Origin of the sequence: Lacimicrobium sp. SS2-24 (genome assembly GCF_002201535.1) — a bacterium.
Taxonomy (GTDB): Bacteria; Pseudomonadota; Gammaproteobacteria; order Enterobacterales; family Alteromonadaceae; genus Lacimicrobium.
The window spans coordinates 172,718-230,388 of the sequence record NZ_NIWW01000005.1 but is presented as its reverse complement, the minus strand read 5'-3'; the positions used below and the strand labels follow the sequence as shown (position 1 = coordinate 230,388).

The following is a 57,671-nucleotide window of genomic DNA, read 5'->3' as shown; positions in this document are numbered from 1 at the left end:
GGTCTTAGCGCGACCTCACAGGCTTTCGCCGACGATCTGCACAAAGTTTACCAGTTAGCGCTGCAGAATGACCCTACCGTCAATAAAGCCAAGGCACAACAGCAAGCTGCTGAACGCGGCATTGCGGTTAATCGCGCCGCCTTATTGCCACAAATTTCGGCCTCAGCCGGTTACTCTGTCGCCACTGACGAGCGGGTAAACTTTCAGGAAAGCGGTATCGTGATTATCGAGTCAGATACCGACACCACCAGCTGGGGACTTCAACTGGATCTGTCGTTGTATGATCACAACAACTGGATCCAGATGGACAGGGCTGAGAAAGTCGCGCGCCAGGCAGAAGTGACTTATTCCAATCAGGTTCAGGATCTGATCCTGCGCACCACCAGTGCCTATCTTGCGGTGCTGCGCGCGATGGACAGTCTGGACTTTGTCAAAGCCGAGAAAAACGCCATTGAACGTCAGCTTGAACAGACCAAACAGCGCTTTGCTGTGGGTCTGACAGCCATGACCGATGTTCACGAAGCGCAAGCCAATTATGACAGTACGGTTGCCCAGCAGATCCGCGCCGAAAACGACGTAGAGCTGCGCCTGGAGGAGTTACGGGCCATTACCGGCAAGTATCATGAAGAGCTGGCTGTGCTCAACACTCAGAACTTCGCCCCCAGCCGCCCATCGCCGCAGGATCCGCGCCACTGGGTCAGTGTTGCCGAAGAACAGAATCTGGAACTGTTAGCAGCAAAACTGGCTAAAGACATTTCCCAGGATGATATCCGCTCCGCCCGCTCCGGACATCTGCCCAGTTTGTCGCTAAGGGCCCGTTACGACAGCAGTAAGAGTGATGTTGAAGTGGGAGGAATGGAAAACAGTCTGCCTTCCACAGACGGCAGCTCAATTGGTCTTGAACTGAGCGTACCAATATATAGTGGTGGTCGTGTCAGTGCGCAGGTGGATCGCGCGCGCTTTAATTATGTCGCCACCAGTGAAGATCTGGAGCTGGCGCACCGCTCAACCATCCGTTCCGTACGCAGCGCCTACAACGATATCATCGCCGCAATCTCCACCACCGAGGCACTCAAACAGGCGGTTGTCTCAGCAGAAAGTGCACTTCGGGCCACTGAGACAGGTTTTGAAGTGGGTACCCGTACGATTGTTGATGTGCTCAACAGCACCCGAAACGTATACAGCGCCAAACGGGATCTTGCCAATGCCCGCTATGACTTTATTATCAGCTCCCTGGAGTTGAAAAAAGCCGTAGGGTCGCTTACCGAGCAGGACCTGATCGACATCAATCAAGGCCTGATGGCTGCGAAAAACGGTTAATCCCAACCAACACCGTTTTCAGGGGGCCTCAGTGCCCCCTTTTTTATGGGCCTGGTGTTCGTTGACAGCCCTGTTCCATATCCACCTTATCGGTTTATCCTGCATAACGCCCTTGCCTGGCCTTCACCCTGTCGCCGGTAACGGATCATTTGCCCTGTGTTCAGATACTGGTGTATAAACACCTTATCCGTTGTATTTCCTCCAACAGAGTGGAGCGTAATGAGAGATAAGGCGACTTCCTTTGATATTGCCCATATGGCCGGCGTTTCCCAGTCCACCGTATCCCGGGCGCTGCGTAACAGTCCTCTGGTTAACCAGGAAACCCGCGAAAAAGTTCAGGCAATTGCTCGCCAGCTCAATTACAAGGTGGATAAGAATGCCAGTAGCCTGCGTCAGCGCAACAGCCGCACTATTGCACTGTTATTATTTGAAGATCCCACCTCCGATGACTCGATGATCAATCCGTTCTTTTTGTCCATGCTCGGCAGTATCACCAAAGCTTGTGCTCAGGAAGGGTATGACCTGCTGGTCTCATTTCAGCACTACAGCACTGACTGGCATGCCGACTATGAGGACACCAACAAAGCCGATGGCATCATTCTACTGGGGTATGGTGACTATATGAATTACCAGGACAAACTCAGTAAGCTGGAGCAGCAAAAGACACACTTTGTGCGCTGGGGAGAGGTAGATAAGGATCATCCGGGCCTGTCTGTGGGGTGTGATAACTTTCAGGGGGGCTATAAAATTACCCAACACCTGATTAGTCATGGCCGCAAGCATCTTGCCTTTATTGGTGGTGCGGATAGTCACTGTCCCGAGTTTTATGAGCGCTTTAAAGGCATGTGTCACGCCCTGCAACAAGCAGGCTGCCAGGACTCGCCCTTACAGATCGATGCGATTAACACGGAGGATTCCGGTTACCAGGCCGTCGTGACGTTACTGCAAAAATCCGATGACATTGATGCCATTGTCTGCGCCAGTGACCTGATTGCCATTGGTGCCATGCGCGCGCTAAAAGACAAAGACATTGATGTGCCAGGCGATATCGCCGTAGTAGGTTATGACAATATTCTGCTTGCCAGTTTTGCCAATCCCCCGCTCACCACAGTGCATCAAAATACCAAAAAGGCGGGCGAGCTGCTGGTAACCAGTCTGATTAAACTGATTCAGGGAGAGACTCCCAAGCCAGTGCTGATCCCTGCTGAACTGGTGATTCGAAAATCCTGTGGCAACCCGTAGCGCCCGGCAACTGACCGCATGCCCCTGAAAAGTGCACCTTTATCCCTAGCGGGTTTCGCCCCCCCTTGTCACCTGCTAACGTCAGAACAAACACGGGGTACAAACCGATGATGAAACGATACCTTTTACTGAGTGTATTGCTGTGTGTGAGCTATTACAGCAGCGCCATGCACATTAAGCAGATTGACGATGGGGTATGGGTCGCCATACAACCTGAACAGGAAAGGTTTGATGACAGCAATAGCCTGATTGTTCGTGGTGAGCAGGGGGTGATGATCGTGGACAGCCAGCAAAGCCGTGATGATGTGGAAACCCTCATCCACTTTGTCAGGCAGCAAATTGGTCAACCGATCACGCTACTGATCAATACCCATTGGCATGGTGATCACACTCAGGGTAATGCACTGTATAAACAGGTTTATGGCGATGCACTGACAATCCTGGGCCACACCAGTCATGAGGAAGACGTTCCCGGACGTGCCGCCAAAGCCCTGCAAGAACGTATTAGTGGTCTGCAAGAGCAGCTGATATTAGCAAGATCGCAACTGGAAAAAGGTCAGAAGTTAGATGGCTCTGTTTTGAGCGCTGCCGAAGCCACTGCTCAGGCGCAACGAATCGAGCAGGCACAGGCTTGGGTTGACGCCAACCAGCATGCCAAGTTTGTGGCAGCGGACAAGTTCATTGATGCCCCCTTTGATCTGAGTGAGTACGGTTTTGCCGCTCGGGTGCTGCCGCTGTCAGGCCATACCCGCGCCGACCTGGCGGTGTATCTGCCGGAACAAAAACTGCTGGCTTGCGGAGATCTGGTGGATACCGTGCCTTATGTGGGCCACGGCGATCCCCGCCAATGGCTTAGCAGTCTGGAGACCATTGGTCAGCTTCCTGTTGCCTATTGGTTACCCGGTCACGGTGAGCTGTTGCGCAATAACACGCTGCTTGATGACATTAATCACTATCTTCATGCGCTTTTGCAACAAGTCAGTCAGCATGCTCACCTCGGTGAACAGGCGCTCAGCCAACATGTTGATCTGACCGACAGCAGAACGCGGCTCACCGGCGACGATCCCCTCAAACAGCGGTTTTTTGATGCCATCGCCGAAGAAGCCATCCTGCAGACATACCAAACAGAACATGCCGCTGCAAAGAAATAGCGCCTGTCTGCTCTCCCTGCTACGACAGGCGAAGTGAGCATCACAGACTTCAACCGGGCCGCTCTTAACAGACGCTGATGGCTGTGAAAGCCTGTTGATGCGTGTTTTCATTCACATCTGCGTCTTAGCTGCCATGTTGCCATCTTTGTATGCTATAAATCGCTCAACCGGGGCCACGCCGTATCATGGATTGGGTCTTACTGGACCAGATGATCATTAGCCTGCACACAAAACACCAGAGGGATCCTCATTGACAAGTCTGCAATTGCTCAGTGCCGCCATACCGGTTATCAGCACCCTGATTTTGCTGGTTGTCATGCGGCTCCCCGCGACGCGGGCCATGCCCCTGAGCCTGCTGTTTACCCTGATCATGGCCTGGTGGGTATGGCAGGTTCCCGCTGGCATGTTGGTGGCCTCCGTATTAGAGGGATGGGTTATCGCCGCAACCATTTTGTGGATCCTGTTCGGAGCCCTCAGCCTGCTCAATACCCTGCGCCGCTCCGGTGCACTGGATGTGATCAGACAGGCCTTTGTTTCACTGTCGCCGGATCCCAGAGTCCAGCTGATTATCATTGCCTGGTTGTTTGGCAGTTTTCTTGAAGGGGCAGCAGGATTCGGCACACCCGCGGCGATCTGCGCACCCTTGTTGCTGGCATTAAGATTCCCGCCAATGGCAGCGGTCAGCCTGGCGTTAATTGCCAATTCCACCGCGGTGTCATTTGGCGCCATTGGCACACCGGTTTTAGTGGGCATGACTGAGGGCCTGCAGCATACAGACCCACTCAGTATTAAAGCGATCAGTGTCACTGCGATCAGTCTCGACCTGGTGGTCGCATCGCTGCTGCCGCTGATACTCTGCCTTATGCTGTGCCGGTTTTTCAGCCCTACACCGAGCTGGCGTGCAGGCTTTGCCATCGCGCCTTTTGCCCTGATCAGCGGCCTGGCATTTACGCTGCCGGCTTATCTGGTCGCCTCGTATCTGGGCCCGGAGTTTCCCTCTCTGATCGGTGCTTTGTGCGGTTTGCTGATCGTCAGTCTCATGGTCAAAAAGCGCATCTTGCTGCCGCCACTGGACTGGCAGTTTGATGACCCGGACGAAGGCAATGCGACACAGCCCGAAAAGCGCTCACAGCTGGGTCTGCTGCGCGCCTGGACACCTTATCTGGTGGTGGCACTGCTGCTGGTCATCTCCAGGCTCAACTGGCTTCCGGTGAAGGGCTGGTTGCAGTCTATCGTGATCCAATGGAGCGACATCATCGGCAGCGGGCTCTCGATTTCTGTGGCGGTGCTGTATTTGCCCGGCACCCTGTTTATTGTCACGGTGTTGATCACATCGGTATTGCACCGCATGACAGTGAGTAGTGTCACCGAGGCCTTCAAAATAAGTGCTCTGAGCCTCAGAGCCGCAATGATCTCACTGGCTGCTGCCGTGCCCATGGTGCGGGTTTTTCTCAATTCCGAGAGTAACGGAGCACAACTGGCATCAATGCCAATGGAGCTGGCCGAACTGGCCGCCAGTCAGTTTACTCAGCACTGGAGCTGGGTGGCCCCCTTTGTCGGTGCCCTGGGCTCGTTTATCGCCGGTTCGGCGACGTTTTCCAATATGATGTTTGCCTCCTTACAACAATCCGTGGCCATACAAAGTGGATTGCCTGAGCACCTGATACTGGCGCTGCAAATGCTGGGCGCCAATGCCGGTAATATGATCTGTGTGGTCAATGTGGTGGCGGCGGCCAGTGTCGTCAGACTATCCGGACAAGAAGGTCGCATCATCCGCTACACTCTGTTACCGATGCTCTATTATTGTCTGGCCTCAGGGGCGCTGGTGTGGCTGATCCTTTAGGCGAAGTGTGCATCCCGTCAACGAAAAAGCCCGGCTCGTGCCGGGCTTTGGTATTCTTTATTCAGAACCGCTTTATCAGTTAATTCTGGCCAGTAACTCTTTACCGATCTCACTGTCCATATAACCATTGGACTGAGCCCAGTCTTTAAGCGCCATACCGTCTTTCTCGGCGGCAGTCAGGTCACTCACACCCATCCGCTTGATCATATAGGTTCCGGTTTCAACGGAGCCATTTTCCATCGCGTAACGGATCAGACTGCTGCCACCACAGGAAATACCCGTATAATAGTCACCCAATCTCAGACGGTAGTCGTTCTGGACACCACGCAGTTTTTTACGCAGTTCCGACTTGTCGTCATTTTTTACAATCGTGCAGATATTGGCTAAATCTTCGTTGATGTCGGCATAACTAGCCGGAGCAAAAGCAAAAGCCGAAACCGCACCGATAAGAAGTAAAGTTGAATTTTTCATGATTAACGCCTCTTCTCTTGTCTTGACACGAATAGGCTAACAAATGAGCAATACGGGTTTACAGCACCATATTCAGTACCTAAGTATAGCAATTAATACCAAAAACGCTTGCTGATATGCGCAGAATCCCCCACACCCTTTGTTTATAAAGGGCTGAAGAACAATAAGACTGAATTGGAAAAACCGGCGATGGGCGCCGGTTTTGTAAAAAAAACGTTAATTTATTACTTGTGAACGGTTTTTCAGCGGTGTTTCATCAGTAAGCGCAGCGTTTCTTCCAGCTGTGGATGATGGATTTCACCCTCTTTGACCCACACTCTGACCCCATGGGCCGCCACCCGGTCGGTGAAGGGCTGTCCTTCTTCAATCTCTCTGGTTTGGCTGCTGAGCATTTCCTGCCACTGACCATACTGCAGATATTGTTCAATGACAAAGTCACTGGCCGTATCATCTTTATTCAGCAACACCAGCACCGTCTGAGCGTGCTGCTCTGTTTGCAGGATACGATAAAATGCCGCCTGATGCCCTTCCAATAAGAGGTTCACCTGCAGTCCCCGTTGTAAGGCCGGGAGTTGTTGTCGTACTTTGGCTATCCGTGCCAGGTTTTCACGTATCGGGTGCTTTTTGGCCTGCTCAATATTCTCCTGACCATAGTAATTACGGTTACCCTGATGCTCTTTCGTCCCGCGCATATAGCCTATTTCAGAGCCCATATAGATCACCGGGATGCCGCGACTGGTAAATAACCAGTTATGGGCATCGATAAAGCCTTCATCACTGGCCTGCATTCTCGGCATGTCGTGATTGTCGTAGAACGTCGTGAGCTCATAGGGGTTGTGATAGGGCCCATGGGTCAGATACAGGTACGCTTCAAGCGCGGCAAAATCACTGTCCGGATCGCCGAAGACCTGATTCATGGCTTGCTGACCAGGAAAATCAAGCACACTGATGCCGCCATTTTTGGGCATCGTATGCTGTGCAATAAAGTTGGCGTCATAGGAAAAGCTTTCACCAAACATAAAGAAATCAGGGTGCTCGGCGCGAATTCGGTCGCTGAAGGCTTTCCAGAAATGATGGGGAACATGTTTGATGGTATCAATACGAAACGCCGCGGCCCCCTGGTCTATCCAATGGCTGTATGCCTCTACAAAATAGTCCAGCACCGCCGGATTCTTATCATTGAGATTGGACAACTGCATAATATCCGGTTGGGTATGAAAGAATCCATGTAGCGGATTGTTGTCAGGGTCCAGTTCCTCTGGCGATACATTCTGGTGATCGGCAATGAGCGTTCCCTCACGGTCATAAATCTCACCGAATTTGGGCTGATCTTCGGGCATGGTAAAAGAGGGCGAGCCATGATTGGTGACAATGTCCAAAACGGTTTTAATGCCATATTCATTACGCAGCGTCTGGGTCAGTTCTTTGTATCCCAGTCCCTGTGACGGGTAGTGCTCATCCACCTCAAAAAAGTTCACGCCCCAATAACCGTGGTAGCCGGTTTTGCCGCCGTCTTTAAACGCGCCACCACAGTCTATTGGCTCGCCACCGGCAAAAGCCTGGTCGGGATTGTCCACGATGGGCGTCATCCAGATGGCCGTAAATCCCATGTCGCGAATGAATTCAGCGTTATCCACTACGCCTTTAAAATCACCGCCCAGATAGCCCACATTGGCCTCACAGCCGTCGTCACCACGAATTGGCAAATCAAAAGTGGGGTATTCGCCCCCTTGCTGCGGATAATTATTAGATGGGTCCCCATCTACGAAACGGTCCAGCATCAGAAAATACACGGCCTCACTGGCAAACGGATGGTGAGTACCCACATACTCCGGTCTTGCTGGACTCGCTGTCTGTGATGGCGTTGCGCCCTGTGATGGTGTTTCTCCCTGTGGCTGGCAGGCACCCAGTGTCAGTGCCGTGGCAGCAACCCATAACGCTTTAGTCTTCATCCACTTACTCCTCCTGAATCTTGACGCGCAGGGTCATCAGACCCGCTATCAACATGCTGACACCACCAACCACCAACGCAAACACCGGCGCACCGTCGAAGATTTTGGTCACCACAAAACCCAGAATGCTGGCAGCAAGAATCTGCGGTATGACGATAAAAAAGTTAAAAATCCCCATAAACAATCCCATTTTTGCCACCGGCAAGGCATTCGATAAGATGGCATAAGGCACAGATAGGATGGACGCCCAGGCGAAGCCTACGCCCACCATGGGTAAGATGAGCCAGACTGGATCCTGGATAAACAAGAAGGAAATAAACCCCACACCGCCCAGAGCAAGGTTAAATAAGTGAGTTAACCGCAGGTTAGTGAACTTCACCATCACGGGGATGAGAATAGCAGCGATGATGGAGACGCCATTGTACACGGCGAACAACACCCCAACCCAGTCCGCACCCTGGTTATACAGTACAGATGTGGTATCGGTGCTGCCATAGTGATGACTGGTCACCGCCGCGGTGGTATAAATCCACATGGCAAACAAGGGGAACCAGGAGAAGAATTGCACCACAGCAAGTTTTTTCATGGCTTCAGGCATGTTAAACAGGTCGCCCATGACCTGAGAAAAGCCATTCTGTTGCTTTCCTTTGCTGGCCAGCGCGCCTGCGATGAGCTGGGCAATGCCGAAACAGGCCAGGCCGCCCGCCAGCAGGTAGAGGTTTTTATCCAGTTTTTCGATATTGGCATCAATCAGCCAGGCCAGTACCAGACCTACTATCAGCCAGATACTGCCGCTGCGAAAATACTGTTGGGCACCGCGTTCTACGTATTGTTGTCCGCCCTGTTCCGGTTCAGCATCATCAAAAGAAGCCAGCTCATCCGGCGAATATTCTTTGGTGCGCAGTACCGTCCACAACACCGCCAGGAAAAACACCGCGCCCCCGGCATAAAAAGCAAATTTCACAGAATCCGGGATCTTGCCAGACTCCGCGACATTGCTGACTCCCATCCAGTTTGTCATCATCCATGGCAGGGCTGACGCCACAACGGCGCCTACGCCGATGAAAAAGCTCTGCATAGCGTACCCCAGCGCCCGCTGCTTGCGCGGCAACATATCCCCCACAAAGGCACGAAAGGGTTCCATTGAAACGTTAATGGAAGCATCCATGATCCATAACATGCCCGCTGCCACCCACAAAGTGGGGGAGTTCGGCATCACAAATAACGCCAGACTCGCCGCGATAGCACCATACAGGAAAAACGGACGCCGACGCCCCATCCGGCTCCAGGTATTGTCACTTAGGTAACCTATGATGGGCTGCACAATAAGACCGGTTATGGGTGCTGCCACCCACAACAACGCCATATTGTTGTAGTCGGCACCCAGTGTCTGGAACACCCGGCTGACATTGGCATTTTGCAGAGCAAAGCCAAACTGAATGCCCATAAAGCCAAAGCACATATTCCAGATTTGCCAGAAATTCAGTTCTGGCTTGCGGCGTTTTAGCGGGGCGGGTGCAGCATCGAGATTACTCTGCACATCAACCGGGGTATCGGTACTCTGCATAGGGAGACATTCCTGCTTTAGCGTTGCCTGTTCTGCATGAACAGGCAACTTGTAAGAATAGTGTTAATGATAGTCGGCTACCGATGTTACAAAATACTCTTCACCGGCACGAGGGATTTGTGCTCATTACATACGTATTCAGTGACTTAATGGGGCAAACACCCGGCGGTCACCACCGGTATCACATAAACTGATTAACGAATTTTCAGCACCAGCGAGTCTAAGGGTCCCAACTCCACCATTGCTGCACCTTTACCCTTTACCACTTTTAATTTCCCCTGATACTGACCATAGAGCCGGTCCTGTAACAGGTAGTCGCCGTTCTTCAGGCCCATAGCCGCGGTAACGCCCGGTGGTATAATCAGTTCAAAGGCCTTCCCCTGCTGCTCGAAGTTAGCAATGACCAGCACCCGCTGTTCACCATCAAAACGGGCAAAACTGTACAGATTACCGCTGTAGCCGGGTTGGCTGCGGTTTGCCTGATGTAAGTCTGCCATCTCACCCCAAAAGGCTGGCTCGCTGGCGGCCAGGTTGAGTACCCTGGCGTAAAAATCACGCAGTTGACGTTGTGTGTCACTCAGCGCACCGCCGTCGAATTGCCCACCATTCATCCATTTTTGATGTTCAGGTACCCCCCAATAATCGAATATCGTGGTGCGACTGGCACGACCAAATCCTGCATCCGCCGCTGCGGGCTCGCCCACTTCCTGACCAAAATAGAGCATGTTGGCACCACTGGCCACCGTGCTGCTGACTACCATCGCGGGCTTCGCCTTATTCGCATTCCCGGCGAATTGTGGGCTGGCAATACGCTGCTCATCATGGTTTTCGAGAAACATCAGCATGTGGCCGTGAATATCAGCAATGTCAGCAAATACGGCTGGCAAACTGTCGGTACTGACCTTTCCCTCAACGATGGCACGCAGCGCGTCATAGGTGCCCACCTTATCGTAGAGGTAGTCCATTTTGCCGAGATAGATGTAATTGCGATATTGCTCGGGAATATAAATCTCAGAAAGTAAAAAAGCATCCGGGTTAACGGCCTTTATTGAGCAATTGAGAAAACTCCAGAACTCCACCGGCACCATCTGCGCCATATCATAACGGAAGCCATCCACGCCTTTGTTGGTCCAGTACAGGGCGATATCACGGAACTTATACCAGGAATCAGGCAAGGACTTATCCGCCCAAAATGCCAGATGATCCGCACAACTTCGTTCGGCATAGGATGCGGGCAGCACAGGAAAGTCGTAACTGCCATCGGGCCTGACACCGAAGTTAATCTTCACGGTTTCGTACCAGTCTCCGGCGTCGGGCTTGGCGGCCCGTGACCCATTGCCGGTCCATTTGGCAGGCATTTCGTCAAACTGGCTGTCTGCCAGAGAATGGGGCTCTCCTCCCAGTGGGGCCGGGCCATCCGGCACTGCGAAGGCTTCACCGGGGATATAATAAAAGTTGTTGTCCCGGGCATATTCCACACTGGTGTCATCACCGGCGCCAAAATCCTCAATACCGTCCGGTGCAGACATCGACTGATAACGGCGCGCCACGTGATTGGGCACAATATCAATCACCACTTTCAGGTTCTGGGCGTGAGTGCGCGCTATCAGCGCCTCGAACTCTTCCAGTCTTGTGGCAGGATCGGACGCCAGATCAGGATTGACGTTGTAATAGTCTTTGACCGCATAAGGAGAGCCGGCGCGGCCTTTGACCACGTCCGGATCGTCCGGGCTGATACCAAATTCGGTGTAATCCCGGATGACAGCGTGGTGGGGCACACCGGTATACCAGACATGCGTGGCGCCCATTTCCTTTATGCCCTTAAGGGCCGCCTGATTAATATCAGAGAATTTACCCACTCCATTTTCTTCTATGCTGCCCCAGGGCAGGTTCTGCGTTTCTTTATTACCGAAAAGACGGGTCATCATCTGATAAACCACCGGGCGTGTTTGCGTCTGTTTGGCCTGCTGGGTGTCCGTGTCACGCTGCTTGCTGTGTTCAGCGACTGATTCTGGCGGTGTTGCGGGTGAACAACCCAGCATCAGTAACGTTACGACGGTTAGGGTAAAAGGTTTATTGATCATAGCCTGTCCTGTTGCCTAAATATGCCTTTGGGTCACCTGGAACAAGGGGAATTCCCCCTTGCCAGATTATGGACCCGGTAAACTAACGAATTGAAATGGTCTTTTTGTGATGATCCCAGCTGAATCTGACGCTCAGACCTTGGTTGTCCCACCAACAGCCCTGCCCCGCAGCCAGCGCCTGCTGATAACTGTCATAGATAGCCACTTTCTGGCCGTTCAGGGTCACCGAATCAGGCCGTTTTGGCCAGTTATGTACCGTTAATGTGATTTCCCGCTGCTCTGGCATACCTGCATAAGCAAATCCCTCGCGCTGGAGCACAATATCCAGCGATGTCTCGTGCTGCTTGGCACTAAACGAGAGGATTTCATACTCACGTTTTGCCACCGCATCAAAAGTGCTGCCATCATCTTCATACATCAGTCCCTGTCCCTGCTGTACACTCGGGTCGTGGTAGTAGTGCAGGATGAGCGCGTCGGGACTGTAGTCTTTAGTAGTTAGTACCGGCTCCACCATAGGCACAAAGCTGCCCGCTTTCACCAATACCGGTAAGGTTTCGATGGACGTAGGCTGCGTAATGACCTTTCCGCCTTCATAGCGTTTGCCAGTGAAATAATCAAACCAGACGCCTTCAGGCAGGGTGACGTTGACCTCATCCACACCAGGCTCGGTCACCGGTGTCACCAAAAAGGCATCGCCCCAGAAGTAACTGTCTTTGTTATCCATCAAGGCGGTATTTTGCGGCTGTGCAAAGAACAGAGGCCGCATAAGCGGTATTCCCTTTTGACTGTTCAGATAGCTCAGGGTGTAGTTGTACGGCAGCATGGCATAGCGCAATCGGATAAATTCGCGCACGATATCGCGGGTTCTGGCATCATGAAAAACCGGCTCAGGCGCGATATTTTCCTGCGCATGTGGCCGGTAAACGGGCTGGAAGACCCCATACTGCAACCAGCGGGTATAGAGCTCTGCATCAAACTGCTCACCACCGGCAAAGCCACCCAGATCCGAGTGGGTATACCCCAGCCCCAGCAGGCCCATGCTCAGAGAAAGCTCCACCTGCGGCTTTAGTCCGCCCCATGAGCGACTCACATCACCGGTCCAGGGGATCATGCCATAGCGCTGAGAACCGACAAAACCGGAGCGCATCATGATAAACGGGCGTTCATCGGGACGCGCCTGACGGTGACGCTCAAAGACCATCTTTGCCCATTGGTGCCCATAGGCATTGTGAATTTCATCAGCACTGACGACACGACCGTCGGACAGCCGGTGAAGCGTATCCGCCGGATGCACCTCAGGCTCGCCAAGATCGCCCCACCAGCCACCTACACCCTGCTCTAGCAAACGGTCATAGGTCTGCCAGAACCAGTCTTGTGCAACGGGATCGAACACATCAATTAAGCCCGTATTGCCGAAGTAGAAATCAAAACGTTTTACCTCACCCGCAAGATTTTTTGCCAGCGCGCCGGCATTCACGGCCTCCTCCCATTTATCAGAGGTAGACAGCACAAAAGGTTCTGTAATCAGGATAGTTTTTACCCCCTGCTCACTGAAATCCTCTATCATCTGCTCCGGCTCGGGGAAAGCCTGACGATCCCAGTCAAGATTGCCCATCATGCCTTTGACCTCACTGCCAAACCAGAACAGATCGAGGATCACCGCATCCAGGGGAATTTGCTGTTCCTGAAAAAGTGCCACCACTTTGCGGGTCTGAGCCTCAGTGCGGTAACCAAAGCGCGAGGCATAATTGCCCAGCGCCCAGCGCGGCACCATGGGTTGGTGCCCCGTCACCTCAACATAACGGGACAGGGTATCGGCATAGTGCTGTCCGGCAGCAATCAGATAAGCGGTGCGACCCGACACGGCCTCAAACTGCAGCACGTCTTTCTCATTGTGACCTAAGTCGAGATGACCGCTGGCGCTGTTATCAAAGGCGAGGATGTAATTATGACTGGAAAATACCGCCGGCAAAGAGTAATACATTTGCCGGGATTCTGTGGTGTAACCGTAGTGCGCCTTGTTATACATAGGCAGGCGTTGGCCCCGTCTGTCCATGCCCAGAACACGCTGCCCACCACCCAGCAGCTTTTCAGATTCACTGAGACGAAAGCGGAATCCGCGCAAGGTCGGATGAACAAAGAGTCCCTTCTCTTCCGCCAATAAAAAACGCTCTCCCTGATAGTAGGCAATCTGCACCGGCGATGGACTGATCACGGCTCGCAAATCACCGTGACTGAACACCAGTTTGTCCCCCTGGGTTGTCAGCGTTCCGGCGCTGCGACTGGCATCCTCAGCAATGGCAAAGGACGGCAACTGGGCGACATCATCAGGCTCATAAAACACCTCAAATGCTCCTTCACCATAAGGGGTAAGGGTAACGCTCCCCTCACTGGTATTGAGGATTAATGTGCCATGTTGCAGATGATGGCTGACCAGCTCAGCGGCCTGTAAGGGCAGACACCAGAGCCAGAGAAAGAATAATGTGGTGAATCTTTTCATGAAGGTTTTCGCCTGATTTATCTTTGCAAAATACAACGGTTAACGGCCATGCGAGCACGCTCTGTCACAGAGCATGCCTAAGGCGTCTTGTTGGGTGACCTTGTTACTGAATCGCTCGCGACCACACCGCTTACTCATTGATTCAGCTCAAAGATTGTTGCGCTGCGGGCGGGTACGGTTAATGCTTCCAGCATCTGCGTCCCACCATTGAGCACATCGGTGGCCTCGTTCAGCCCCTGAATCACTTCATAATAGGGCGTACTGTCGATGCGCACCGCAGCATCATTCTTATTGATGACGACCATCAGCGTTTGTTGTTCTGTCTGGCGGAAATAGGTGTAGTACCCCTGATCCGGTGCGTAATGGGTCAGTTTACCCCTGTGCACGGCATCGGCGGTTTTTCGCCAGTTAAGCAGCTTACGCACAAATTGCTGCGCTTCTGTCTGCCTGGCACTGAGACCTTTGCCGGAGAAGCCATTGACGCCATCACCCGGCCATCCACCGGGAAAATCTGAGCGAATGATACCGTGGTCATCGCTGTCAGGGTTTGCCATCAGAATTTCAAAACCATAGAAAAACTGCGGAATACCGCGGGTCGTCGCGAACAACACCATGGCCATCTCAAACAACTTCGGATCCTCATTGAGCTGCGTATAAATGCGGCTCATATCATGGTTATCCGGCATGATCACCAGGGCATAGGGGTCGGCATACATAAAGTCATTGGCCAGCGACAAATAAATTTCGCGCAGACCCGTGCCCCAACTTTCGTCGTTGACAAGGCCATTGACCACCGCCTGCTGCAGAGGAAAATCGAACATGTTCGGCGTATGGGACTGATAGTCATCATGACGTTGAGCGCCTCGTTGCCAGTAGGCCACCAGAGCAGGATTCGTGGTCCATTCCTCCCCCACAATGCCAAGCTTCGGGTACTCCAGCATCAACCGACGTCCATATTCGGTTAGAAAATTTTTGTCTGGATAGGAATAGGTGTCCAGGCGAATACCAGACAGGCCCGCATATTCCACCCACCAGATACTGTTCTGAATCAAATAATTGGCCACAAAGGGGTTTTGCTGATTCAGATCCGGCATGGTGGGCACAAACCAACCATCGGCAAAACGCTGCTTATCGTACTCCGTACCATGAGGATCATGACGCGCCTCGCGACGATGAGTGGTACCAATAAACTCGCCAGCCAGATGCTCGTCCTGATAGTTAAGCCAATCTGTAAAAGGCAGATCCTGCATCCACGGATGTTCAGAGCCAATATGATTGAGGATGATATCTTTGATCAGCCCCATCCCGCGCTGCTTCGCCTGCTCTGCCAGCTCAGCATAGAGGGCGTTGCTACCAAAACGCGGATCAACCCCATAATAATCCGTGGTGGAGTAACCATGATATGAATAGCTGGGCATATCGTTTTCCAGCACAGGATTGAGCCATAACTGAGTAATCCCAAGATCCTGCAGATAGTCCAGGTGATCGATCATGCCCTGAATATCACCGCCGTGACGTCCGCCCTTATAATCCCGGTTGGCCTTTTCTTTTAGCGAAGCCTGATTGTCATTCTGGATATCCCCATTGGCGAAACGATCCGGCGTAATCAGGTAAATGACATCAGCAGGGGTCATCCCCTGACGCTGAGCCGAACCGGGTTCACGGGCTTTCAGCTGATAATCCGAGGACAGCACAGACATCCCTTGTTCATCGGTAAACTTAATCTGCATCACGCCTGGCTTGGTGTCAGGGGAAAGGTGCAGATCAATAAAAAGATAATTATCAGAGTCTGCCGGTTGCACCCCTGTCACCTTCACGCCGGGATAATCAATGTCAGCGCTCAGCTGGCCTATGTCTTGCCCTGATATCATCAATTGCAGCGTCGGATGCTGCATCCCTGTCCACCAGAACAACGGCTCGACTCGTTCTAGCTGATAAGCCTGAACCTGAGTCGATTTCAGAAGAACAAAGCAAACCAGAGACAGGTATCGTATGACACGGAACATGGGCATTAACATAACTGTTCACAAGTTATTAAAGATTGTCCCATACTAGCCCCAAAGCAGGGCCAGATCAGCGTTGTGCATACGTATTCATGGGCGATTGCACGGTAGCGCCGCTATGCAACAGCCAGATTCACTCGGGCTCGGGCAAACGATAGCACTGGAAACTCAGTCTGTTGCGCCCCTGCTGTTTAGCACGATAAAGCTCTTTGTCCACCAGACTCAGCAGCTCAGAAAGCGTCAGCGCACGATAATCCTCGTTGGGTGAGGAAATAAATAAGGCGCCTATACTACAGGTCAGAACCTCAGCCACCGGTGAGGCCGGATGGGTAATAGACAGTGCCGAAATTTCCTGCCTCAGGTTATGCAGACGTTGCTCCGCATCAGCAGTCTCTTCACCGGTGATCACCAAAGCGAACTCCTCCCCGCCAATGCGTGCACACAATTCTGAGGAACGACGACAAAAGCCGGCCAGCACTTGTGCTACCGCCTTCAGGGCATCATCCCCCGCTGGATGGCCCAAAGAGTCATTAAAGGACTTGAAGTAATCAAGATCCAGCGTTGCCAGTAAAAAAGAATCCTTCTGCCTCAGGCATGAATGCCAGCTTTGTTGGGCTTTCTGGTCAAACGCCCGGCGATTGGCGATACCAGTTAAGCCATCGGTCATGGATAAGGCTTCCAGCGTTTTTTGTTGCTCATTCACCAGTTGCACCGATTTGTTAAACGCTTTGCGCATCTGCTCCAGTTCGAGTACCGGGAGTTGCTGAGGTAACTCCTCCAGATTCCCCTTTTTAACCATTGAGCTTATCTGTGTGGTGTTTCTCCAAAGTGGCCGAATCAGGGATCTGTCCACCGCCAACATAAGGACTGCCGGCACCGCCAACAACAGCAGTAAGATCAATACTTCTGACCATCCCATGAGGACCGGGATAGTTAGCGGATCATGGGTAATTGACAGCAACATGATGGGGGTGCCGGTAAAGTCATCTAACAGGCGTTTACGCTCTAACTGAAAACCTTCGACCAATTGAGGTGTAGACAGCGAGACCACTCCGAACGTCTCAGAGTCTTCCAAAGATGTAGGCTTAAAGCTGAGTTGCAGTCGGGTAATGGCCTGCAGGTTTTCGATTTGTGACTGGGTGATGGCTTGTACAAACATCAGGTAACCCGATGGCGGTGCTTCCTCATTGGAATCGGTGATGTACTGGACAGCAAATGCCGCGGGCCCCTCACTCGTGGACATCCATCCTGTGCCTTCCCAGCGCTCTCCCGGAGCAATCCTGTTGCGAAAGGCATTTCCCAGAGGAAACTCCAGGATGGTCTTCGCATCAACCATCTCTTCTTCCTCAAAACTGTAACCCTGGGAAAATACCCGGTCGAAATTGCGATCAAAATAGACAATGGCAATCAGGTCGAAGGTTTCAAAGGTACTGGATAAAATATTGTCATCCACGTATTGCTGATGCTCTGACGGAGCCAGCACAAACTCATGGCTATCTGTCCAGTGAGCCCAATCGGTGACGATTGCCTGCAGGTTTTCTTGATTGAGCTGCAATCCTTTGGCGAGACTTTCCAGCTCGCGCTTTTGATGCTCTTCAATGGTGGCGATATCAGAAGGGTATTCGACGAATACGCGATAACCGACAAACACGGCAACAATGATCAGACTATATAGCAGCAGAGCATAGAGAAAGTAGCGCCGGATCGAATACAAAAAGCACACCCTTTAAAGAAAATTACTCTGCTTTAAAGGTTAGCTGCAAAGCAGCAAAACCACCTCATCTGACCAGTCGAGCTAAGTCTTTGGATTTAAAACGCTTAAACGACCGGGGCCTGCAATAACGTGACCGTGCCGGCATCAGCATCCATTTCAGCTTCAATTCCTACCGGGAGTATATGATTGTCTTTAATATGACCAAACTGGGCGCCATAGTAACTGGGCACATTCAGAGGCTTCAGGTAGTGCTCCATGACTTCCATCAGAGTAAAGCCGCCATAACCTTTTTGCGGCTCACATTTGGTGCAATGACCAAAAACAACACCTGCCACCTGATCCAGTATCCCCGCCATTTGCAGCGTAGACATGTAACGATCAATCCGGTAAATGCTTTCACCGACATCCTCCAGCACCAGTATTTTACCGCGCATATCAGGCACATAAGGACTGCCTATCATACTGGTGAGAACCGTCAGATTACCACCTACCAGGATACCGCGGGCTTTACCTGATTTCACCGTACGTGCGCGATTGGAGCGCATTGTCAGCGCCGTCTCTTCCTGAGGGTAGTTTTGCATGGTGGTCTTCTCACCCTCAAATACAACCCGACGTAGCTGATCTGCCTGAAATTCGCCCCAGTACGACAACCCCACCGGACCATGAAAAGACACCAGTCCGGTTTTGGCGTACATGCTGTTCAATAACGAGGTGATATCACTGTAGCCCAGCAACACCTTCGGATTCTTCGCAATCGTGTCGAAGTCCAGGTGAGCAAGAACGCGATTGCACCCCCAGCCACCGCGCAGGGCGATAATGCCTTTTATCTGAGGGTCGGCAAAGGCGCGATTAATATCGGCGGCCCGATCTTCATCTTTTCCCGCCAGATAGCCGTGGCGATCCAGTACATGTTGGCCCGGTACCACCACCAGTCCCAGAGCCTCGAAAGATTCTTTGGCGATGTCCAGTTCCACAGGATCAAAAATCGCACTGGCCGGAGCGATAGCAGCCACCTTATCACCGGCCTTAAGACGACCGGGCACCATTGACTTCTTACCCTCTGCTGCCAACGTGGCGGCAGGAACGAGTTGCGAAGCGAGGGCACCTGCGGCGGTGGCTTTGATAAAGGCTCTGCGATCCATATTGTTTTTCTCCGGTTAATAAAGGGGGCCCGACAGTAGTTGTCAGAGAAGCCGGTACACTTGACGATACACCTGTCCAAGGATAGGCTCATTACTCTAGTGATAATTTATTATAATTTAAACAGTAAATAGTAATAATTAATGAGATTGTCGTAAACCATGAAAAAATTCCTGATTACCATGGCGCTTTTTAGTCATACTGCCCTGTCAGCATCACTGCCACCTGCCAGCGAATATGAGGTGCCGCAGCTGAATAAACCCCAGATCCGTCAGGCGGACATTTTACCTTACCTTGAGAAAGTTAAGCAGAACCCTTTATTTCGCACAGAACAGGTGGGCGAATCTTACCTGAACCGTCCCGTGTACCGTATCAGCATCGGCGAAGGGCCGGTCACGGTTTTGATGTGGTCACAAATGCATGGCGATGAATCCACTGCAACACCGGCATTGTTTGATTTAATCAACCGCATTGACAAAGACCAACGCTGGCGCCAGAGCTGGACAAGCCAGCTCACCCTGCACATGATCCCCATGCTCAACCCTGATGGTGCCGAGCTGGCCCAGCGTCATAATGCACAAAGCATTGATATTAACCGCGATGCAAGAGATTTGCAGACGCCAGAGGGCCGGATTCTGATGCAACAAGCACAACAATTAGAACCTGATTTTGGCTTTAATCTGCACGATCAGAGTCGCTTCTATTCTGCCGGCCCCGTTGCACAAACGGCGACCATTTCATTGCTGGCACCGGCCTTTGATGAGGCAAAAAGCATCAGTCCGATTCGCCAGCGCGCGATGCAACTGATTGGCGTTATGAAACAGGTGGGCGATGAGCTTATCCCTGAGAAAATGGGTCGCTACGACGATACTTATGCCCATCGCGCTTTTGGCGATACACTGGCCGGAATGAATATCAGCACCATACTCATCGAGGCAGGCGCCTATCCAGGTGATTTGAGTCGGCAGGCGGCCAGGCGCGTCACTCTGGCGATGCTTGAAACCTCCCTGGACAGTATCGCCAGCAAATCCTATCTTGGTGTAGACCTCGGCCCTTACCATGACATTCCCATGAATGAGCGCGAGGCTTTTCGTGACGTGATCATTCAGGATTTACATGTTAACGAGCGTCATTCATACCGGATTGATATTGCGTTGGATTTGGATCTTCCTGAGGCTGACCGCGCGCGAATCAAAGACGTGGGCGACCTCTCTCCCTTCTATCCGTTTTTTGAGTTTGATGCCAGCGATTGGCACTATCAGTCTGGTAAGGCGTATGCATTGACACAGCCCATCGAACTGACTGACGGTCGTTATCTTGAGTTATTGCAAGAGGGATACAGCCATTTTGAAGGGGATGCGGCACTACTCAATAACCAGAGCGAACTGCCGGTTGTCATCAATCATCCCGACACGCCGGCACAAAGGCCGCAGCGTAATGACAGTGCCGTGTTCTTTATGCAACACAAAAATGGCCGCAAAATCGCAGTGCTCAACGGCCTGCTGATTGATCTTAGCGCCGCAAAAGTACTGAACAGCTACAATACCTGAAGACCGTTTTTTCTGACAAGAACGCCCCAATCGGGCATAAAAAAGCTGCAAGCCAAGCGGCTTGCAGCGAGCACTAGCGACACCGTTGGGAGAAGTGTTGCTTAAAAGTAATACTTCGCGCCCAGCATAAAGATCATCGGGTCGATGGAAACGTCAATGGGCTGTACGGCCGTGCCGTTAACACGGACTTCTGCATCACTGTCGATGTCCGCCCAGGCCACCATGCCATGAACTCCCCATTTTTGATTTACCCGGTAGTTAAAACCGGCCTGCAGGGCCACGCCAAATGAGTCATCCAGATGCAGGCTGACCTTGTCATTGGCCGCCGCGGCTCCGGTCGCCACCAGCACATCCACCAGCTCCTGATTAACACCTTCAGAGAAAAACAGGGTGTAATTCAGCCCCAGGCCCACAAAGGGACGAAACGCATCCTGGTCTGAGAAAAAGTGATACTGAGCCAGAACAGTAGGTGGAAGATGCTTGGTATCACCCACTTTCAGGCCATTTACAGCGCCCACCGTGCTATTCAGGGTGATGTCATGGGAAAATGGCGTGGCCGCCACCACTTCCAATGTCCAGTTGTCATCAAACGCATAATCCAGCGTCAGACCCAGCTGGGTATTGCTGTCGACAGCCAGCTGACTGGAGTTTTGTGGCAGCCCAGCAACGGTTTCTACCACATTGAGGTAGCTGCTGCTCTCATCGGGGCTGACATTAACAGCACCGACATTGAGGCTGAACTGTGCCATCGCCGCGGGTGCAAAAAAAGCAGTGGCGATAAGTGAAGAAAGAAGTGTGTGTTTCATAAGTGCGCTCCATTTAAATATCTGAGCGCATTGTGCAAGGAATTTAAGTGCAATAACCTGACGGAGATCAAGGTTTTCACCGGTCAAATCTCTGCCAGGATTAGAACGCCACTATTTTATGATCCAGGTCAAATTCATGGGCTCGACGATCATACCGTTATCTGACAATAACGGGTAAGAAATTCATCGTGATCCAGCATTTTTGGAAGAGGATCCTGTTTTATCTGCCTGATTTGCTGCAGCATACTTTGTAGATCTTTCTGAGGCGGGTTGTTGGCCATTGGATGGTAATCTTTGGGGATAATGCCTTGCCCCAGCATCACCTGTAGCCAGGAACTCTCCAGAAACAGGTCGTTTTGCTCCCGGAACAGCCGCCCCGTCTCTGCAAACAGGGCCAGTTTCTGATTCAGAGAATTCGGAATTTCCATACTTTGTAAATCTCGCCAAAACTGGGTATCGGAACGTTGATTGACATGGTAGTGCAACACGAGGAAATCTCTGATTTGCTCGAACTCAAGTTTTGACTGTTTATTATACTCAGCTACTGTTGAAGACTGGATACCCTGATGAGGAAACAAATGTATTAAACGGACAATCGCGGACTGAATCAGGTGAATGCTCGTTGACTCGAGAGGCTCCAGAAAACCGCTTGATAACCCCACTGCAATCACATTTTTATTCCACTGTTTACGGCGCCGACCTGTCAAGAAACGTATAAATTTAGGGTCGCCGCATGCGGCACTATCGAGATTGGCCAGCAACGTATCGGCTGCCTGCTCATCACTACAATGTGCACTGCTGTATACCATACCGTTTCCATTACGGTGTTGCAGCGGAATGCGCCACTGCCAGCCTGCACCATGAGCGATGGAGCGAGTATAGGGTAACGTTTTCAGAAAACGTTCTGACGGCACAGCAACAGCGCGATCACAGGGTAAAAGATGGCTCCAGTCTTCGTAACCGGTGTTCAATGTCTGCTGAATTAGCAATCCGTTGAATCCAGAACAATCCATAAACAGGTCACCGTCAATGATCTTGCCGGTATCCAATTGCAGGGACTGAATATAACCACTGTCATTGTCCTGGTCGACCTTCTCCACTTTACCTTCAGTGCGAACAACCCCAAGCTTCTCGCTGTAATTACGCAGAAATTGCGCATACAAAGAAGCATCGAAGTGATAGGCGTAGGGTAATTCGAGAATCGGATCTTTACTGTTGATATGAGAAAACTTGCCCCCCTCAGCACACAAATAATTCAGGTCATACTCCCACAAACTCTCTTTGAGTCCTTCCTTTTTCGCACGCAACCAGTAATGATGAAAATGACAAAAAGCCATACTTTTGCCGGGAGCTCCAAATGTGTGGAAATATCCTTCTCCGGGTACCCGCCAATTCTCAAACTTTATCGCCAGTTTCATAGTGGCTTTGGTTTCACGTAAAAAATCGGCTTCCTTAATACCCAGTACATTGTTGACCAACCGAATAGGTGGGATAGTTGCCTCGCCGACACCGACGGTACCAATTTGCTCCGATTCCACTAGCTCTATTTCTACAGCACTGCCAAGCATTTTTTTTAACAATGCTGCCGACATCCAGCCCGCTGTTCCACCACCGAGAATCACCACTTTACGGATTATACTTGTCATTTTATTACGACCCATTTGCGAAAAAACCCAACCAGCAAGACCGGTCGGGTTTTTCATTTTAGCATGCAGGTTTAGTCAATACGGTATTGAGGCACCCACAATCATTGCAAAACACACTCTATCTCAACTAAAACGTATAGTTGATGCCCAACAGGTAATTGGCGCCAAAGCTCTGATACAGAGTTACAAATCGTGGGTCATCGCCATCGGTTTGAACAGTGTCTTCATCAGTCAGGTTTTGTGCCTGTAAGGTAACTCTCAGACCTTTCAGTGCCTCTATGCCAGATTCACTGAAATCATAACCAATTTGGGCATCCCAGAGTTCAAATCCTCTGTCCATCGTTTCAACCAAGGACAGACTGAGACCACGTGCCTCAGTAGAGAAGGCGTCACGCTTTGAACCGGAAATACGGAACTCGAAGCCATTTTTCTCGTAATACGCCGTCAGCTGATAAATTTCATCAGACAAACCGGGTACGCGACCGCCGTCTTCCAATTCACCATCCATAAAGGTGGCACTGGCGACCAAACCAAATCCATCTAATGCATCACTGACTAACCGCATTGGTACACTGGCTTGCAATTCATAACCACGTACGAAGCCTTCCAGACCATCCTCAACAAAGGACAGCGGTCCCTCAAAGAGCACAGGGGCTTGATTTCCCGTCGCTTCTGAAGACTGATGAAATCCTGGAATATAGGAGTCTGAAAAGTCTGCTACAGTCTCACCACTGCGGTGCCAGTTGGTCAGGTCCTTATAAAAGAAGGACGCTGCAAAATAGCCATCATCGGCGAAATAGTTCTCGTAGGCCAAATCAAACTGGTTTGCTTCCAGCGGTTTCAGCGAAGTATTACCAGAGCTTGCACTCCAGGGGCTATTCTCAATATCTCCGCTTAAGATGTTTCCATCGTTAAACTGAAAATTAACCTGTGCGTTAGGACGCATATCGTCCATACGAGGTCGACTCATTACCTTGGACATACTGGTACGCACAAACTGGTTATCCGCCACCTCAAAGCTCAGGTTCAGTGTCGGCAGCACGTCAGTGTAGCTATCTTCACCCGATACAGGAACAGCATCAGTAAAACCGCCTGGGCCTGTAGTAGTATTGAACCCTTGGCCAGACTGATCTGAATTAACCAACTGCAGTCCCACGTTACCGCGCACAAAGATACCATTGAAGTCAGTGTCTATATCCAATTTGGCAAAAACAGTAAGCAGTTCTTCATCGATGGCGTAGGTATCACCAAAACGACCATTCTCAAACAACGCTGCATCGGTTTCGGTATAAAAACCATCGTTAAACAACCCAAGGCTGTCATAGGCCAACACACCATTAATACCGAGGAATCCTAAGTCAGCAACACCAAGGACTTCAGGAATCGGCGCATCGCCAGGCCAGGTTGGAGCGGTAAGAAACGCACCATTATTTACCTTGGATTTACTGCGGTCCTGGTAACTTACACCTGCATTCAGAGCCGAGAAAATTCCCCACTCAACAAACCCCTTCACTTCAAAGCGAGCGCTTGTGAGCTCTTCTTCAAATACAGGCTGGTTAACAAAACCATCCTGGGCGGTTTCGGGTCCAAAACCTTCGACACCCTGGAAGCGTTCAACCGGAGACAATGAGCCTCCCCAAGCCTGAGGACCAGCAAGTGTTATCAGAGATGGGTCCGTCAGATCGACAGGGGACAAAGTAGGATGGTCAGAATAAAATGCACCGGTAGATGTCATTTCCCATGAACGGGGAGTAATAGGACGACCATCAATACCGGCACGCCCCACTCCTGAGTAGCTTTCTACGTCAGTGATGGTTTTATCCACTTTACCGGTAGAGAGATCAAACTCAGCTTCCCAATAATCATTTATTTGATACTCAACATTCAGTCCAAAAGTGGTCAACTCAGCATCTTGAGAGCGTGCATCATTACGAACGACAGAGTAAAAACCATCATGATAACCTTCCGTCACCAAGCCATCTTCGACTTCGGTTACTGTGTAAGCTCCTGTACCCCATTCTGCGCCCCCTTCTTCAAGGCCGCGTCTGACGTCATTTTCAAGAAAGTCGATATACAAAGCATCAAACTTAACTTTCAGTTTATCTGACGGCGCATATTCAACAATCGCAGCAACGGAATCACGCTCAAGCATTGCCGAGCGTACAAAGGAATCATGTCCTCCCAACACTTTAGTACCTTCAGGAATGGCTTCACCGTCAGCAGTTTGAGTTTTGGAAACATCGGCATACCCCCATCCGCGAAACTGTTCTTCCTGACGAGGTGTTTCAAGGGATGATAATACTAAGGCGACTCCAATAGTGTCATTTGCAAAGCTGTCTACATAATTAAATGCAAACCGGTGACCTTTGTTATCAAAGTCCGGGTTACCAGATGACTTCTCATTCTGTTCTATGTTGGCATTGAAGGTGATAGTGCGCTCTGCACCAAGTGGACTGACTGTTTGCAGATCCACGGTACCACCTATTCCCTGCGCCATTAACCCGGCCTCGGGCGTTTTGTAAACAACAATATTTGAGACGATTTCTGACGGATAAAGATCAAACTCCACACCGCGGTTGTCTCCCATACCCAGAAGCTCACGACCATTCAGGGATGTACCGACATAGTTTTCGTTAAACCCCCTAATTGACAAGCCACTTGTACGGCCATTTCGACGCTCGCCGGCTAAGCCAGGCAAACGCGCCAATGACTCTGCAACACTGGTATCAGGAAGTTTACCGATGTCTTCAGCAGACAATGCTTCGACAATAGAAGTGCTATCCATTTTTATTGCCTGCGCACGCTGCAGACTAGCCCTGATACCAGACACCTGTATGACTTCCACGGTATCATTTTGCTCAGCTTGCTGGTCGGCTGACTGAGCTAAAACTGGCGATACACCAAAAGCCAAGCCACTGGAGAACAGCGCGCTGGTAATTAAGTTGCGTTTAAATGTTTTCATGCCTTGTGTCCTGATTTTAATGTGTGGTGTTGCTGTGCCAGGGGCACTGTTACTGTGCATGCCTGCACGAAACAGTGCAGAAATACGTCACTTTTGATGGCAAGGATAGTAACGCCAGAGGTTTAACAGGCACAATGTCTTGCATACGTATTCATAGAAATTCAGTAACATCTCAATAACATTTTGTCGCGAAGACGTATCCAGGCCCTCTTGTTAAAAGTAGCTTATCTTTCTGTTTTTATTGAATTAATACAAAGTATTCAGGTAAGAATTCCGGCAACGTTATTTTTACTGCATGGTAATTAAATTACATTTTTGAAATATTTAGCTAATAAACCGCCCTTTGTGGATGTCAATTTTATGCAAGTTAATACAGAGAGTTAGCCTCTACATCTTGCACAAATAACGGGCAATATAGAGGTGTGTCCCCCTTATAGGAGGTAAAACACCGTGAATAATGAAGAAATAAAACCACATGCAATAACCCGGATCTCTGCCTCACTGCATCGCACCGTGGCCGGCACAGCGTCAAGGCACTTTGTTGCAGATACAGACAGGGGATGAAGGGAACGGTGGCAAGTGCTAGCAAGCTAGGTACAGCCTGATGACTTACTATGGTTCGCCAGCAGAAAGCCAGACGTTAAGTTCTGAAAGCCGTTACTGCCATAACTTGAGCAAAGTGGTGACCCTGAGCTTTTGTTGCAATCTTTTTCGGGTGCGTTGCTGCTGCGCTGAACTGTCATTCAGCCATTCGATAAAGGTGCTGACAAACAATGCACTTAGCGCGATTTCCTGTCGGATGCGGACCAGGTTCGTAGCGTTAAGATCCGCAACCTCCATCAGCCACTGCACTGTGCGACTGATCCGTAATACCCCACCTATCTGCAGATGGATATGACCGGGTTCAAGCTTGTACAGTAGCATCTGTCCGGTGAGATTATGGTATTTCGACAGTGTCTGTAACCAACACCAAAGGGCTTTTTCCAGGCGCTGCTGAGGAGCAAGCGACGCAGGCACGAGTACTAATCGGGTCTCAAGCATGGCCCGATCAGCGCGGTCAAACCAGGCTTCGACCAAATCATCTTTTTGGCGGTAGTGTTGATAGACAGTGACCAGGGATATACCGAGTGCATCAGCGACCCGGCTCAGGCGTAGCGCCTCCCAGCCCTCTTCACTGCCAAGTTCCAGCGCTTTATCCAGAATGACAGATGCATCCTGTTTTACAGTGTTCATCCTTTCTCCCGGCCGACAAACTCACAAGTGGAGTATAGAAGGCCAGGCTCCGAGCAAGTATTAATCCTCGCCAAGATAAAAAGCCAACCGCTTTTGCCAGGCATCTGTGGCAATCACTTTGAGCAATTCCTGGTTGATCGCCTCTCTTAAGGGACTCTGCTCAGTGACCGCAATGGCGTAGTCCTGGCGTTCAAGAATATCGCCCAGAATGGCGAGTTTGCCGGGATAGTGCTGACGCGCCATATACTGCATGATGGGTTTGTCATAAACCAGGGCATCAGCCTGCCCCTTCGCCAATTCCTCAAGGGCACCGGCCAGAGACTCGCGGCCAGCAAAGGCAATGCCGTTTCGACGCAGATAGTCAGCACTGGCGGAGCTGCTGACACTGAGCACCGCGGCATTGGGTAAATCTTCAGCGCCGGAAATTTTCGTTTCAAGCTGACTTACCGTCAAACTGGTGGCAATTGCCGCCGTAAAGCTGGATATCAGGATAATGGCCGCAAACATCCAAATCAGACCCACGACTCGCCCCGCAAAGGTGGTGGGTGCTTTGTCGCCATAGCCCACAGTGGTCATGGTGACGGCAGCCCACCAAAAGCTGGCGCCAATGCCCTGGGCTGCGGTGCCACCGAACATCTCGGCATTGCGTTTACGTTCAAACAGCCACAGTACTACACCAACAGCCAACAGCAGCCCGCCTAACCCCGCCAGTACCACCAGGAATTGCCAGGAAAACAACCCTGAGAGCATGCTCCAGATACCGCTTTTCTCCTTCGAGGTGGCAATGGCCAGCCCGGTAGTAAAGTAAGGATGGCTGAAATCCACTTTCGCTTCACGTTTTGCCGTTACGGTGAGCGCCGCCACGGAGGCATCGAACCGTCCGCTTTGTAGTCCGCTAATAAGCTCTTCGAGTTCCGCTTCTTCAAATCTATAGCCGACACCCATTTGCGCAGCAACCTGCTGCCACAGTTCAATACTGATACCGCCCAGCTCGCCATTGTCTTTTTTAATTACAAATGGAGGCGCTATCTTAGTGCCGATAACCAGAGGCTCATCCGGACTGGTTATTTCATCCTGTGCGCCCACATTCAGGGGCAACAGGAAAACGAGGAATAAAAGCAGAGCACGATAATGCATAACCGGTCCTTATTGATGTTTTCATCCAGCATAATGGCAAACGTTGTGCGATTCAAAAAGGCCCGCGCTGATGCGACCTGTTCTCACATGCCAACAGACGCCATCAACAGCGCATGTTCGCGTCATCCCCCTCAATCCGATAAAACTTAGCATTTCGTAAGTATTTCAATAGCTTGATACGAATGTTTGGCGGCCGCCAACGGAGAAATTACATTGAATACGTATGCAGAGTTTTTACACAGCAAATACCAGTGGCGTATGCTTCGCCAACATTTCTGTAACAAATAAAGCTAACTCTATGAATCAGCAGCCATGGTGGCAGGGTGCCGTGATTTATCAAATCTACCCGCGCAGCTTTCAGGACAGCAACGGCGATGGTATCGGTGACCTGCCCGGTATCATCAGCAAACTCGACTATGTTGCCAGTCTCGGCGTCGATGCCATTTGGATTTCTCCCTTCTTTAAATCGCCCATGAAGGATTTTGGTTACGATATCAGTGACTATCGTGATATCGACCCGATGTTTGGCACCATGGTCGACTTCGACGCACTGGTTGAAAAAGCTTCTGCGCTGGGCATAAAGCTGATGATTGACCAGGTGCTCAGTCACACCTCAGATCAGCATCATTGGTTTACGGAAAGTCGTCAGAGTCGTGACAATGACAAAGCAGATTGGTACGTCTGGGCTGACGCCAAAGAAGATGGCTCTCCCCCCAATAACTGGCTGTCTATCTTTGGCGGTTCCGCCTGGCAATGGGAGCCGCGCCGCTGCCAGTATTATTTGCATAACTTTCTGGTCAGTCAGCCCGATCTGAATTTTCACAATCCCGACGTCAGACAGGCGGTGCTGGAAAATGTCGAGTTCTGGTTGCAAAAAGGGGTACACGGGTTGCGTCTAGATGCGATTAATTTCTGCTACCACGATGCCAAACTCCGCGATAATCCGGCGAAGCCAGTACAAGAACGCAAAGGCCGGGGATTCAGTGAAGACAACCCTTATGCCTTCCAGTATCACTACTTCAATAACACCCAACCAGAAAACATTGGCTTTGTTGAAGAGCTGCGCAGGTTATTAGACAAGTATCCCGGTACAGTAGCGTTGGGCGAGATTTCCTCAGAAGACTCACTGGCAAGTATGGCCGAGTACACTGAGGGCCAAACCCGGCTGCACATGGGCTACAGCTTTGAGCTTTTGTGCAATGAATTCTCTGCCAGCTATATCAGAAAGACGGTAGAGGAATTAGAACACAAGATGCTGGATGGCTGGCCGTGCTGGGCTATCAGTAATCATGATGTGCAAAGGGCGGTATCCCGCTGGGACAAACAAGCCTCGCACTCTCCGGCATTTGCCAAAATGTTACTGGCAATGGTCGCCTCCCTGCGTGGCAGTGTGTGCCTGTATCAGGGCGAAGAGCTGGGATTACCCGAAGCTGAGCTGCGCTATGAAGATCTTCAGGATCCCTATGGTATTACCTTCTGGCCCAACTTTAAGGGGCGTGATGGATGTCGTACCCCTCAACCCTGGCAACAACAGCCGTGCCACGGCGGCTTTAGTGAGGTAAAACCCTGGCTACCGGTGCCAGAGGCTCATAAAGCCCGCGCAGTGGATGTCCAGGAAAAGCAGAGCGACTCTGTCCTGAATTGTTTTCGCCATTTTATGGCATGGCGCAAGTCACATCAGGCGTTGGTCAGAGGTGATATTACATTTTTACATACACCCGAGCCGATTCTGGCCTTTATCCGTCAAAGTGCAAATCAACGTATGTTGGTATGTTTTAACCTGTCGGCATCACCAAGCCATTGTCAGTTAGATTTGCCTTCCTCGGTTCGTATCGACGATGAGCATAGGCTGCGCAGCGGAAGCCTGGATAATGGCACACTCAGGCTACCGGCTTTTGGCTGTCTGTTTGCTCATTTGTCGGATTAATCATACTGTACGAATATCGACGCGGTGATCTTTATGCGCTGTTGCTGACTACCTATTACTAACGGTTGCGTGTGACGCCTGATTTTCTTCGGCGCGCACCGCCCACACTGTTGAAGCCTGTCAACACAATCAGCAAAGGGTGAGTACAACATGAAGCGAAACAAACTGGATACCACACTTAGCAGAAAACCACTGTCAGCGCAGCAGGTGGCCAGACAAATCAAAGAGCTGAACGCTGAGCTGGAACGTCTGCTCGGCTCACTACCGCACAGCTGGTACAGATAAGACATCAACACGCTGACATTTAAACGCCAGCGTGTTGATGTGGGTCTACTGAGGGACAACCTTTTACATATATTGCGCTTTCAGTGCATCGGCACGTTGAATCGCACTTTCCTGGGTATACTGACGTTGTGACAGCTTTCGCTTGGCCAGCTCCGTACGACCGCGCTCAAACAACAACTCCACATAATTGAGATAGATTTCATCCGTGGTCTGTTTGCTTTCTGCCGCTCTGGAGAGGTATTTTTCCGCCTCCTCCAGATCCTTATTGGCTTTTAGCACCTGCGCAACGGTATCCAGCACGGCAGGATCTTCAGGGCGCTGCTCCAACGCGCGCATTGCATGTTCGCGTGCCTCACTGAGTTGCCCCAGTTTCATTTGCAGGTACGCCAGATTATTCAGCGCCAGGTAGTTTGTGCCGTTAATTTGCAACGCTTGTTTATACCGTGTCGCCGCTTTTGTCATATCCCGTGGAATTTCCCGCTCTGCCAGCATCATCACTGAAGCGAGATCCTTGGGCATACGTTCCACATGATCGTTCAGCAACTCATAGCTTTGTTCCCGTTGTCCCATTTGGTTGAGACAGAAAACGGCCAACACCAGATGACGATGATTCGGTTTGTTTTCATAAGCCGACTGAATATCCGGCATAGCTTCCTGACAACGGCCCTCGCCAGCCAGTAACCTGCCATTGAGCCCCTTACCTAAAGGACTGTCTTTTACTCTGGCGGGGAGGGCATCAAATTGCTTGCGACCTTGCTCAAAATCACCGGTCATTAACAGAAAGTGGGTATACACTGACAACAAGCGGATATCATCGGGATAGCGGGACACCGTCTCTTTTGATAATGCTAACCCCTGTTCAAACTGCCCCTGAATATCGAACAAAAACAGCTTACCCATAATCGCTTTGAGGTTATGGGGATGGTGGTTCAGCCACGCATCATAATGGGCGTTGGCTTCTTTGACCTTATTGCTGCGCAAGTAGGACTGCCCAAGAATATCCCAGTACTTAACCGGTAAGGTCTTATCCGTATCCTCTTTTGCCAGCAATTGAATACTCTGCTCAGGTTTGCCCGTTATCAGATAAGCGTGGGCCAGTAGCACGTTAAGCTGAATATCATCGGCTTCGCCCGTCAGACCTTGTTTAATCCTTTCGATCCCTTTGTCACCCTGGTCCTGACGGTGCATCAGATCGAAATATCTCGACAGTGCCGGAATATGTGAGGGTTTCTCATCCAACAGTTGCTCTAATGCCTGCAATGCTTTCTTGTCATTGCCCTCAGCCAGTGACAGATCGATGACCGCCAGTCTGACCTTAGGATCTGTGGGGGCCATTTTTTCAGCCTGTTCAAACTCCGCCCTGGCCTCGTCGTTTTGCCCCTGACGTCTGAGCACCGTTCCGGCGAGCAGATAACCCTGCACATCGCCCTGCTGTTTCCACTCCTCGGCCAATTGCATGGCTTTATCGTATTGCTCTGTCACCAGATACGCCGTAGCCAATGTCGCTCTGGTCGTGTCCTGCTCAGGCTCTTTTTCCAGTGCCTGTTCCAGATTCAGTATGCCTTTGACATCATTCAAAGACAGTTGCAACACCCCCAGACGGGTTAAATCTGTTGCCGATTCGCTGAGCCCCTGCGAACGCGCCACCATTTCCTGCGCACCTTTTATATTGCCTTCTTTAAGCATCTCAAAACCGGCGGCAGAGAATAACTGTGCTTCCTGATCCGATAGCTGTTCGAGGCGCTTGAGCGTCTCTCCGGCTTCGTCAGTCAGCCCCAGTTGAATCTGACTGGCGGCTAACAGCCTCAGTCCGGGGTGGTCGGCGGGTAAATCACTGGCCACCATCGACAGATGATTCACCGCAGTATTGAAATCACCAAGCTGGAACGCACTGTATCCGGCGGCCAGTCGCAACCCAGGATCGGTGCCCTTATTCATAAGCGCCTTTTCAGTGTATTGAAGGGCCGCCTTATGGTCTCCCTCGTTGGCACGGCTCAGGCCTTTTAACTGGTTAAGCAGTGGATTGGTGTCACTGATGGCGAGCAGTTTATCCAGAATTGGCTCCGCTTCCTCTGTGCGCCCGGCATCGGTGAGTAGCCGCGCCAGCAAAAAGCTTATCTGGTGATCATCAGGGTTAGTCTCATAGTATTGCTGGTAGGTCTCAATGGCAGCATCACGCTCGCCCTGACTCATATGCAGCCGCCCTTTAAGCGCCAGTGCATCGGGCTGCCCCGGGTGATTGGCGATGACTTCCTGCAATTGCAACATGGCCCGTTCCGGCTCTTCGTCAAGCAAATAGGAATAGGTTAAGGCCAGTGACTTGTAGGGTGACTGCGTGTCATATGTTTTGATTTGTTCAATCAGGGACCGCGCATCGGCAGTGCGCTCGAGTCGGACTAAGGACTCCAGTTTATAAAAGCCCACTTCAGCGGCTTCGTCTTCACTCAGACCGGCATACTGGTTTTTCAGTTTGCTTAATGCTACATCGGCACCGGTTTTCTGGTACGCCCGGGATAACAGTGGAATCACCTCCGTTTCCGGATAGCCGTACTCCATGGCCCGGTTCAACTCTTTCTCGGCCTGTTCAAATTGTTGCTGCTGAACGTAAATGCGTCCCAGCTCAAACCTGGCAGCCGCTAACTGAGGTGACTTTTGCAAGGCACTTTTCAGTTCAATCACGGCAGCCTGATACTTATTCTGGTCAATGTAGTCTTTGGCTTTATCGAGGTGTTGCTCCCCGGTTTGCTGACTGCAAGCCAGCAACGCCAAGCTTAGAGAAGTGACAAGGAGTTTACGAAACACTGGAAGTCCTTATATAACAGTGAGTATCAACAGAATCCCACCATAGGCCAGAGTCGGCGGACAGTCAATCGCCAGCAGCTCAGCCGTCATCGAAAATATCAAGCGCGCAGCAATCCTTTTGCTTCAGGAGTTTTCTGTGTATTGCTGTCTTAAATTGTGCAAATCGCATATAATTGCGGCTTTAATATTGTCGATTGTCGGCGATCAGCATCAGGAAACCTATGACCAGTAATACAGATCTCAGCTTTGCAGACTTAAACCTTCCCAAGCCGGTACTCGAGGCATTGGAAAAAGTGGGCTACGAAAAGCCCTCTCCGATTCAGGCGGAGAGCATCCCACTGATAATGGAAGGTCACGATCTGTTAGGTCAGGCGCAAACAGGCACCGGTAAAACCGCCGCCTTCGCCCTGCCGATGCTGGCAAAAATCGATAGCAAAGATACCACTACGCAACTTTTGGTCCTGGCGCCGACCCGGGAACTGGCTATTCAGGTAGCAGAAGCCTTTCATACCTATGCCAGCTTTGATCGCAATATCAAAGTCCTGCCGATCTACGGCGGACAATCCTATGACAATCAGATCCGTCCTCTGAAACGAGGCGTACAGGTGGTCGTCGGCACACCGGGGCGAATTATTGATCACATTAAAAAAGGAACCTTAAAGCTGGATAAGCTTAAGTTTCTGGTGCTCGACGAAGCCGATGAAATGCTACGCATGGGCTTTATTGATGATGTGGAATGGATCCTCAGCCATGCACCGCTGGAGCGCCAGACGGCGCTGTTCTCTGCGACCATGCCTGACCGTATTCGAAACATCACCAACAAGTATCTGAAATCACCGAAAGTGGTAAAAATCGCCTCCAAGGTGAGCACAGCCAGCACGATTCGTCAGCGCTTCTGTCAGGTGGCCGGACACCATAAACTTGAGGCCCTGACCCGTATCCTGGAAGTGGAAGAGTTCGACGGGGTCATCGTATTCGTGCGCACCAAGACCGCGACCATGGAATTGTCGGAAAAATTATCCGCCCGCGGCTATGCCGTGGAACCCCTCAATGGTGATATTCAGCAAAACGCGAGAGAGCGTACAGTTGATCGTCTGAAACAGGGCAAGATTGACATCCTCATCGCCACCGACGTAGTGGCACGGGGCCTGGATGTAGAGCGCATCAGCCATGTCATCAATTTTGACATTCCTTATGATACAGAGTCCTACGTGCACCGTATCGGTCGTACCGGCCGTGCGGGCCGTCTCGGAGATGCCATCCTGTTTATCTCTCATCGGGAAAAGCGGATGTTAGCGGCGATTGAAAAGGCCACACGCCAGAAGATAGAAGTGATGACCATCCCTTCCATCTCTGAGCTCAATGAACAGCGTCTCAAGCGCTTTAAGCAATCGGTCATTGAAGCCATGGATGATGACAAGCTGGAATCACTGATCAGTGTCATTGAAACCATTCAGGCAGAGACCGAGGCCGAACCAGAAGTGCTGATGGCGGCGCTGGCGAAACTGGCCCAGGGCAATGAACCGTTGTTATTGAGTGAATCAGATCGCCCGGATCTCAACGCCCGCCCACCGAAAAGCGCAAGACCGGAAAGAGAGCGCGGTGACAGACCTGAGCGCGGCCCCAGAGGTCGTGATGGTAAACCTGGAGATAGACCCCGTCGCCGCAGCAGCAAGCCTGAAGAAGGAATGCAGCGCTATCGTCTTGATGTGGGACACACTCATGGTGTGAAACCGGGTAATATCGTTGGTGCCATTGCCAATGAAGCGGGTATGGACAGCAAACACATCGGTGCCATCGAAATTCACGACAGCTATAGCACCGTGGATTTACCCGAAGGGATGCCCCCGGAGATTCGTCAGGTATTACAAAAAGCCAGAGTGGCTGGTCAGAAGCTGGGGATTCGCGAATGGAGTGATGAGCCACCTAAACGGGACAAGCCGAAGTTCGAGAAGCCACGTAAAGCACGAAAAGCAAAAGAGTAATACGTCCAAAAGGCATCAGACCGGTTACAGTGGGTAACCGGTTTAGTGGGTCTGTTGTGATGCGGGCGGTTCAGCAACAGGATAGATAAGACTGTCCTCAAACCAAAACTGTAAACCCTCCCTGTAGGGTGAATCCTTTAGTAACGCTGGCAGCACCTTATTTATGGCTGCCGTCACCTCCTTCCCCCAGGCATTGTTAGTGCAGCCAATGGCACCGGTTACTTGTTGTCCCACATTCTCTTTGATATCAAGCAAATAGAGTTCCTGCTGCCGGGTTCGCTGAAAGTATGTGGCGACCATCGCATAATCAATGGTGTAGTCGATTCTGTTCATGCTGAGCAGATCCAGCACGCTTTTTTCCTGAGGGATGAGCACTTTATTCACACCAAAATCGCCGTACTGCTCAATGACAGGTTGTAATACGCCGTACATGCGGCCCAACGGGACACCAAAGCGGAACTGTGCATCCTGCAGCAACTGCTTTAACGAAATCGGCTGCGCATACCGTTGTGTTATCTTCGCATAACTGTTCTTACTGAGAATAAGCTGATGTGCTTTTCGGATATTGATGGCATCAGAATAGATATAGTCCGCATCGTTATCTTTTTTAATCATACAAGGAAAGCACAGCGCTTCCCCTGACTGGATCATTCGATGCACACGTGCCTGGGGCAGTTGTAAAATATGATGCTCGTAGTCTGACAGCTGCTCACGAAGTCCTGCTATCAAAAGATCACAGACACCTTGTCCCTGATAGGGTGGACCAAAAATATGAAAAGGCGGGCCATCATTAACCGCCCAGGTGATTGCGGGCTCTTTGGCAGCCGCATTCTGAGCATAAGCAATACTGAGTAGCAAGACACTCCCCAGCAGACACCATCTAATTTGGGCACAACGACTCACCTCGCCCCCTTGTTATTTGATTTGCGATACGCTTCACTCGCATTGACGCAAAACCATAGGTTTTTGCATCATCTCAGTTTAGAGCCTAAAGCAAAGATGACGCTGCTGTTAGCCTCTTAAGATATATATAAACTAAATTTGATATTTTGTTGTTATAAGTGATCATGTCAGACTCTGGGCTAATCTCAGGACAAATACTTTTTTATGCAATATTTTCCCTTATTTGTTGATACCACATCGCTGAATGTACTGGTGGTCGGTGCTGGTGAAGTGGCAGCCCGTAAAACCGAGTTGCTGCTGCGCACCCACGCCCGGATTACCCTCGTGGCTCCCCACGCCTGTTCTACCATAAACCGGTTGGTTGCAACGCATGACACGCTGACGTGGATTGAGCGCGAGTATCAGCCAGGGGATCTTGATGACCAGCAATTGGTGTTCGTCGCCACCAATGATCGTGAACTTAACCGCGACATTTCCTCACAAGCGAAAGCCAGGAATTTGCTCGTCAACGTCGTCGATGCGCCACAGCAATGCGGTTTTATTACCCCTTCCATCATTGACCGCTCCCCCATTCTGATTGCCATGAGCAGTGGCGGTGTGGCCCCGGTGTTGTTGCGCTATCTGCGACAGAAGCTTGAAGCCGATATTCCGCGCAGCATCGCGCGTCTGGGACAATTTGCCGAGAAATTCAGAGAAAAGGTAAAGCAACGCTTCGACAACCTGACCCAACGTCGCTATTTTTGGGAAGATTTTTTCGATGGCGACATCGCCGAGCAGGTGCTCAAGGGCAACGAGGAAATAGCCACACAGCAGATGACCCAATACTTATCTGAGACCAGCCCCATGGTTGCCGGGCAGGTCTATCTGGTGGGTGCCGGTCCGGGTGATCCTGAGCTGTTAACCTTTCGGGCGCTGCGACTGATGCAAAAGGCCGATGTGGTGGTTTATGATCGACTGGTCTCTCAGGATATTCTCGACATGGTGCGCCGCGACGCCGAAAAAATCTATGTGGGCAAAGCCGCAAGCAACCATACCCTGCCCCAGCAGGACATCAACCAGTTGTTGGTAGACGAAGCAAAAGCGGGCAAACGAGTGGTGCGCCTTAAAGGGGGCGATCCCTTCATTTTTGGCCGGGGCGGAGAAGAAATCGAAACCCTGCTGGAACACAAAATAGGGTTTGAGGTGGTTCCCGGTATTACCGCCGCCAGCGGTGCCGCCAGTTATGCCGGTATTCCTCTGACCCATCGGGACCATGCCCAATCTGTGGTCTTTGCCACGGGCCACCTTAAAGATGACAGCATCAACCTGGACTGGCCTGCCCTGGTGCAAAAAGGACAGACACTGGTTTTCTACATGGGCCTGACAGGACTACCCATTATCTGTCGCGAACTGGTCGCCAATGGCATGCCTCCTTCTATGCCCATCGCACTGGTTGAGCAGGCTACAACCCCGGAGCAGCAGGTGGTCACAGGCACGCTGGAAAACATTCAACAACGCGCGGCCCATATCAAGCCTCCGGCCCTGATTATTGTGGGCAGCGTGGTCATGCTGCGCGAGAAACTGAACTGGTTCCAAACGGGTAGTGCGGCCATTGAGCACGCCGCTGACTGATACTTACGCATTGTTCTGCCTGGTCCGGGGCACTATACTGGCTGAAAACCCATCAGGAGCATGCCTTTGTATTGCACCCTGTTCAGAGGTCTTTGGCTCGCTCTGTGTGGACTAACACTATTAGTCTGCGACGCAGCAACCGGAGAACAACTGAGCTTTGATAAAGCCGAATCTGATACGCAGATACAACTGCGTTACCGCTGGCGGGATCACGACGAGCTTGAACAACAGCTGAGTTTTACCTTCGATAAGCAGCAAGTGAATGAGCAGTTTCAGAAGCTCCTCAGTTATCAGCCTCACATTGCCCAACGTCATGTCATGGTGGCCATGCAAAAGGCCGCACAGCAGGTTGACCCGCGCGAGGCCCGTATCAGCATCAGGAAGATCGGTGAAGAAATCGGCTTCGAAGTGCGATCACGCAAGCGCAAGCACCTTGAGCACTGGCAGGACAAACTCAGTACCTTGCAACAACAAGCCTTTGATGACTATCTGCAAGAGAATTACTACGCCCATTTCACCGACCACTTTGGCAAAAAAGGAGTCAAGCCGGATCACATCCGCTATGCCAAAGAGAGCGTTGCCACCCTGTTACCCGCAGCCAACGCCCTATACGCCAAACTCAAAGACAACAGTCAGGCGCGAGCCTATGTGAATATGCTGCTAAGCTGGCTGCAAACGATTCCCTACAATCCCTTAGAGAGCCGGCTGGTATCCGATGGTTCAGGATACCTGCCTCCTGCTGAGGTGCTTATCACCAATCATGGCGACTGTGACAGTAAAACTGTGGTGGCCGCCGCGCTATTGCGCTCCATGTTACCCACAGTCAAAGTGGCCATCATCTATTTACCCAATCATGCATTGCTGGGTGTACAACTGGCCCATGGGGGCAAGGATCACACTCTGCGTCTGGATGGCAGCACCTACCTGCTGGCTGAGCCCACAGGGCCGGCGCTGCTCCCTGCAGGCCAGATTGCCGACCAGAGTCTGGCTGCCATCCAGGGAGGCATGTACAGCTTCGAGATTGTTAATCCCAACTAACGCTTACAAATGCTCTTCAGCAAACTCCGCCAGGCGGCTGCGAACCACACCATCAAGGTTGATGGTGGCACTGCCGGTGAAGTTCTTAAACTTCTCCACCAGGTACGTCAGGCCTGATGTCACGGGGCTCAGATAGTTAGAATCAATCTGCGCCAGGTTACCGGTACAAATCAGCTTGGTACCTTCACCACAGCGGGTAATGATGGTTTTTAACTGTGAAGCCGTGAGGTTCTGACTCTCATCCAGAATAACAATGGCATTCTGGATGCTGCGCCCCCGCATAAAGTTGACGGACTTAAACTGAATGTTGGCCTTTTCCATGATGTAGCTCATGGAGCCTTTGACGTTCTCGTCATTTTTATGCAGCACCTCCAGTGAGTCCGTGATGGCCGCCAGCCAGGGCGCCATTTTTTCTTCCTCGGTACCGGGCAAAAAGCCTATGGACTCGGCGATTTCAGGTGTATTGCGGGTCACGATAATCTTATCGTACATCTTTCTCTCAATGACCATTTCCAGAGCCGCTGCAAGGGCCAACAAGGTTTTACCGCAACCAGCCGGACCGGTCATGATGATCAGGTCAATATGCGCATCCAATAGCGCGTGAAATGCCATGGCCTGACCAATGTTTTTAGGGTGAATGCCCCACGCTTTACCAGACATCAGGCGATCGTAGCCCAGATCCAGAATTTCCAGCGTGGTGTCTGTCATGCCCTCAACAACGGCAGCAAACTGTCTGGAATCATCGATAAGAAATTCGTTGATGTAGGCTTCAGGGAAGACTTTTCTATCTATGGTATGAACGGTTTCGCGGCCCTCACTGCGGCTTTCAACAGACTTCACCTTGTCCCAGAAATTACCTTCAAATTTATGGTAACCACGACTCAGATATTTGATATCACTGATAAGCTGATCGGTACGATAGTCTTCAACATGGGCCAGGCCCGCCCCTTTGGCTTTAAGGCGCATATTGATGTCTTTGGTGACCAGCACCACTTGGCGGGGGGTTGCCCGCTGCTGAATGTGCAGCGCCGCGTTGATAATGCGGTTGTCGTTCTCGTTACTGGTAAAAACCTGCTGGGCCTTAGGCATGCCATGATCGGAAAAAATGGAGAAATGCCCGGTTGGTGCCGCAGCACCGGATCCCAACCCCTTCAACGAGACACCTGCCGTGAGCTGATCCGGTGTCGCCTCGTGCAACACATCTTCCATCGCACGAATGGAAATGCGGGCATCCCGGGCAACGTCTTTTTTGCTGTCTTTGATGTAATCAAGTTCTTCAAGTACGGTCATCGGGACGACGACGTCATTTTCTTTAAAGGACAGGAAAGCGAAAGGTTCATGAAGGAGGATATTGGTATCGAGAACGTAGATCTTAGTATTCACCGCTTTGGTTCTTGCCATTAGCATCTCCGGCTGGGTTAACCCTGCAGCGGGCCGGCATGGGTCCCGTGCAGCGACCATGTATGCGTCCATAAGCAGTCAGCCATGGAACGCATAGGCTTTGTGCTTTGCCGACGGTTTTTTTAACCGCGACACCCTCACAATAGAACACTTTTGTCTGCCGATCACCTACTTTTAAATAAGGCTCAAAGGAGAAGAGGAATCCGGAGTAGGAAATTTCCACCGGGCAGAGTAAAATCCGCCGCCGCAATCCTTATTACTGGAGAAACTATGTCATTTGCCCTGGGGCAACGCTGGATAAGTCAGACCGAGTCTGAACTGGGACTGGGTACCGTGGTCGAGATCACAGACAGAACCCTGAGTTTATTGTTTGCGGCCACCGGAGAACAGCGTACCTATACGCTGGCTGCGGCCCCACTTATCCGTGTCACCTTTGGTGCAGGGGACAAAATAAGCAGCCATGAAGGCTGGCATATGCTGGTGGAAGAGATTGAAGAGCAAGACGGGCAACTGACCTACCAGGGTCACCGTCTGGACAACGGCTTAAAGGTCGCGCTAAAAGAAACCTTTCTCGATCACCATTATGTGCTCGATCAGCCGGACCAGCGTCTGCTCAATGGTCAGTATGACGATCCGAAATGGTTTGATCTGCGTCTGGGCTGCCTGAATCAGCAATTTCAGCATCAAACCTCCGCGTTACTAGGCATGACTGGGGCCAGGGTGGACTTGATTCCACACCAATTACATATCGCCTCTGAGGTCGCTCACCGTTATGCACCAAGGGTGTTGCTGGCCGATGAAGTGGGTCTGGGGAAAACCATTGAGGCCGCGCTGATTATTCATCAACAGCTGCTAACAGGCCGAGCCTCCCGGGTGCTGATTGTGGTGCCTGACAGTCTTGTACATCAATGGCTGGTAGAAATGCTACGTCGCGTGAATCTGGCCTTTTCAATTTTTGACAGCAGTCGCTGCCAGGCCATGCAGGAAGAGGATTCGAATCCGTTTGAAGCAGAGCAGCTGGTATTATGCAGTCTCGATTTTCTGACGGATAACCCGCAGTATCATAAACTCGCCGCCTCCGCACCATGGGACTTACTGGTGGTGGATGAAGCTCATCATCTTGAATGGTCAGAACAGGCACCCTCTGCCGCCTATCAGTGCATTGAAGAACTCGCCACCGTAACCCGTGGAGTGCTGTTGCTCACCGCCACACCGGACCAACTCGGCCATGCCAGTCACTTTGCCCGTCTGAGACTGCTGGATCCTGATCGCTTTTACGACTACCCGGCATTTTTAAAAGAAGAGCAGAGCTACAGCAAACTCGCAGACGCCATCAGCCCGCTGATTGAAGGTCAGGATCTGTCTACAACGCAAATCACCGCCATCGCTGAATTCGCCCCTGAACTCACCGATTCATTGAAATCACTTAATCAGGCTGGCGACCAGGAAAAGCAACGTCTTCTCAGTGAACTCATCGACCGCCACGGAACCGGACGCCTGTTATTCAGAAACAGCCGCGCTGGTATTAAAGGGTTTCCCAAGCGCCGTTTGCACAGTTACCCCTTGCCGTTACCCGATTGCTATGCCTCCCTGTTCGAAAACAGTGAACTGGATTTACAGTACTACCTGACGCCAGAGCGCCACCCTTCAGTGCAAGAGAACTGGGCACAGCACGACCCCAGGGTTAACTGGTTTATTGAGCTACTGCAACAGCACAAACACGACAAGGTGCTGGTGATCTGTGCCAGTGCCGGTACGGCCATGCAATTATCCGACGCCCTGCGCACTAAAGCGGGTATCCATGCGGGTGTGTTTCATGAGGGGCTGACTCTGGTAGAACGGGATAAAATGGCGGCTTTTTTCGCGCAATCAGAACAGGGCACGCAGACCCTGCTGTGCAGTGAGATTGGCAGTGAAGGACGAAACTTTCAGTTCGCCCATCATCTTGTACTCTTCGATTTACCGCTTCTGCCTGATTTACTGGAGCAACGTATCGGGCGTCTTGACCGAATTGGCCAGCAACAGGATGTGCAGCTGCACCTGCCCTACTTTACAGACAGTGCTCAACAACGATTAATGCATTGGTACCATCAGAGCCTGAATGCTTTTGAGCAAACCTGCGCTGTTGGCAGTACCGTATTTGAGCAGACTGAAAAAGAACTTATTGCAGCCCTTCATCCCCACACGGACATCTCACAATTTGAGCAGGTTTTAGCCCAAAGCCAGCAGCTGAGCCAGCAATTGAAGCAAGACTTAGAAGCGGGTCGCGATAAACTGCTGGAGCTCAACTCTTCCGGACGCGGAAGTGTTGAACCGCTACTACAGGCCATTCGTGATTCAGATGATTCCGCCAGACTAGAGCACTTCATGGGGCAGTTGCTCGATGCTATCGGTGTGATTCAGGAAGACAAAGACGAGAGTCGCTATATTCTTCGGCCCGGCGACACCATGGTCAATCAGTTACCGGGTCTTGAGGAGGATGGGCTGACCATTACCTATGAACGTGCAGCGGCACTGGCAATGGAGGATGTTCAGTTTTTTAGTTCCGACCACCCCATGGTGCGTCATGCCATGGATGTGGTACTGACGGACACGTTGGGGAAAAGCAGCCTGGCTCTGATGCAGGACAAATCGGTGGCAAATGGAGCATATTTTATCGAGTGTTTGTTTGTTTTGAGCAATAATGCCAGCCGCGATCTACAGTTGCATCGCTACCTGCCGCCGACCCCGATCCGGGTTTGTCTGGATGCCAAGGGCGCACTCCTTGACGCAACCTTCTCTCAGCTGAAACCTCTGAATAGCAAAATCGGTGGGCAATTGCTCAAGGCGCTGGAAAAACAGATCCAGGACACCCTCAGACAGGCCCATAAATTCGCCGGGAAACTGGCAAGAGAATGTCGTCACACCTGCCTCAACAAGATGCAGACTCAATTGGGTCAGGAACTGGACAGGTTGCTGGAGCTGAAGAAAATTAATCCCAGTATCCGGGATGAAGAGATTCAGCACCTGGCCAGACAAATTCACCAGTTGGGTGAACTGATCAATGATTCCAGACTGCAACTGGAGGCCATCCGTCTGGTGGTAAACTCGCACTGATGGCCCTGTTACATTATCAGCCCCCGGTTAAGCCCTGGTTGGACATTCTGTATCAGGACGACGATTTACTGGCACTGAACAAGCCCAGCGGCTTGCTTTCTGTGCCAGGTAAGGCCCCGCAACACAAAGATAGCCTGCAAACCCGCGTCCAGCGTGTATACCCCACTGCAACGGTGGTGCACAGGTTAGATATGGCGACCTCTGGCATCATGTTGATGGCGTTAAACAAGGCCAGTCACCGACATATTTCCCGGCAGTTTCAGTACCGGGAAACGGACAAATGTTACCAGGCCAGAGTGTGGGGAAGACTGCAGGATGAGAGTGGAGACGTGGATTTGCCACTCATCTGCGACTGGCCCAACCGACCGCGACAAATAGTAGACTGGGAAAAAGGTAAAGCGGCGCTGACACACTGGCGGGTACTGGAGCGTGAAAAAGACTCCACCCGCGTAGAGCTGATCCCGGTCACCGGGCGCTCACACCAACTCAGAGTGCACATGCTCAGTCTCGGCCATCCGATTCTGGGGGATCGCTTGTATGCCTCAGAGGAGGCTCTGACGATGGCAAGTCGCTTGCAATTGCATGCCTGCATGCTTCGTCTGACTCACCCAACTACCAATAAACCGATCCGGTTCGACTCTCCTTGCCCCTTTTAGTCCTGAAAAACGCGATTACACACAGCGCTGCCATTTCGAAAAAGGCACAATACCCTGGCACTGTGTGCCGTTGATTTCACTTAAGTTCTGCGCGCAACCCCCGATAACAGAACTATGGCGATACGATACCTATTCTTGCTCTGTGTTTCTTTGCTGGGTCAGGCGCAACAAATGTCCTCTGACAGCCTTGTCGATCAGGACGTACAGCGCGCCCTGCCTGAGCATGCGTATCGACAACTGCAAAGTGCCGAGGACTCTTTTGTAGCGCTGTTCAGCGAACACAGCATTGCCAATAATATGGGGGTAGCGATTTTACTCAATGATACGGGAATGGCACATACCTCTCCTCAGTCCCTTGGTCCCCTTGCTAGATACCTCAATGCAGAGGGATGGGTTACCCTGGTGATGACGGCTCCGCCATTGCCTCGTTCAGCAGAATCCCAGTCGCCGGTAACGAACAATGAAGACACAGAAACAGCCGACATTCGCCCTTTCGAAGCCATTGCACAAACCTCTGTCGAACAATTCGAAACCTTCACAACCCAATTGACTCAGCGGGTCGATGCGGCCAAAGAGTTTGCTTCTGGTTACCCTGGGTTTGTCCTGGTTGTCGCACAGGGAATCAGTGCTGCTGCATTGCTTAACCGATACTCAGAGCAACAGCAGAATCTGCCCGATGCGTTAGTCACTGTTTCGCCCTACTGGCCCGACAGACAGCGTAATCATCAACTGGCGCAGCAAATGGCTGAGGTGCCCATACCGGTGCTGGATATCTATAACCGCTGGAATAACGCCTGGACCCTGAGTGAACGCCAACAACGGCTGATTGCTGCGCAAAAAGCCCTGAAGTTACATTACCGCCAGCGGGAAATAATCGGTACGCAACTGATCGCCGGTCAGTACCCTTACATTGCCAAGGAAGTGCAGGGTTGGCTGATCTACATGGGATGGTAGTCCCGGCAAACTGACAGCGCTGTCACTCATCGCATATCTCATACCGTTAAGCCCCCTTCAACTTGTAGATATTCAATTACACTGAATAGAATGCATCACAATAGTGCACTTCAGGATAATTCCTGATTTCATGGCTATACTAGGTGGAAAAAGGGCCGGAGTAATCATACACCCGTGACTGTTCATCATTTTATTAACCGCAAAGCATCTCAACTGGTGTACTTTGTCAGAGCGTTCTGGGAAGGGCGTCTCCCATATCGGGAGATGGATCTCTATTTCTGGGACACGATGGAAGAGTGGAGCCAGGTAAAAGACACGCTGAGTCAGCCCTGTACCCAGAAAGAGCGGGTTTTCTGGCACCTGTTGCACCAGGTACATTTCTGGTCCGAACAAAAATTGCGTGATGATCCCTACTTGCGCAGCGAACTGGCCACCTGTCTGGAGTATCTCGAAGGGGAAGGTCAATGCCCGTTGGACTGCATAGGCGTCAGACCTTAAGTCTATTTAATCCCACTCCTGCTTGATTCCGGCGCCTATCCATGGCCCAATAACCGGATTATTGACTCAACCCGAACCTGCCCCTTGTGTCTTTTGTTGTAACCCAGCTTAATCATTTTCGTAACCGCACAATGCTAAGCATTTTCCTGTTTGGTGTTGCCAGTGGCTTTCCCTGGGTGATGATCGGTTCGGTCATGTCCGCGTGGCTGAAAGATGCCGGATTAACCCGCTCAGCTATCGGGTATTTCAGTGCAGTTTTTGCGGTCTATTCAATCAATTTCTTATGGTCACCGCTGGTGGATCGCCTGCGACTCCCCCTCTTATCCGCGTCAATAGGACAACGTCGAAGCTGGATTCTGTTGATGCAGTGGATGATGGTACTGGGATGTCTTGGTCTGTCTCTGGTGGATCCGACACAGACGCTGACCTTTGCCGGGCTCACCGCCCTGGCAATCGCATTGTCATCTGCAACTCAGGACATTGTTATTGATGCCTATCGCATCGACAGCATTCCCACAGAACACAATGAGCAACAATCCACGGCGGCGGCCATGGCCACGTCAGGTTGGTGGACCGGCTATGCCGGACTCGGTGCCATCCCCTTTTTTATGGCCGACCTGCCCGGCTGGCAATGGTCAGATATCTATTTATTGCTGGCCGCCATCATGGCACTGCTTAGCGTCAGCGTGTGGATAGCGCGAGAACCGGATTCTTATCGGGAGAATGTGTATCAACAGGCACAAAGCCGTTATCTGGGTGCCATCTCGGTTAATCCTCATCAGGCGACGCTGGTACTGCTGGCCATTATCCTGGCTATTGTCTTATGTATTGTGCAGGTATTTTCGCCTAGCTGGCATCCTCAACAATCGACGCTGTTGACTGTGCTCATTGCTGCCTTAGCGGTATTTGCTGTTACCCGAATCAGTAAAATGCTGCGGCAGGTACCTCGTCAGGGGCAATCTCACTCCAACGGTGCCCAGAAAGCACTCGCCTGGTTATTGGTCTCTCTGGGAGAACCCTTGCGGGATTTCTTTAACCGTAATGGCGTGAAGGTCGCCCTGTCTCTGCTGCTCTTTGTGGTTCTGTTTAAAATGGGTGAGGCCATTCTGGGACGCATGAGTATCGTATTCTACAAAGAGATCGGCTTTAGTAACTCCGACATTGGCGCATATTCCAAGTTGCTGACCTGGGCGGTCACCATTGTGGCCTCTGTCACTGGCGGCCTGCTAAACCTCAGAATTGGCATCATCAAGGGCTTATTTGTTGGTGGCATCATCATGGCAGCAAGCAATCTGCTGTTTGCCCTGATGGCATCCGTTGGCCCCAATAAGAGCCTGCTATTTGTGACTATTGTGGTGGATGGTTTTACGGCAGCCTGGGGTACGGTCGCCTTTATGGCGTTCATTTCGGTACTGTGTAACCGCGCCTTTACCGCCAGTCAATATGCCCTTCTGGCCAGCATTGGCACCTTCGGCAGAACAACCCTTGGCGCCTACAGTGGCGTGATTGTGGATTATCTTGATGGCAACTGGCAGGTGTTTTTTGTGCTTACGGCGCTGATGGTGTTGCCCAGTTTGTTATTGCTCTACCTGATCCGGGATAAAGTCAAAGCCATTGCGGGGGAGCGAGCCTGAGCATTGTATCCGGCATATCGCCACCTCAAACTTGAGGTGAATAGGTTCAGCTTTGCAGTGCATCGGCAAGAAAATCAAAGACCAGCCTCAGGCGACGACTGGTGTGCAGTTCACGGTGCACCACCAACCAGGTTTCGGCTTCAAAAGCAGGGAAACCGGGCAGTGCCCGCTCGACTAAAGGCTCTGCATCACCCACCTCTTCGATCATAAAGCCCAGACCCAGGCCGGCTTTAACCAGCTCCCATTGCACCAGGTGACTGGCAGCCGTGACGGGAAAGTTCTTCTCGCTAAGCTGAAATCCCCGTCGGTTAAGTTCTTCTTCGAGCAAACTGTTGAGCTCAAAGCGAAGAAAGTCTGCTTCACTGAGATCCTGCGGACTCTGACGTCTGAGAAAACGAGCGAGATACGCCACGGTGCCATACAAATGGGCCTTGATGCCGCCTAACTTCCTGACGATCAATTCAGGCTGTTCAGGTCGATACGCCCGAATCGCAATATCGGCCTCGCGAAGCATCAAGTCACTGGTGTTATTGGTCGCAATCAGTTCGACTTCGATGCCGGGCGCCTGGCTTCGGAGTCTGGCCAGAATGGGAGGTAAAACATACACCGCAGTGGCTTCTGTAGCACTAATACTTACTCTGCCCTCGATAGCCTGGGTGTGTCCACTTGCAGCTAAGGAAAAACGTCCCGCCGCCTCGGCCATGGCTTTGACCTGAATCAGCAGATCATGACCACTGGGCGTCAATGTTAACCCGCGGGATGAACGCTCGAATAAGGTTACCCCCAGCTCGGACTCCAGTGCATTCACCTGCCTTCCCAAGGTGGGTTGGGCCATATCCAAGGCCCTTGCCGCGGCAGAAAAGGATCCCTCTTCCGCCGTCACCAGAAACGCTCTGGCGCGATTCCAGTCGAAATTAATGCCGCGCAAGCTCATACAAATTTGTATAGGTGTAATGCATTTTTGGCTCTACTCTCTGCGTTTTCGCATAGTTATTATGCGCCTTAAAGTAATCGACAGTAAAGATATTCGAGATGCAGACCACCTCCAAGTTCTGGGACAAAATTGCGCAGCGTTACGCCAGGCAACCTATCGCCGATATGACCTCATACGAACATAAGCTGGCCAAAACGCGCGAATACTTTCATAGCGAAACCAGAATACTCGAACTCGGCTGCGGAACCGGCTCAACTGCGCTACTTCATGCACCGCATGTGGCCCATATTCTGGCAACGGATGTGTCGCAAAAAATGGTTGAGATAGGTGAACATAAGGCCAAGGAGCAAGGGGTTACCAACATCAGCTTTGAGCAGGCTGAGGCCGACCAGATCGGTCTCACGGAGCCGGTGGATATGGTGATGGCCATGAGCCTGTTGCACCTGGTGGAAGACAAAGACGCCCTGATTAAACAGGTTTTTTGCTGGCTCAAGCCGGGTGGTGTTTTTGTCTCCAGTACAGTTTGTCTGGCCGACAGCCACTGGCGTCATATTCGCCTGATCGCACCACTGGCGAGAATGCTTGGGCTCATGCCCATGTTTAAGGTGTTTTCACAGAAGGAGCTGACAATGGCACTGGCCCATGCCGGATTCAATATCGATTATGCGTGGAAACCTGAAAAGGGGCCTGCCGTATTTATGGTGGCCAAGAAGCCCCTTTAAGATTACCCGCAGTCTGGGTAATCGACTAGATAATCTTATTCTGCTGCCATTCCTGAAGCTTCTTCTGGCGCGCTTCTTCCCGCTCCATCCGTGCTTTTTTACGATCACAGGGTTCGGGACAATCACAGGCCTTTTCTATGCCGATGGCTCCGAGTCCCCCACAGCTGCCTGAAATGCTTTTCTTCTGCACCAGGTAACCAACGGACATGGCAATCACGACTAAAAGAAAAAAACCAAAAGCCAGAAAAAACGTGCTCACAAACTACCCCTGTTACTGCAAATAAGGATCAAACTCGGCGGTATTATACGCGCTAAAGCCATCTTTTTCGCGGATTATAAACATCACGGCCAAATTTTGTTCTCTGGCAAAGGCAAGTCCTCTTTCCGCCCCCATGATATTCAGTGCCGTAGCAAGACCATCCGCTGTCATGCTCGATGGATGAACCACGGTCACGGAGACCAAATTATGCTTAATCGGATAACCCGTGGTGGGATCGATAAGATGAGAATAACGTATCCCGTCTTCTTCATAATAATTCCGGTAGTCACCCGAAGTCGCCACGGCGTTGTCTCCAACGCTGATGACCTGTTGCACCGCACGCTCAGTAGATACGGGTTTTTCGATTGCAACGCGCCAGGGCTGTGCTGTTGACTTTATGCCCTTGAGACGCATCTCACCGCCAATCTCTACCAGATAATTGTGTATCCCCTGACGCTCCAGGTGATTAGCAACCACATCCACGCCATAACCCTTGGCAATGGTAGACAGATCCACATACAGCTCTGCCTCACGTTTTCTCGCATACCCTGCATCAAGTTGTAATTTGTCCAGCCCTGTCCGGGCTTTAGTGCTTTCAATCAGCTCCACAGAAGGCACGTTTTCAGGGCGACCAGCTGGACCGAACCCCCACAGATTGACCAGCGGACCAACGGTAACATCCAACAGACCTTCGCTTAACTGACCGAGGCGTTTTGCCTCCTGCATGACTGTTAAGGTCGCCTCAGATAGTGGGAATGGCGCCGTGCTCTTCCATTGATTAAAGCGCGACAACTCTGACTCTGGATCATAGGTGGACATCTGCTTGTTGACCTTTTCCAGTAAGCTATCAATATCCTGCTTAAGGCCTTGTTCGTTCAGATTCTTGCTATTTACGAATTTAATTGTGTAGGTGGTGCCCATGGTGCGACCTTGCAGCACAGACTCTCCAGGGGGCTGCTGACAGCCTGTTACCAGCACCATCAACAATACGACTAACACAGCTTGAAGACTACGAATTATCACACCCATTCCTCTTTGTCAGATGACCGAGCTAATTAAAAACAAACGCATAAAAAAAGGGGCCGCAGCCCCTTTTATAAGATAATGAGTATTAGCCGCCGAAATCGTCGAGCATAATGTTCTCATCTTCTACGCCCAGTTCCTTGAGCATATTAATGACCGCCGCATTCATCATCGGTGGACCGCACATATAGAACTCACAGTCTTCCGGCGCAGGATGATCCTTCAGATAGTTCTCCAGCAATACCTGGTGAATAAACCCTGTATGGCCTTCCCAATTGTCTTCCGGCTGAGGATCGGAGAGCGCCACATGCCAGGTGAAGTTTTCGTTCTGCTCCTGCAGCTCATCGAAGTCTTCAACGTAGAACATCTCACGCAACGAACGGGCACCATACCAGAACGTAATTTTACGATCGGTTTTGATCCGGCGCAGCTGGTCAAAGATATGTGAACGCATCGGTGCCATACCGGCACCACCGCCCACAAACACCATTTCTGCATCAGTATCTTTGGCGAAGAATTCACCGAATGGACCGGAGATGGTGGCTTTGTCGCCTTCTTTGAGGCTCCAGATATACGAAGACATCTTACCGGCAGGAAGACTCAGATTATTAGGCGGCGGCGTAGCAATACGCACGTTCAGCATAATAATGCCCTTTTCCTCAGGATAATTGGCCATGGAATAGGCGCGAATCACTTCTTCATCAACTTTGGACTCGATATCAAAGAAGCCGAAGCGCTCCCAATCCGGACGATATTCTTCCGGGATCTCAAAGTCTTTATATTTCACGTGATGAGGCGGTGCCTCAATCTGAATATAACCACCAGCGCGGAAAGGTACACTCTCACCGTTAGGAATTTTGAGTTTGAGTTCCTTGATAAACGTGGCTTTGTTGTCATTAGAGATAACATCACAATCCCACTTCTTAATACCAAAGACTTCATCTTCCAGCTCAATCTTCATATCCTGCTTGATAGCAACCTGGCAGGACAAACGGCAACCCTCGCGGGCTTCACGCTTGGTAATATGATCCAGTTCCGTTGGCAGAATTTCACCCCCGCCGTCTTTCACGTCGACGCGGCACTGGCCACAAGAACCACCACCACCGCAGGCAGAAGAAACGAAAATACCGGCGTTTGCCAATGCACCCAACAGCTTATCGCCTGGTTGGGCGGTGATGGACTTCTCCGGATCACCATTGATTTCGATGGTGACCTCGCCAGAGGGCACCAGTTTAGACTTGGCGAAGGTAATGATGAACACCAGCACCAGTACGATGGCGATGAACATGCCGACACCAAGATAAATCTCAACTTGATTCATTAGATACTCCTATGTGTCGTGCGTTACAGCGCGATACCGGTGAAAGACTGGAATCCCAGCGCCATCAGACCGGCAATCATAAATACCGAGCCGAGACCGCGAATACCATCAGGCATGTCGGCATACTTCAGCTTCTCTCTTACTGCGGCCAGCAGGGTAATAGCCAGAGCCCAGCCCATACCACTACCTAAACCGTAGACGATACTTTCGGTAAAGTTATATTCACGCTGCACCGCAAAGGCAACACCGCCGAAAATGGCACAGTTCACCGTGATCAACGGCAGGAAAATACCCAGCGCGTTGTACAGAGGCGGAAAGAACTTATCCAGTAGCATTTCCAGGATCTGTACTAAAGCGGCAATGACCCCAATAAACGTCAGAAAGCTGAGGAAGCTCAAATCTGCTTCAGGGAAACCCATCCAGTCGAGAGCCCCGGGTGCCAGCACATTCACGTAAATAACCTGGTTTACCGGTACGGAAATACCCAGTACCACGATCACTGCTACACCCAGACCCATAGAGGTTTTCACCTTTTTGGACACGGCCAGAAACGTACACATACCCAGGAACAACGACAGGGCCATGTTTTCAACAAAAATACTCTTAACTAAAAGACTCAGATAATGTTCCATGGCTTACTCCTTAGGCTCTACTTGCTCTGGCTTGATGGTACGGATTACCCAGATCAGCCCAGCAATCAGCATGAATGAGCTGAATGGCAGGATCAGCAAACCATTACCCTGATACCAACCGCCATTTTGCACCAGAGGCAAAATCTCGTAGCCCAGCAGCGTACCAAAGCCGAACAGTTCTTTAATCACCCCGATTACAATCAGTACGAAGGAATAGCCCAGACCGTTACCAATACCGTCTAACAGGCTCATCATCGGAGGATTTTTCATCGCGAAGCCTTCCGCTCGTCCCATCACGATACAGTTGGTGATGATCAGTCCCACAAACACTGATAGCTGTTTGGAGATCTCATAGGAATAAGCCTTGAGGATCTGGTCCACAACGATTACCAGTGATGCAATGATGGTCATCTGAATGATGATCCGCACACTGGAGGGAATGTGATGACGCAACATGGAAATAAACAGATTGGAAAACGCCACAACCGCAGTCAGGGCCAATGACATTACCAGTGCTGTTTCCAGTTTCGTTGTTATCGCAAGCGCCGAACAGACACCCAACACCTGCAAGGCGATGGGGTTATTGTCCAGAATCGGCCCAAATAGCGTCTTTTTGTACTCTTTAGCTTTTGACATTGCTACTGCCTCCTCAAGACTTCCAGGGCTGTTTATTCAGGTAAGGGCCAAAGCCATTTTCACCCAACCAATAATCCAGCGTGTTCTGCACGCCATTGCTGGTCAGGGTCGCACCTGAAAGGGCATCAACAGCATAGTCATTATCAGCCGCGACATTTTTCTTCACGGCAATGGCGACTTCGCCATCTTTATAAATTTTCTTACCATCCCACTTTGCTTGCCAGTCAGGGTTTTGTACTTCTCCACCCAGTCCCGGTGTTTCCTGCTGATCGTAGTAGATCAGCTCGCGGATAGTATTGCCATCATTATCAACAGCCAGAAAGCCGTACATCAGATTCCACAAACCACTGCCATGCACAGGCAGTACGATGCGGGATACGGCGCCGGAGTCATCCTTAACCAGATACACACTGGCTACATTCGCCCGGCGCTGAAAACCGACGTTGCTGTTCTCAACCTTAATACTCTTGTCTGTCACCTTAGCCGCTTTATACATATCGTAATCAGCTGGCATGTCGACATATTCACCGGTATTCAGGTCAACAAAACGACGCTCAATCTTGGCGTCATAAGTTCCGGCAATGTCGCCTTTCGCCTGCTCGAGTAAGCCGGCCGCGTGCAGGATATTACTCTGCTTGTCCAGTGCTGCGTTGGTCTGCTGCAAAGAACGTAAACCAACGGCTGCACCGGATACCACGATGGAACAAACCAGACATACGGCAACAACAATGCCGACTGTTTTGGGGAAAGTTTCTTTTTTAGCTGACACGTGCCATCCTCCGTTTGATATTGCCCTGCACAACGAAGTAGTCGAACAGTGGTGCCCACAGGTTAGCGAACAGGATGGCTAACATCATGCCTTCGGGGAAGGCGGGGTTGAGCACACGAATCATCACACACATAAAACCAATCATGATGCCGTACGCCCATTTACCCTGATTGGTAAAAGACGCAGACACAGGATCGGTCGCCATAAACAACATACCAAAGGCAAAACCACCGGTAACCAGATGCCAGTACCAGGGCATTGCGAACATGCTATTGGTGTCACTGCCAATCATATTAAGCAGGGTGCTGAACAACGCCATGCCAAACAACACGCCCAGCACGATCCGCCAGGACGCAATGCGCATGTACATGATAAACAATCCGCCAATCAACAGCGCCAGGGTAGAGACTTCACCCACAGAGCCCTGAATGTTGCCGAAGAACGAGTCCCACCACAATTGCGTATCTGCATAATCCAGTGAACCGCTGGCAGCCTGACTCAGCGCCGTTGCGCCGGAAAAACCGTCCGCAGCGGTCCAGATGGCATCGCCGGAGATTTGTGCCGGATAGGCAAAGTACAGGAACGCGCGGCCAGACAGCGCCGGGTTAAGGAAGTTACGTCCTGTTCCACCGAACACTTCTTTGGCGATGACCACACCGAAGGTGATGCCCAATGCGACTTGCCACAATGGAATAGTGGCCGGCAAGGTCAGTGCAAACAAAACTGAGGTCACAAAGAAGCCTTCGTTAACTTCGTGTTTGCGTACCGAGGCGAACAACACCTCCCAGAAACCACCGACAATGAAAGTAACCGCATAGATGGGCAAAAAGAAGCAGGCGCCATACAACATCATGGAGCCCCATCCCGCTGCGGCTGTGCCCAATTCACCGCCTAACGCAGAGAACAGACCGGCCTGCCAGTACACATTCACCGTATCGGCCCATGAAGCACCTGCTAACAGGGCTTCATTGGCCTGATGACCCACATTGTACATACCGTAGAACATGGCAGGGAACGTGGCCATCCATACCATGATCATGATCCGTTTCAGATCAATACTGTCACGCACATGGGTTACTGCTTTGTTGACTTTACCCGGTGTATAGAAAATGGTGGCGGCCGCTTCGTACAGCGCATACCACTTCTCATATTTACCACCTGGCTCAAAGTCAGGCTCAATTTTTTCAAGATAATCTTTTAAACTCATGGATCAGCCCTCTTTCTCAATCTTGGTCAAGCATTCACGCAGGACAGGTCCATAGTTATACTTGCCAGGGCACACATAAGTGCACAATCCAAGATCTTCCTCGTCCAATTCCATACATCCGAGCAACTGTGCGCTGTCTGTATCACCGGAGAGCAGATCTCTCAACAACATAGTCGGTAGAATATCCAGCGGCATGACCCGCTCATAGTTACCTATTGGCACCATCGCCCGGTCAGAACCATTAGTGGTAGTGGTCATGTCGAACAGGCGTTTTGGCGACAAGTGTCCAAGGTAAGCACGGGTTACAGAGTGCTTATCGCTGCCAGGGCGCAACCATCCGAACAACTCTTTCTGATTGCCCTCGGCAAGCAAACTCAATTGCAGGTGAAAACGTCCCAGATAACCATGAACACCATGAGCATTGGTTCCGCACAACACTGAACCTGAAATGACGCGGATATCGCCACCAGTCATCTCGCCTGCCGTCAACTGCTCGGTACTGGCACCAAGCACCGTGCGAATCAGACGCGGGTTCTTCGCTGCAGGACCACCTAAGGCAATAACACGGCGGGTATCAATCTCACCGGTGGTGAAAAACGAACCGTACGCCATGACATCCTGATAATTGATGTGCCAGACCACTTTGCCCGGACCTGCCGAGTCAAGAAAGTGGATATGTGTGCCAACCAACCCTGCCGGATGCGGACCGGCAAATTCGTTGACTTCGACTTTGGCATCGCCGGTGCTGACATCTGCACCCGCCGCTTTACTGACATAAACGTTTCCGTCGGTCAGGTTGCCAAGCACTTTCAGGCCGTTGATAAAGTCTTCTTTACGCTCTGCGATAATGGGAGCAGGATCTGCCGCCAGAGGATTGGTATCCATCGCATTGACGAAAATAGCTGCAGGTTTTGACCCAAGCTCAGGAGACTTGCTGTACGGGCGGGTACGCAGCGCTAACCACATCCCTGAGTCGACCAGCTGCTTTTCCACCTCATCTCGATTAAGGTTGTCGAGTTTAGCGGCATCAAAGCTGGGAAAGCTTTCCTGTTCTTCGCCATCCAGCTCGATCACAACTGACTGCAACACACGACGGGCGCCGCGGTTGACTTCTACGACCTTACCGGCAGCAGGCGCTGTAAACTTCACACCGGGATTCTTTTTGTCTTCAAAAAGTAACTGACCTTTTTTGACTTTATCGTCTACCTGCACATGCATGGTAGGACGCATCCCGACGTACTCTTCTCCAAGTACGGCCACCCGGTTAACCTGGGGACCATCATGGATCTGTTGTTGTGGCGCTCCCTTGATGGGGAGATCCAACCCTTTGGTGATTTTAATCATACGCAATTGCACTACTCATTGACTGAATACTCATCAGGATTGCCTGGATTAGAAATCCAACCCTGATGAGGACTCAAAGCGAACTTCACCTGACCACTGCTTCCAGTGACAAGCGCCTGCAATTTATACTCTTACTCTTGATTATTCGGTTCGGCTCTGTGGCCGCTGCCGCATTGCAAAACCCGTTCAGGCACTGCGTTATTCCCGATGGCAGCATCTACAAACAAAACCCGGTGGCGTACCTCATAGACTTCGTCCGCAGAGAAAACAGGAAAAATGCCGAAACCATACTGCTGGGTTTCTAAGCGGCGCATTTTAGCACTAACTACCAAGGGTTTTCCATGGCAATATTTGTGCAACTTTAGGCCAGAGTCTGCTCTAGAGCAAAAAAAACCGCCTGCACGGCGGTTCTTTTAAATCAGGCGCTTACCAGTTTACCATTGGGTTGACGTCTGCATCATAGTCCACTTCATCAAAACCGAAGCCAAACAGGTGCAGGAACTCCTGATGATAACCCGCATAGTCGCTCAATTGATGGAAGTTTTCCTGAGTAACCTGATCCCACAATGCCTTGATTTTAGCCTGGGTCTGCTGGTTAGTTTCTTTGCTATCCATACGCAGCCGGTTCGCCTCATCGGTTTGCGGTTCATCGGCAAAGAGTTTTTCGGCAAACAGTCCCTGAATTTGCTCGATACAACCCTCGTGCGTCCCCTCTTCCTTCATCACTTTATAGATCAGGGAAATATACAATGGCATTACCGGAATCGCGGAAGAGGCTTGTGTAACCAGCGCCTTAAGTGAAGACACGTAAGCTTTCACCTGCTTATCGGCCTTAGTGGCATTTATGGCGGCAGCGGCTCGGTCCAGATCCTCTTTGGCTTTACCAATGGTGGCATGACCATAAATCGGCCAGGTCAGCTCTTTACCAATATAAGTGTAGGCCGTTGTGCGACAGCCGTTAGCCAGCACCCCCGCCTGGTCCAGCGCATCCATCCACATTTCCCAGTCTTCACCCCCCATTACCTTGATGGTGTGATCAATTTCTTCCTGGGTAGCGGGTTCCAGTTCAATATCATGGACCAGATCTTTATCGGTATCATAGGTTTTGGTCTTGTAACCGTGTCCCACCGGCTTCAAAACTGATTTGAAGGTCTCACCGCTGTTGGGATCGGTGCGTCGTGGCGAGGCCAGACTGTAAACAACCAGATCCACTTTGCCCATGTCGGCTTTAATCGCTTCGATGACCTCGGCCTTAATTTCATTTGAAAAGGCGTCACCGTTGATCGTTTTAGCGTACAACCCGGCCTCTTGCGCCTGTTGATGAAAGGCGGCCGTATTGTACCACCCAGCGGTGCCCGTTTTACGCTCAGTAGGAGGCTTTTCAAAGCACACACCCAATGTTTTGGCGCCATAACCAAAAGCTGCGGTAATTCTGGAGGCCAGCCCGTATCCTGTTGAGCATCCCAATACCAGCACATTTTTGGCACCCTGTGCCGGGTGAGATTGCTGGCGGATGTAATCAATCTGCTTTTTCACATTGACAGCACAGCCCACCGGGTGGGCATTAGTGCAAATAAAGCCGCGAATTTTCGGCTGAATGACCATATTGACGCTTCCTTTGAAATAAAGTGGGGGCATTGTATCGCCCCCGTATCGATAAACAACTCTGAGCAGCTAGGCGTATTGAACTTTGTTGTCAGCTTGTGGTTCAGT

Annotated in this window: 42 protein-coding genes (1 of these 42 cut by a window edge); 16 read left to right on the top strand and 26 right to left on the bottom strand. The window is 51.1% G+C overall.

The window, feature by feature from the left end; translation table 11 throughout:
* The 4 genes from tolC to CCY32_RS10745 form a co-directional block, all read left to right on the top strand.
* Positions 1-1,320 carry the 3' portion of an outer membrane channel protein TolC gene (gene tolC / locus CCY32_RS10760; RefSeq protein ID WP_088330630.1) on the top strand. The gene continues 30 nt to the left of window position 1, outside the view, so 1,320 of the gene's 1,350 nt are visible here — the last part of the coding sequence; its start codon lies off the left edge, out of view; the stop codon is at positions 1,318-1,320.
* Between the two features lie 219 nt (positions 1,321-1,539).
* Complete coding sequence (locus CCY32_RS10755; protein ID WP_088330629.1) at positions 1,540-2,562, top strand: LacI family DNA-binding transcriptional regulator; 1,023 nt, start codon at positions 1,540-1,542, stop codon at positions 2,560-2,562.
* A 107-nt stretch (positions 2,563-2,669) separates the two neighbouring features.
* On the top strand, positions 2,670-3,713 hold the full coding sequence (locus CCY32_RS10750) for an MBL fold metallo-hydrolase (protein ID WP_088330628.1): 1,044 nt from the start codon (positions 2,670-2,672) through the stop codon (positions 3,711-3,713).
* 250 nt (positions 3,714-3,963) lie between these two features.
* Positions 3,964-5,556 (top strand): L-lactate permease, encoded by a 1,593-nt coding sequence (locus tag CCY32_RS10745; RefSeq protein ID WP_088330627.1) that lies wholly within the window; start codon positions 3,964-3,966, stop codon positions 5,554-5,556.
* Positions 5,557-5,631: 75 nt separating this feature from the next.
* Here the strand turns inward: CCY32_RS10745 and CCY32_RS10740 are convergent, their stop codons facing one another.
* The 8 genes from CCY32_RS10740 to CCY32_RS10705 all read right to left on the bottom strand — a co-directional run bounded on the left by CCY32_RS10740 (position 5,632) and on the right by CCY32_RS10705 (position 18,989).
* Complete coding sequence (locus tag CCY32_RS10740) at positions 5,632-6,027, bottom strand: DUF3718 domain-containing protein (RefSeq protein ID WP_088330626.1); 396 nt, start codon at positions 6,025-6,027, stop codon at positions 5,632-5,634.
* A 242-nt stretch (positions 6,028-6,269) separates the two neighbouring features.
* On the bottom strand, positions 6,270-7,979 hold the full coding sequence (locus CCY32_RS10735) for an alpha-amylase family glycosyl hydrolase (RefSeq protein ID WP_088330625.1): 1,710 nt from the start codon (positions 7,977-7,979) through the stop codon (positions 6,270-6,272).
* 4 nt (positions 7,980-7,983) lie between these two features.
* Positions 7,984-9,441 carry an MFS transporter gene (locus CCY32_RS10730; protein WP_246840598.1) on the bottom strand — a complete coding sequence of 486 codons (1,458 nt, stop codon included), beginning with the start codon at positions 9,439-9,441 and terminating at the stop codon, positions 7,984-7,986.
* A 299-nt stretch (positions 9,442-9,740) separates the two neighbouring features.
* Positions 9,741-11,630: an alpha-amylase family protein gene (locus CCY32_RS10725; protein WP_088330623.1), complete on the bottom strand. Its 1,890-nt coding sequence runs from the start codon at positions 11,628-11,630 to the stop codon at positions 9,741-9,743.
* Between the two features lie 82 nt (positions 11,631-11,712).
* Positions 11,713-14,130, bottom strand: a complete 2,418-nt coding sequence (locus tag CCY32_RS10720; protein WP_088330622.1) for a TIM-barrel domain-containing protein — start codon at positions 14,128-14,130, stop codon at positions 11,713-11,715.
* 134 nt (positions 14,131-14,264) lie between these two features.
* The gene (locus tag CCY32_RS10715) at positions 14,265-16,136 is read right to left on the bottom strand and encodes a glycoside hydrolase family 13 protein (protein WP_246840590.1); all 1,872 of its coding nucleotides are present in this window, start codon (positions 16,134-16,136) and stop codon (positions 14,265-14,267) included.
* Between the two features lie 130 nt (positions 16,137-16,266).
* The gene (locus CCY32_RS10710) at positions 16,267-17,847 is read right to left on the bottom strand and encodes a diguanylate cyclase (RefSeq protein ID WP_168171492.1); all 1,581 of its coding nucleotides are present in this window, start codon (positions 17,845-17,847) and stop codon (positions 16,267-16,269) included.
* A 104-nt stretch (positions 17,848-17,951) separates the two neighbouring features.
* A complete protein-coding gene (locus tag CCY32_RS10705) occupies positions 17,952-18,989 on the bottom strand; it encodes an LD-carboxypeptidase (protein ID WP_088330619.1) in 1,038 nt (345 codons plus the stop codon).
* Between the two features lie 159 nt (positions 18,990-19,148).
* Here CCY32_RS10705 and CCY32_RS10700 point away from each other — a divergent pair, with 159 nt between their 5' ends.
* The gene (locus CCY32_RS10700; protein ID WP_088330618.1) at positions 19,149-20,537 is read left to right on the top strand and encodes a M14 family zinc carboxypeptidase; all 1,389 of its coding nucleotides are present in this window, start codon (positions 19,149-19,151) and stop codon (positions 20,535-20,537) included.
* Positions 20,538-20,638: 101 nt separating this feature from the next.
* Here the strand turns inward: CCY32_RS10700 and CCY32_RS10695 are convergent, their stop codons facing one another.
* From CCY32_RS10695 to CCY32_RS10675, 5 genes are all read right to left on the bottom strand, one after another.
* The gene (locus tag CCY32_RS10695) at positions 20,639-21,343 is read right to left on the bottom strand and encodes an OmpW family outer membrane protein (protein ID WP_088330617.1); all 705 of its coding nucleotides are present in this window, start codon (positions 21,341-21,343) and stop codon (positions 20,639-20,641) included.
* Positions 21,344-21,492: 149 nt separating this feature from the next.
* Positions 21,493-22,989, bottom strand: coding sequence for a tryptophan halogenase family protein (locus CCY32_RS10690; RefSeq protein WP_088330675.1), 1,497 nt, complete (start codon positions 22,987-22,989; stop codon positions 21,493-21,495).
* Positions 22,990-23,116: 127 nt separating this feature from the next.
* Positions 23,117-25,951 carry a TonB-dependent receptor gene (locus CCY32_RS10685; protein ID WP_088330616.1) on the bottom strand — a complete coding sequence of 945 codons (2,835 nt, stop codon included), beginning with the start codon at positions 25,949-25,951 and terminating at the stop codon, positions 23,117-23,119.
* A gap of 657 nt (positions 25,952-26,608) precedes the next feature.
* On the bottom strand, positions 26,609-27,184 hold the full coding sequence (locus tag CCY32_RS10680; protein ID WP_088330615.1) for a TetR/AcrR family transcriptional regulator: 576 nt from the start codon (positions 27,182-27,184) through the stop codon (positions 26,609-26,611).
* 60 nt (positions 27,185-27,244) lie between these two features.
* On the bottom strand, positions 27,245-28,321 hold the full coding sequence (locus tag CCY32_RS10675) for a transporter substrate-binding domain-containing protein (protein ID WP_088330614.1): 1,077 nt from the start codon (positions 28,319-28,321) through the stop codon (positions 27,245-27,247).
* A gap of 298 nt (positions 28,322-28,619) precedes the next feature.
* Between CCY32_RS10675 and CCY32_RS10670 the strand changes: the two genes are divergently transcribed.
* Both CCY32_RS10670 and CCY32_RS17450 read left to right on the top strand, forming a co-directional pair.
* Positions 28,620-30,248 carry an alpha-glucosidase family protein gene (locus CCY32_RS10670; protein WP_088330613.1) on the top strand — a complete coding sequence of 543 codons (1,629 nt, stop codon included), beginning with the start codon at positions 28,620-28,622 and terminating at the stop codon, positions 30,246-30,248.
* Between the two features lie 150 nt (positions 30,249-30,398).
* Positions 30,399-30,533 (top strand): hypothetical protein, encoded by a 135-nt coding sequence (locus CCY32_RS17450; RefSeq protein ID WP_281492511.1) that lies wholly within the window; start codon positions 30,399-30,401, stop codon positions 30,531-30,533.
* Between the two features lie 63 nt (positions 30,534-30,596).
* Here CCY32_RS17450 and prsT read toward each other — a convergent pair whose 3' ends face one another.
* The gene (gene prsT, locus CCY32_RS10665) at positions 30,597-33,335 is read right to left on the bottom strand and encodes an XrtA/PEP-CTERM system TPR-repeat protein PrsT (RefSeq protein WP_088330612.1); all 2,739 of its coding nucleotides are present in this window, start codon (positions 33,333-33,335) and stop codon (positions 30,597-30,599) included.
* Positions 33,336-33,556: 221 nt separating this feature from the next.
* On the opposite strand from prsT, the gene CCY32_RS10660 reads away from it, so the two are divergent.
* The gene (locus CCY32_RS10660; protein WP_088330611.1) at positions 33,557-35,320 is read left to right on the top strand and encodes a DEAD/DEAH box helicase; all 1,764 of its coding nucleotides are present in this window, start codon (positions 33,557-33,559) and stop codon (positions 35,318-35,320) included.
* Between the two features lie 42 nt (positions 35,321-35,362).
* Here the strand turns inward: CCY32_RS10660 and CCY32_RS10655 are convergent, their stop codons facing one another.
* Positions 35,363-36,223, bottom strand: a complete 861-nt coding sequence (locus tag CCY32_RS10655; RefSeq protein WP_088330610.1) for a TIGR02285 family protein — start codon at positions 36,221-36,223, stop codon at positions 35,363-35,365.
* Positions 36,224-36,427: 204 nt separating this feature from the next.
* Here CCY32_RS10655 and cysG point away from each other — a divergent pair, with 204 nt between their 5' ends.
* On the top strand, positions 36,428-37,834 hold the full coding sequence (cysG, locus tag CCY32_RS10650; RefSeq protein WP_088330609.1) for a siroheme synthase CysG: 1,407 nt from the start codon (positions 36,428-36,430) through the stop codon (positions 37,832-37,834).
* A gap of 66 nt (positions 37,835-37,900) precedes the next feature.
* Positions 37,901-38,872, top strand: a complete 972-nt coding sequence (locus CCY32_RS10645) for a transglutaminase-like domain-containing protein (protein WP_141096220.1) — start codon at positions 37,901-37,903, stop codon at positions 38,870-38,872.
* A gap of 3 nt (positions 38,873-38,875) precedes the next feature.
* Here CCY32_RS10645 and CCY32_RS10640 read toward each other — a convergent pair whose 3' ends face one another.
* Positions 38,876-40,273 carry a PhoH family protein gene (locus tag CCY32_RS10640; RefSeq protein WP_088330607.1) on the bottom strand — a complete coding sequence of 466 codons (1,398 nt, stop codon included), beginning with the start codon at positions 40,271-40,273 and terminating at the stop codon, positions 38,876-38,878.
* 270 nt (positions 40,274-40,543) lie between these two features.
* On the opposite strand from CCY32_RS10640, the gene rapA reads away from it, so the two are divergent.
* The 5 genes from rapA (at position 40,544) to CCY32_RS10615 (ending at position 47,111) form a co-directional block, all read left to right on the top strand.
* A complete protein-coding gene (rapA, locus tag CCY32_RS10635) occupies positions 40,544-43,369 on the top strand; it encodes an RNA polymerase-associated protein RapA (protein WP_088330606.1) in 2,826 nt (941 codons plus the stop codon).
* On the top strand, positions 43,369-44,025 hold the full coding sequence (gene rluA, locus CCY32_RS10630) for a bifunctional tRNA pseudouridine(32) synthase/23S rRNA pseudouridine(746) synthase RluA (protein ID WP_088330605.1): 657 nt from the start codon (positions 43,369-43,371) through the stop codon (positions 44,023-44,025). Before rapA ends, rluA begins: the two co-directional genes overlap by 1 nt.
* 171 nt (positions 44,026-44,196) lie before the next feature.
* Positions 44,197-44,979 carry a DUF3530 family protein gene (locus CCY32_RS10625; RefSeq protein ID WP_168171491.1) on the top strand — a complete coding sequence of 261 codons (783 nt, stop codon included), beginning with the start codon at positions 44,197-44,199 and terminating at the stop codon, positions 44,977-44,979.
* Positions 44,980-45,153: 174 nt separating this feature from the next.
* Positions 45,154-45,477, top strand: coding sequence for a hypothetical protein (locus tag CCY32_RS10620; RefSeq protein ID WP_088330603.1), 324 nt, complete (start codon positions 45,154-45,156; stop codon positions 45,475-45,477).
* Between the two features lie 131 nt (positions 45,478-45,608).
* Positions 45,609-47,111 (top strand): MFS transporter, encoded by a 1,503-nt coding sequence (locus tag CCY32_RS10615; protein ID WP_088330602.1) that lies wholly within the window; start codon positions 45,609-45,611, stop codon positions 47,109-47,111.
* A 46-nt stretch (positions 47,112-47,157) separates the two neighbouring features.
* Here the strand turns inward: CCY32_RS10615 and CCY32_RS10610 are convergent, their stop codons facing one another.
* Positions 47,158-48,045: a LysR family transcriptional regulator gene (locus CCY32_RS10610; protein ID WP_210401728.1), complete on the bottom strand. Its 888-nt coding sequence runs from the start codon at positions 48,043-48,045 to the stop codon at positions 47,158-47,160.
* A 98-nt stretch (positions 48,046-48,143) separates the two neighbouring features.
* Here CCY32_RS10610 and CCY32_RS10605 point away from each other — a divergent pair, with 98 nt between their 5' ends.
* On the top strand, positions 48,144-48,767 hold the full coding sequence (locus CCY32_RS10605; RefSeq protein WP_088330600.1) for a class I SAM-dependent methyltransferase: 624 nt from the start codon (positions 48,144-48,146) through the stop codon (positions 48,765-48,767).
* Positions 48,768-48,792: 25 nt separating this feature from the next.
* Here CCY32_RS10605 and nqrM read toward each other — a convergent pair whose 3' ends face one another.
* The 9 genes from nqrM to fabV all read right to left on the bottom strand — a co-directional run bounded on the left by nqrM (position 48,793) and on the right by fabV (position 57,563).
* Positions 48,793-49,026 (bottom strand): (Na+)-NQR maturation NqrM, encoded by a 234-nt coding sequence (nqrM, locus tag CCY32_RS10600; protein ID WP_088330599.1) that lies wholly within the window; start codon positions 49,024-49,026, stop codon positions 48,793-48,795.
* 12 nt (positions 49,027-49,038) lie between these two features.
* Positions 49,039-50,007, bottom strand: coding sequence for an FAD:protein FMN transferase (locus CCY32_RS10595; RefSeq protein ID WP_246840597.1), 969 nt, complete (start codon positions 50,005-50,007; stop codon positions 49,039-49,041).
* A 130-nt stretch (positions 50,008-50,137) separates the two neighbouring features.
* A complete protein-coding gene (gene nqrF, locus CCY32_RS10590) occupies positions 50,138-51,370 on the bottom strand; it encodes an NADH:ubiquinone reductase (Na(+)-transporting) subunit F (RefSeq protein ID WP_088330598.1) in 1,233 nt (410 codons plus the stop codon).
* A gap of 23 nt (positions 51,371-51,393) precedes the next feature.
* Positions 51,394-52,002, bottom strand: coding sequence for an NADH:ubiquinone reductase (Na(+)-transporting) subunit E (nqrE, locus tag CCY32_RS10585; protein ID WP_088330597.1), 609 nt, complete (start codon positions 52,000-52,002; stop codon positions 51,394-51,396).
* Between the two features lie 3 nt (positions 52,003-52,005).
* On the bottom strand, positions 52,006-52,638 hold the full coding sequence (locus CCY32_RS10580; RefSeq protein WP_088330596.1) for an NADH:ubiquinone reductase (Na(+)-transporting) subunit D: 633 nt from the start codon (positions 52,636-52,638) through the stop codon (positions 52,006-52,008).
* Positions 52,639-52,651: 13 nt separating this feature from the next.
* Positions 52,652-53,407, bottom strand: coding sequence for a Na(+)-translocating NADH-quinone reductase subunit C (locus CCY32_RS10575; protein WP_088330595.1), 756 nt, complete (start codon positions 53,405-53,407; stop codon positions 52,652-52,654).
* Positions 53,397-54,614, bottom strand: coding sequence for an NADH:ubiquinone reductase (Na(+)-transporting) subunit B (locus CCY32_RS10570; RefSeq protein WP_088330594.1), 1,218 nt, complete (start codon positions 54,612-54,614; stop codon positions 53,397-53,399). The genes CCY32_RS10575 and CCY32_RS10570 overlap by 11 nt, the downstream gene beginning before the upstream one ends.
* 3 nt (positions 54,615-54,617) lie before the next feature.
* Positions 54,618-55,958: a Na(+)-translocating NADH-quinone reductase subunit A gene (locus CCY32_RS10565; RefSeq protein ID WP_088330593.1), complete on the bottom strand. Its 1,341-nt coding sequence runs from the start codon at positions 55,956-55,958 to the stop codon at positions 54,618-54,620.
* Positions 55,959-56,384: 426 nt separating this feature from the next.
* A complete protein-coding gene (gene fabV, locus CCY32_RS10555) occupies positions 56,385-57,563 on the bottom strand; it encodes an enoyl-ACP reductase FabV (RefSeq protein ID WP_088330591.1) in 1,179 nt (392 codons plus the stop codon).
* Positions 57,564-57,671 lie beyond the last annotated feature (108 nt).

Coding starts and splice junctions, on each gene's coding strand:
- CCY32_RS10670 (WP_088330613.1), top strand. CDS start 28,620: ATGAATCAGCAGCCATGGTGGCAGGGTGCCGTGATTTATCAAATCTAC.
- CCY32_RS10755 (WP_088330629.1), top strand. CDS start 1,540: ATGAGAGATAAGGCGACTTCCTTTGATATTGCCCATATGGCCGGCGTT.
- CCY32_RS17450 (WP_281492511.1), top strand. CDS start 30,399: ATGAAGCGAAACAAACTGGATACCACACTTAGCAGAAAACCACTGTCA.
- CCY32_RS10640 (WP_088330607.1), bottom strand. CDS start 40,273: ATGGCAAGAACCAAAGCGGTGAATACTAAGATCTACGTTCTCGATACC.
- rapA (WP_088330606.1), top strand. CDS start 40,544: ATGTCATTTGCCCTGGGGCAACGCTGGATAAGTCAGACCGAGTCTGAA.
- CCY32_RS10690 (WP_088330675.1), bottom strand. CDS start 22,989: ATGACAAGTATAATCCGTAAAGTGGTGATTCTCGGTGGTGGAACAGCG.
- CCY32_RS10685 (WP_088330616.1), bottom strand. CDS start 25,951: ATGAAAACATTTAAACGCAACTTAATTACCAGCGCGCTGTTCTCCAGT.
- CCY32_RS10695 (WP_088330617.1), bottom strand. CDS start 21,343: ATGAAACACACACTTCTTTCTTCACTTATCGCCACTGCTTTTTTTGCA.
- CCY32_RS10740 (WP_088330626.1), bottom strand. CDS start 6,027: ATGAAAAATTCAACTTTACTTCTTATCGGTGCGGTTTCGGCTTTTGCT.
- CCY32_RS10660 (WP_088330611.1), top strand. CDS start 33,557: ATGACCAGTAATACAGATCTCAGCTTTGCAGACTTAAACCTTCCCAAG.
- nqrE (WP_088330597.1), bottom strand. CDS start 52,002: ATGGAACATTATCTGAGTCTTTTAGTTAAGAGTATTTTTGTTGAAAAC.
- CCY32_RS10725 (WP_088330623.1), bottom strand. CDS start 11,630: ATGATCAATAAACCTTTTACCCTAACCGTCGTAACGTTACTGATGCTG.
- fabV (WP_088330591.1), bottom strand. CDS start 57,563: ATGGTCATTCAGCCGAAAATTCGCGGCTTTATTTGCACTAATGCCCAC.
- CCY32_RS10615 (WP_088330602.1), top strand. CDS start 45,609: ATGCTAAGCATTTTCCTGTTTGGTGTTGCCAGTGGCTTTCCCTGGGTG.
- rluA (WP_088330605.1), top strand. CDS start 43,369: ATGGCCCTGTTACATTATCAGCCCCCGGTTAAGCCCTGGTTGGACATT.
- CCY32_RS10610 (WP_210401728.1), bottom strand. CDS start 48,045: ATGAGCTTGCGCGGCATTAATTTCGACTGGAATCGCGCCAGAGCGTTT.
- CCY32_RS10715 (WP_246840590.1), bottom strand. CDS start 16,136: ATGTTCCGTGTCATACGATACCTGTCTCTGGTTTGCTTTGTTCTTCTG.
- CCY32_RS10675 (WP_088330614.1), bottom strand. CDS start 28,321: ATGCATTATCGTGCTCTGCTTTTATTCCTCGTTTTCCTGTTGCCCCTG.
- CCY32_RS10705 (WP_088330619.1), bottom strand. CDS start 18,989: ATGGATCGCAGAGCCTTTATCAAAGCCACCGCCGCAGGTGCCCTCGCT.
- CCY32_RS10565 (WP_088330593.1), bottom strand. CDS start 55,958: ATGATTAAAATCACCAAAGGGTTGGATCTCCCCATCAAGGGAGCGCCA.
- CCY32_RS10735 (WP_088330625.1), bottom strand. CDS start 7,979: ATGAAGACTAAAGCGTTATGGGTTGCTGCCACGGCACTGACACTGGGT.
- CCY32_RS10730 (WP_246840598.1), bottom strand. CDS start 9,441: ATGTGCTTTGGCTTTATGGGCATTCAGTTTGGCTTTGCTCTGCAAAAT.
- CCY32_RS10625 (WP_168171491.1), top strand. CDS start 44,197: ATGTCCTCTGACAGCCTTGTCGATCAGGACGTACAGCGCGCCCTGCCT.
- CCY32_RS10680 (WP_088330615.1), bottom strand. CDS start 27,184: ATGAACACTGTAAAACAGGATGCATCTGTCATTCTGGATAAAGCGCTG.
- CCY32_RS10700 (WP_088330618.1), top strand. CDS start 19,149: ATGAAAAAATTCCTGATTACCATGGCGCTTTTTAGTCATACTGCCCTG.
- CCY32_RS10595 (WP_246840597.1), bottom strand. CDS start 50,007: ATGGTGCTGGTAACAGGCTGTCAGCAGCCCCCTGGAGAGTCTGTGCTG.
- CCY32_RS10580 (WP_088330596.1), bottom strand. CDS start 52,638: ATGTCAAAAGCTAAAGAGTACAAAAAGACGCTATTTGGGCCGATTCTG.
- CCY32_RS10570 (WP_088330594.1), bottom strand. CDS start 54,614: ATGAGTTTAAAAGATTATCTTGAAAAAATTGAGCCTGACTTTGAGCCA.
- CCY32_RS10720 (WP_088330622.1), bottom strand. CDS start 14,130: ATGAAAAGATTCACCACATTATTCTTTCTCTGGCTCTGGTGTCTGCCC.
- CCY32_RS10605 (WP_088330600.1), top strand. CDS start 48,144: ATGCAGACCACCTCCAAGTTCTGGGACAAAATTGCGCAGCGTTACGCC.
- cysG (WP_088330609.1), top strand. CDS start 36,428: ATGCAATATTTTCCCTTATTTGTTGATACCACATCGCTGAATGTACTG.
- nqrF (WP_088330598.1), bottom strand. CDS start 51,370: ATGAATCAAGTTGAGATTTATCTTGGTGTCGGCATGTTCATCGCCATC.
- CCY32_RS10750 (WP_088330628.1), top strand. CDS start 2,670: ATGATGAAACGATACCTTTTACTGAGTGTATTGCTGTGTGTGAGCTAT.